A 57,474-nucleotide genomic window follows, 5' to 3' on the forward strand; every position below is an offset into this window, starting at 1 on the left:
CTGACCTCGGCGATCGACGTGGCGTCCACGTCCGCCCGCCCGCTCGCCCGCGCAGCGGCGCCGCGCAGGTCGGGCAGCACGTCCCAGTGCGGGACGACGCCGGTGCGCAGCAGGAGGAACAGCATGCCGGCCAGCCCGAGCAGCACCACCAGCAGGGCGATCCAGCCGGGCAGCGTGGTGGCGCCGTGCTCGCGCACTGCCTGGTCGGCGCGCGGCGGGCGCCGGGAGGCGGTGGCGGCGCCGACCGCGGTGGCGTCCGGCAGCTCGACGGTCTCCGGGGCTGCCGTCTCCAGCGGATCCCGCAGGTCCGCCGGGTCGGCGGACGACGGCGCGGGGACGACGGCCATCAGCGTGGTCGCCGGGCCGCCGTCGGCCGGGCCGACCGGTTCGGCGGCCTTGGCCATCGTGACCGCCGTGACTCTGGCCAGCGGACTGGCGCCGGAGGCGGAACGTTCCGGCAGCACCGGCGGGAGCTTTTGGGGCAGGTTGTCGGGTCGCTGCGAAGAATCGCGGGTGACGTCCATGCACGGGTCCTCTGGGGTCGGTGTGTCGCGCAACGGGCGGCCCGGATCTGACGGGCAGTGCCAGGGTCAGGCTAAGTTCATACGTCATCAAATGCGACATTTGAGTCGAGGTGTGTCGACATTTACTGACGAATCATCCAAAGCCGACCTGACGCGCAGGCACATGAACGGATGGTCGGGACAGTTCGGCGCAGGTCAGCGCCGTCGAGCACCAGGACCGCGGGCGAACACCCGACGGGTGATCAGCCCGATCCCGGTGAGCACCAGCAGGATCCCGGCGAGCCCACCGCGCCAGCCGGAATCCCCGGACCGGCCCACCACGCTCTGCGGACCCTCCGGCAGGGGCAGCGGCAGGGCCGCGGCCTCGGCGGAGTCCGCGGTTTCAGCGGCGGCTTCGGCCGGTCCGGTCGGCGACGGCCGGCTCATCACGGCGACGACGGCCGCCCGGGACGAACTGACGGCAGAGGTCGGACCCGGGGTCGGAGAGGCAGTCGCGGCGCTCGCAGCGGTCGGGACGGGGGACACCGACGGAACCACCGGCGCAACGGGTGCCCCCGGCGCAACGGACGGGCTCGGAGGCGGAGCCGGCCTCGGCGAAGACACCGTCGAACCCACCGCACTCGGACTCGGCTTCGCGGTGCCCGACGAAACCGCCGACGGGCCGGACACCACCGGGCTCGCCGCAGCCGACGGGGCGACCACCGGCGGCGCCGGGATCGGCAGCACCCCCGGCGGGCCCGGCACCGGCACCTCGGGCGCCACCGCAACGGACGGGCTCGGACTCGCCGCGGCCGAAACCGCAGCCGAAGCCGAAGCCACGGTCGTGCTCGACGCGACCGGCGCCGACGCCGTCGGGCCGGGGGTCATCGGACCCGGCACCGACGGGCTGGGCGAGCCCGACACCGCCGCAGCAGTGACCCGCACGCGCACCGGGTCCGCCGAGGTCCCGTTCCCCGCCAGGTCCGTGGCCGTGACGGTCAGCCATTGCTCGCCGTCCGTCAGGTCCCGGTTGGCGGTGCAGGTCCAGCTGCCGTCGATGGCCGCCGTCGCCCCGCAGAGCACGGTCCGCTGGTCCGAGCTCGCGCTCGACCCGGCCGTGACCAGCACGTTCGAGCCCGGTTCGGCCCGTCCGGCGAGCGTGGGGCGGCTGACCCGCAGGGTCGCTCCCGGGGCCGGCGCGTTGAGCACCGGCCGGTCCGGCGGAACGGTGTCGACCACCAGCGTGGCCGGCTGCCCGGCCGTCCGGTTCCCCGCCGCGTCGACCGCGACCGGGGTGAGCTGGTGCTTTCCCTCCGTCAGGTCCTCGACCGGCAGGCAGGACCACTGGCCGTCCCTCCGCACCGCCGTGCTGCACAGCTCGCCACCCGTAGGGCGGTCGGTCACCGAGACGGTGCTGCCCGCGTCGCCGGTGCCGGTGACCGGCAGCCCGGGGTCGTTGGTGTAGGCCGGGAGCGTGAGTGCGGGGGCGGTCGGCGGCGCGGTCTTCACGGTGACCTTGACCGGCTCGCCGCGCAGCACCACGCCGCCGCTGGTGGTCTCGACCGGGGTGAGGCTGTGCGGGCCGGCGGGCAGCGCCGCGGCGGGGCGACAGGACCAGTCGCCGCCACGCCCGACCTTGGCCTTGCAGAGCGCGGCGTCGCCCTCCCGGATCTCGACCGTGGCGCCGGCCACCGCGCCCTCGCCGCTGACCTCCGGGCGGGCGTCGGCGAGGACGGTGCCGTCGACGGGTTCGGCGATCTCCGGCCGGGCGGCTCCGACGGTCAGCTTGATCCGCTGGTCGGAGACCTGCCCGGAGTCGGCGAACCCGCCGGAGGGGACGAGTTGGCTGGTGTCGCGGCCGATCCGCAGCCGGGCCCAGGTCTCGCCGGAGGCGGCGCCGGGTGGGACGGTCCATTCCAGGGTCGCGGTGTCGGCGCCGGGCAGGACCTCGGTCTGCACCCGCCCGGCGGGCTCGAACCGTCCGGTGTGCCCGAAGTCGATCCAGCCGGCCAGGGTGGCGGGCTGGTCGCCGACCGCGACCGGGACGGTCAGCCGGTAGTAGCGGCCGATCGCTGCCTCGTCGGGGAAGCTGATCGACGGGTCGGCGCCCCGGTACTCGCCGCGGCCGGGCTGGAGCTTGGGCGGCGGCGGGCCGGCGAAGGGGCTTCGCAGGGAGGCGCCGTGGTCGAGCCGGACCAACGGCTCGTCGTCCGCGGCCTCGGCGGAGCGGTTCCGGGCGCGCAGCGACGGGTTGGCGGCGTCGGCGCCGAGGAAGAGGTCGGAGACCACGTGCGAGGCGTTGCCGTAGGCCTGCGGCGCGGTGCCGAGGTCCTCGTCGACGGTGACGGTGTAGGCCTGGCGCAGGACGGGCGGGGCGGTGGTGCTGCCGGCCCGGGCGGTGGAGCGCTGCTCGACCCGGAACAGTGCGGTGCGGAAGGTCCCGGCGAGCTCCAGCGAGCCCTCGGCGGCGGAGCCGGGCGTGCCGTCGGAGGCGCCGTCGCGGCCCGCGGGAGCGAGGGTGGTGCCGTCGACCGTCCAGCCGGGCCAGTCGGTGCGGCTGACCAGGGTGGGGGCGGTGGGCGAGCCGCCGGTGAGGGTCAGCCGGGTCGCGGCGCTGGTGGTGGTGCCGGATTTCCCGGTGGCGACGGCGGCGAGCCCGCTGAGGTGCAGCCGGGGATTGCGGACGGGCCGGGAGAAAGTCAGCCGGAGCGTTCCCGCCGTGCTCCAGGAACCGTCCGTCTGCGGACCGCTGGGGGTGAGTTCGAAGGTCTGCGTGGGGCTTCCGGGGTGCATTCCGTCCGCATAACGGGCGACGGAATGCCCCCCGGCGGATCGGTCCGCCAATTCTCCCGATCCGGCCGTGACCGCCACCCCGGGAGAGGCATCGAAATCGATCCGGACGGAAAGTCCGGAGGGCAGCACCGCCCGGTGTTCCCCCGACCAGGAGTCAGGGGACTGCTGGGCCACCGAGAGCGGAGCGTTCCAGCCGGTCAGCAGTCCGGCCGTGAGGACGGCCAGGGCGGCAGCGGTGCGGGGGAACTGTCGGCTCATCCGGCTCTCCTTCGCGGTCGGCTGCCGAGGACGGGCAGTCTGGGCACAAGATCCGACAAAAAGGAATCACGGACCCCGGACCGGTCATCCTGCGACACCTGCGCTTTCGACCGTGTCCCACCCGTTTGGCGGCCGTCCGGGCGGCCGGACGGGACCTGCCCGAAACCGCCGCATTCCATCCGGTAAGCGGTAATCGGCACACCCGGACGGACGTAGGCACGGGAAATCCCGGCTAATTCAGCGGACCCCAGCGGCCGGGACCTGACCATTCATCGGAGAAGTCCGTCCGACCGGCCCGCCCGCCGGGCGGAGTCTGGCCGGGCACGCCCCCGTCGGCGCGGCGAGCGGGCCGGGGGCCGGGAAACGAGAGAAGCCCCCGGCCGGTGGCCGGGGGCTTCTCGCTGGTGCGCTCAGCAGGATTCGAACCTGCAACCTCTTGATCCGTAGTCAAGTGCTCTATCCGTTGAGCTATGAGCGCAAGGACCGGGCGAACCCGATCTTGCGGAGTTTGGTGCGCTCAGCAGGATTCGAACCTGCAACCTCTTGATCCGTAGTCAAGTGCTCTATCCGTTGAGCTATGAGCGCTCGCCCTGGTGAACGTTGCCTCCGGGGCGTTGCGGGGACAACATTACATGACCTGCGACGTGGGGCGAAATCGATTGGCCCGGGGCCCGCTCCCGGCCTGCTCTGGGCCCGCACCGGGGCGGGCCGGGGACCGGCACGGACCCGGCCCGACCTGCCCCGGGAACGCGAAGAGCCCCCGCCGACGAGATCGTCGACGGGGGCTCCCGACTGGCGGAGGCTGAGGGATTTGAACCCTCGATCAGGAATAACCCCGAAACCGCATTAGCAGTGCGGCGCCATAGACCGGACTAGGCGAAGCCTCCCCACATGGAGCACACCCGCGCGAAGCGGACCCGTTCCGTGTGTCGATGATGATGCCACAACCCTGGGGTTCGGCACCAACCACCGCCAACGTTACTAGGCGGGTCGTCCCCGCCGCAAAGAAGAATGAGATACTGCCGTATCCGGAGGAGCTGCCCCGAGCCGAGGAGACCTGTCGACGTGAGCAGCAGGCCGATCCGAGGCGCTGCTCGCCTCGCCGCCATACTCGACGCCCTGCCCGACGCGTTGCTGCTGGTGAACAGCAACGGCACCGTCGTGGACGCCAACAACGCGGCGGTCCACGCCTTGCAGGCGCCGGGCACCTCCCTGGTCGGCATGGGCGTGCTGGGCCTGCTCCCCGAGTTCGACCCCAGCCGGATCCCCGGCTCGATGCGCCCGGCCACCCGCGACGGCGACGCCCTCGAGCGCCCGGTCCGGATGACCGCGCACCGCACCGACGGCACCACCTTCCCGGTCGAGGTCTCCGGCAACGACTTCGCCGACGACAACGACACCAGCCGCGGCTACGCGCTCTCCCCGCTCGTCCCCTACGACCCGTACCGCGAGAGCTCCCGCTCGCCGTCCTCCTCCGACCTGCTCCTGCTGCTGGTCCGCGACCTCTCCGGCCGGCTCGGCGTCGAGGCGGAGCTGCGCCGCCAGCACAAGCAGACCGAGATGATCCTGCGCGCCGCCGCCGAGGGCGTGCTCGGGGTGGACCTCGAAGGCCGCTGCGTGCTGGTCAACCCGGCCGCCGCGCACATCCTGGAGTACCGGGCGAGCGAGCTGGGCGGGCGCGAGCTGCACCCGCTGATCCAGCACTCCCGGGCCGACGGCAGCCCGCTGACGCTGGAGGAGTCCGCGCTGCTGGACACCCTGACCTCCGGGCGCAAGCACCGGGTGCGCGGCACCGTGCTGTGGCGCAAGGACGGCCGTCCGGTCACCGTCGACCTCACCACCGCCCCGGTCCGGGACGGCGACCAGCTGGTCGGCGCGGTGATGACCTTCACCGACCGCAGCCGCGAACTCGCCCTGATCGCCCGCAACGAGCACCTCACCGCCGTCCTGGAGAACGAACTGGGCGGCGCGCTGAACGCGCTGAACCAGCGGCTGGACGCACTCGCCGCCGACCCGGCCGGGCAGCTCTGGCCGGAGGCCAACTGGACGCTGCGCCGGCTCGCCGACGAGTGCCGCCGCTTCGGGAAGCTGATCGACGGGGTCCTCGACCACCAGCGCAGCGAGGCCGGCGAGAGCGGCACGGCGGAGGCCAAGGACGGCAAGGACACCAAGGACGGCGGGGACGGCCAGGACGGCAAGGGCCGGCGGAAGGCCGCCGCACGGGTGCCGGTCGCCCTGGACACGGTGGTCCGCCTGGCCGTCGAGGAGGCCGGCGAGCTGGTCGGCCCGGGCCGGGTGCGGTTCTCGGTGCACGCCGCCGCGGTCGAGGTGATCGCCGACGAACGGCGGCTCGCCCAGGCGCTGGCCCACCTGGTCGCCGACGTCAGCGGCGTCCGCCTCGCGCTGGACGCCCCCACCACCCCCTCCCCCGGGCTGGCCGTGCCCGGTCTGGTCGGCGGCGCGGCGCCCGCGCTGCCACCCGCCCCCGAGCCGCCGACCGTCGTCCTGGCCGCCGCCCAGCGCGGCGAGGTCGCCCGGGTCGAGATCCGCGGCCCCGGCGTCGGCGGCAGCCCCGTCCACCTGCCGATAGCCCGCGCGGTGGTCGAGCGGCACGGCGGCGTGCTCCAGCCACACGAGCTGCCTGGCAAGGCCGGCACCACGTACGTCGTCGAACTGCCGCTGGACCCGGTCGCCGCGAAGGCCGCCGCCGAACGCGCCGCCGCCGAGGGCCGCTCCGACCGGCCCAAGGAGGGCGACAGCGCCGTCCTGCCCGAGCTGCCGGGCATCCCGCAGCTGCCCAGCAGCAGCGCGGCCGCCGAGCCCGCCGTGGCCGCCGAGCAGCCGGGCCGCACGGCCCCGGAGGCCGAGCAGGCACCCGCCGAGGAGCCCCCGGCCACCGAACGGCGCGGCCGGCGCGGCCGACCGGCCGCCGAGACCCCGGCGCACCCCACGAACCTCGCGCCCGACGCCGCCGCCGACCAGTGGCCGAACGCCCCCGCCCGGGTCGAGCGGGCCGTCCCCGAGCAGTGGAACGGCACCGGCAACGACCCGGCGTACGGCCGTCAGGGCCTGGCAGGCCCCGACGGCGTGCAGAGCGACCCGTGGGGCAAGGACGACGGCCGCTCCGGCCCCGCCTACGCGGTGCCCGTCGAGGGCGAGCGGGCGCCGCAGAACCGGTCCGGCGGGCGCGAGCCGCTCGCGCTCGGCCCGGCCCCCGCCGACACCCCGGCCGCCGACGGCACCCCGCCGGGCGGCACCCCGACCGACGGGGCCACCCCGGAGGAGACCGCGGGCGGGCCCAAGCCCCGCCGGCGCCGCGCCCTGCCCTCCGCCGAGGACTCCTCCGGCGGCTTCGCCCTGCCCGGGGCGACCGACACTCCGGTGTACCCCGGCCTGGAGCACGCCCTGCCGGCCGGCCCCGCGCCCGCGCCGCCCGAGCCGGCCTCCGCGCCGACCGGCCGCCGCCGTCGGCTGGCCGTCCCGCCGGGGCCCGGCCCGGACGCGCCGGTGGGCGCCCCCGGTTCGGCCGTGTCCCCCGTGCCTTCCGATCCGTCCGGTCTGCCCGCTCCGACGGGTCCGTCCGGTCCGTCCGGCCAGGACGCGGGTGCCCCCGGCACCGCGCTGGAGCCCGCCCGGCCCGCGCTGCCCGCCGCCGAGGACCCGTCGGGCCCGCGCCCGGTCGGCACCGGCCTGGGCGAGCTCGCCCCGCCGCGGCCGCTCGGCAACGCGCCGATGCCCGCCGTCCCGCAGCCGTCCGTCCCGCACCAGTCCGTCCCGGCCGAGGCCCGGACCGCCCCTCGCCCGATGGCCCAACTCCCGGCCGGCGACGCCCGGCCCGCCGACGAGCAGCCGCCGGCCGCCGGTGGCGAACTGGCCAACACCCGTCGGCTGCTGGTCTGGCCGGAGCCGGACCCGGCGACCAAGCAGGCACTCCAGGCGCGCGGCTACCTCCCGGTGATCGTCAGCTCCCGCGAGGAGGTCGACGCCCAGGTCTCCGGCTTCCCCGCCGCCCTCTTCGTCGACCCGCTGACCGGCCCGATCACCCGCACCGCACTGCAGTCGCTGCGCACCGCGGCGCTCAACCGCCGCGTCCCGGTGCTGGTCACCGCCGGTCTCGGCCAGGCCACCCGGGACGCCGCGTACGGCGCCGACCCGGCCGTACTGCTGCGCGCCCTCGCGCCGCGCGACGGCGAGCACCACGCCCCGCGGGTGCTGCTGGTCGAGGGCGACCCGGACATCGCCGCCTCCATGATCAGCAGCCTGGAGCGGCGCGGCATGCACGTCGAGCACGCGGTGGACGAGAACGACGCCGTGGCCCGGGCCAGCAGCGTGCAGCCCAACCTGGTGGTGATGGACCTGCTGCAGATCCGCCGCCGCCGGGTCGGCCTGCTGGACTGGCTGCGCGCCAACGACCGGCTGCACCGCACCCCACTGGTGGTCTACACCTCGATGGGCCTCGACCCGCGCGAACTGCCCCGGCTGCGCACCGGCGAGACGGTGCTGTTCCTCGCCGAGCGCTCGACCAGCGAGGACGTCCAGGGCCGGATCGTGGACCTGCTCGGCCGGATCGGCGCGATGGGCGAGGCGGGCGTCGCCGCCGCAGGCTGAGGAACGCCGAGACACCGGGGCACGCCCCGAACGCGTGGAAGGGCCGGCCGCCCCCGTTCCGTACGGGGGCGGCCGGCCCTCTTCCATCCCGGCGGCTACTCCTTGCCGAGCACCGTGACGTCCAGCTCCTCCGCCGCGTAGGCGGCCCGGATCACCTTCTTGTCGAACTTGCCGACCGAGGTCTTCGGCACCGACTCCACGATCGACCAGCGCTCCGGCAGCTGCCAGGAGGCGATCCGCTCGGCCAGGAAGGCCCGCAGCTCCCTCAGCCCGACGGTCGCGCCCGGGCGCAGCACCACGGTGGCCAGCGGGCGCTCGCCCCACTTCTCGTCCGGGACTGCGACCACGGCGGCCTCGGCCACCTGGGGGTGCGCCATCAGCTGGTTCTCCAGGTCGACCGAGGAGATCCACTCGCCGCCGGACTTGATGACGTCCTTGGCCCGGTCGGTGAGGGTCAGGTAGCCGTCGGCGGTGATGGTGCCGACGTCGCCGGTGCGCAGCCAGCCGTCCTCGGAGAACTTGTCGTCCGGGCGGACCGGGTCCTGCCCGGCGCCGCCGTAGTACGCCCCGGCGATCCACGGGCCGCGCACCTCCAGCTCGCCCGCCGAGACGCCGTCGTGCGGCATCCGCTCGCCGCCCGGGCCGATCAGCCGGGCCTCGACGGAGGCCGGGAAGATGCCCTGGGTGATCCGGTACGGCCACTCCTCCTCGGGGGTGAGGCCGCCCGGCGGCTGGGCGAAGGAGCCGAGCGGGGAGGTCTCGGTCATGCCCCAGGCGTGGATGACGGGGATGCCGTGGCGCTCCTGGAAGCCCTGCATCAGCGACGGCGGGCAGGCGCTGCCGCCGATGACCACCATGCGCAGGCTGGAGGTGTCGTAGTCGCCCGCGTCGAGCTCGTCCAGCAGGCCGCTCCAGATGGTGGGGACGGCGGCGCTGACGGTGGGGCGGATGGCGGCGATCATCTCGGCCATCGGCTTGGGCTGGAGGAAACGATCCGGCATCAGCAGATTGGCGCCGGACATGAAGGCGGCGTGCGGGATGCCCCAGGCGTTCACGTGGAACATCGGGACCACCGGCAGCGCGGTGTCGCGCGGGGTGAAGGCGAAGTTGTCGCCGGTGTTGACCTGCAGGCAGTGCAGGTAGACCGAGCGGTGGCTGTAGAGCACGCCCTTCGGGTCGCCGGTGGTGCCGGAGGTGTAGCAGAGCACCGCGGCCTGCCGCTCGTCGATGTCGCTCCGCCACGGGAACGCGGTGGGGCGGCCGGCGATCAGCTCCTCGTACTCGTGCACGCCGCCCGCGAAGCCGGCCAGCAGCGAACGGTCACCGGGACCGCTCACCACGATGTGCCTGAGCGTGGGCGCGAGGTCCGGCAGGACGGCGGCGAGCAGCGGGAGGACCGTGCCGTTGACGATGATCACGCGGTCGGCGGCGTGGTTGATGATGAACGACAACTGCTGGGCGGGCAGCCGCAGGTTGAGCGTGTGCAGCACGGACCCCATCGCGGGGACGGCGAGGTACGCCTCCAGGTGGTCGGCGTTGTTCCACATCAGGGTGGCTACGCGGTCGTCCCCGGCCACGCCGAGCTCGTCGCGCAGGGCGCACGCGAGCTGCGCGGCACGGGCGCCCACCTCGGCGTACGTGCGGACGACCGGTCCGGAGCCGTCCCAGGTGGTGACGGTCGAGCGGCCGTGGATCGTGGACCCGTGCTCCAGGATTCGGGCGACGGTGAGCGGTACGTCCTGCATCGTGCTGAACACGGGTCCTCCTTGACCTGGCGGCACTGACGGCAGCGCCTGCGGCACCTACCGGGCGGTAATGCGCGCGGACATGCCCGATTTTGCCGCCCGCAGCACCCGATGTCAGCATTCCGGCCCCGTTGCGAGGATCACGAAGTCGCGGCCACCCACCCCCGTCGGACGGAGGGTCAGTGCTGTTCGCGGCGACAGAGGCGCAGGGAGTTCGCGGGGTCGGGGGTGTAGGCGGGGTCCAGGGTCCAGCCGTCCTCGGCGGCGATGCGCAGGGCCTGGTGGGCACCGGCCCCGCGGTAGGTGGCGCGGTGGAGCTGGACGCGGCGGAAGAATGTGCCGTCGGGGGCGGTGACCCGGCGGTAGCTTTCGGCGGTGCGGCCGAGTTCCCGCTTGGTGTCGCGTTCGAGGATGCGGCGGATGTGGCGGTCCCAGGCGGCGGGGCTGTCGGTGAACTCGGCCCGGAAGGCGCGCGGGCCGACCGTCCAGCGGGCGCCCCAGCGCTCCCAGTAGTCGGGCTCGGGGCGGTTCACCCAGAAGGTGGCCACGCCGTACACCGGGACGTAGACGATCTGGAGCAGGAAGACGAACGGCAGCAGCAGCGCGGAGCGGGTCGGCTGCGGGCCCCACGGGGCGCCGGGGGCGGCGGGCGGGTCCTGCGGGGACGGGGCGTTCAGGCCGGTCGGGGCGGGGAAGCCGCGGACCAGCCGGACCTGCTCGACGTCGGTACCGGACGGCACCCCGCGCCAGCCGTACCGCTCGGCCAGCCGGACCACGCCGTCCGCGCCGAGGCCGCGGTAGAGGCGCACGGCCAGCCGGACCGACACCTCCCGGCCGAGGTCGGCCTGCACCTCGCCGCCGCCGGCCGCGTGGTTGGCCTCGGCGGCGGCGATCCGGCGCGCCAGGAGCGGGGTGACGTAGCGCTCCCAGTGCTCCGGACGGCCGGTGAGCTCGGCCCGCAGGCGACGCGGCGGGAGGAAGCTGCGATTGACCCTCAGCCAGCCGTCGGAGCTGGGGCCGCCCCCGTTGTAGTCCGCGAGGATCAGGACGGCGAAGAGCAGCACCAGACCGACGATCCAGAGCGGGGCGTAGATCCACTGCAGCACGAACTGGATCAGCACGCCGAGACGGTTGCGGCGCGGCACCGGGCCGGGGAAGCCGCCGGGCTGCGGGGCGGCGTCGAACTGTGGCGCCGATCCGAACTGTGGTGCGGGGTAAGGCGGTTGGGCAACAGCCGGGGGCTGCGGGGCGTACGGCTGAGGCGGGTACGGCTGTGCCGGGTGCGACTGAGGCGGGTACGACTGAGGCGGGACGGGCTGGGCGTACGGGTTCTGTCCGTACGGCGCCGGCTGCCCGTACGGGTTCTGCGGCGGCACCGCGCCGTAGCCGCCGGCGGTGCCGTGACCCGCCGCGCCGTCGTGCCGGTTCGCGCCGCCGTGTCCGTGGTCGTTCGCCATTGCGCCCCCCTGTGCCGGATCGGGGGCCACCCTACCGGCGGGGGTCTCAGCCGGCGGTCGGACCGTCCACCTCGTTGCGGTCGATGGTGAGGGTGACGCCGCCGTAGGTCTCGGCGACGTTGCCGCGGTACTGGTGAACGCGCTGGTGGAGGCTCCACAGCCCGGGGTCGACGGCGCCGGAGCCTGCCGTGTCGGCGTGGTCGTCCCAACGGGCGTACCAGAGGGCGTCGGGCAGCGGGGAACTGCCGGCCCGGGCGGCGGCGACCAGGTCGGCGACCCCGGAGTCCAGGCTGGAGTAGAAGCCGGAGCGGTAGCCGGCGGAGTGCAGGGCCTGGGTCCAGCCGAGGGTGAAGTCGACCACGGCCTGTCCGCAGGCCGGGTCGCGCATCGGGTAGGCCTCGATGTCCAGGTAGACCGGGCTGCCCGCGCCGAACCCTAGCGAGCGCAGCGCGCGGACGGCCTCGCCCGCCTCGTCCCGGCCCTGCTGCGTGGCCTTCGCCGGGTCGATCCGCTTGGGCTTGCGACTCGGGTCGGCGCACGGCGCCTGCAGCCCGACGTGCACCGGCAGGAAGCGCCAGCCCATCGCGCGCGCCTGGCGCACCCAATCGGCGGTGAGCCGAGGCTGGCCGCAGCCGCGCTGGGAGCCGCTGCTGTAGATGCCGACCACCCCGTACGGGGAGGCGGTGCGCCAGGTCCGCAGGGTGTCGACCGGGGGTGCGGTGCAGACGTCGAAGGCGGGGCCGCTCCAGCTCTCGCGGAACCGTGGCGGGACGCCCTTGTCGGGGAGGGTCGCGGCCCGGATGCGGGGGACGGCGACGGCGGCCGGGGCGGCGGCCTCGGCACTCACGCCCGTCCCGTCGGTGGCCAGCAGGAGCACGAGGGAGGCGGCGAGTAGGGCCGCGGGCCGGAGATAGCGCACCCTGCCTTGGTACTGACGGACCATCGGATGAATGCGGCAGCCACGCCGCCACCCGCTCGCGGGTCCACCCTTTCGGGCGCACCCATCCGCATCCGTCCCGATTTTTGTAACGAGCTTGCCCGTTCATCACTCCTTACGGCAAACTCGCCGATATGCCCACCTCCCATACCAGCGAAACCCCCACCGCCTCGACATCGGCCGTCGCCGTCGCCGAGGCCCTTGCCATGCCGCCCGCCCCCAAGGGCGAGCCTGCCGGCGAGCGGGGCAGCTGGCGACGAGGTGGGGCGTCCGGCTCCGCGGCGCCACCCGAGGTCCACCCCGGCCGATCCAGTGGCCGGTTCGGCAAGGTCCTGCGGCGCCCGGAGAGGATCCCGGCGCCGCTTCTCTGTCTGACCGCGATGTTCCTGGTGCAGACCGGCATCGCGCTGTCCAAGCCGCTCTTCGGCCCGCTCGGGGTCAGCGGCACGACCTTCCTGCGGCTCGGCTTCGCCGCCGTCATCCTGCTCGCCGTCACCCGCCCGAAGCTGCGCGACAAGCGCCCGCGCGACCTCGGCGCGGCCGCCCTGCTCGGCATGGCCTCGGCCGGGATGACCTGCCTGTTCGCCGGGGCGATCGACCGGCTGCCGATGGGCACCGCCGCGACCATCGAGTTCCTCGGCCCGCTCGCGGTCGCCCTGGTCTTCGCCCGGCGCGCCAGCCACCTGCTCTGGGCCCTGCTCGCGGCCGCCGGCGTGGTGCTGCTGACCCTGCTCGGCGAGGGCGACGGCGGCGGCTCGCTCGACCCGGTCGGCCTGCTGTACGCCTTCGGGGCAGCCGCCTGCTACGCCGCGTACATCCTGTTCACCGACAAGGTCGGCGCGGCCTTCCAGGGGTTCCAGGGGCTGGCGGTGTCGATGACGGTCGGCGCGCTGACGCTGGCGCCGCTCGGGCTCGGCGAGGCCTGGCACGGGCTGACCGCGCCCGGCGCCTCCCCGCTGCTGCTGCTCGCCTCGGTGGCCGGGGTGTCGCTGCTGCTGCCGGTGATCCCGTACGCGCTGGAGATGACCGCGCTGCGCCGGATGCCGCAACGGGTGTTCAGCGTGCTGGTCAGCCTCGAGCCGGCGGTCAGCGCGCTGGTCGGCCTGGTGGTGCTGGGCCAACTGCTGGGCGCGCCGCAGCTGGCCGGAATCGGCTGCGTGGTGGCGGCCAGCGTGGGCGCCACGCTGACCGGCCGTCGCTGACCCGGGCGTCGCTGACCCGGGCGTCGATCGCCCCGCCGTTCGGGCGCCCGGCCCTCGCCGACCCGGGCGTTCGGGCGCCCGGCGGCCGGAGCGGGGTCCGAACGTCCTACGGCCAGAGCAGGGTGCGCGACCAGTCCGGGGAGCTGACCGGGCCGGTGCGGGTGTAGCGCAGCCGGACGTGCCGGCGCTGGGAGTCGCCCTGCCAGAACTCCACCTCGTGCGCCCACAGGGTGTAGACGGCGTGCCCGGGCGGAACGACGTCCGGGTGCGCCTCCAGCCGGCGCCGGGCGACGCCCACCGCCTCGTCGTACTCGACCAGCGAAGCCAGCGGCTCGCTCTGCCGGCCGACCAGCGAGGAGGCCCGGGCGGCGGGCGAGCGGGTCGCGAACTCGGCGGCGGCGACCAGGTCGGCGGCCCGCTCGACGGTGCCGCGTACCCGCACCTGGCGGCCCAGCTGCGGCCAGTAGACGGTCAGCGCGGCGGCCGGGTGGTCGGCGAGCTGACGGCCCTTGGGGCTGTCGGCGGCGGCGGAGAAGTTCCAGCCGGTGCCGGCCGCGTCGACGTCGCGCAGCACCAGCACCCGGGCGTCCGGCATGCCGTCCGCGTCGACGGTGGAGAGGGTGAACGCCTGCGGGTCCAGCACCCCGGCGTCCAGGGCGGTGGCGAGCCATTCCACGAACAGCGGGCCGGGCACGGCGGAGGCGGCCTCGTGGTCGAAGGACGGCAGCGGGCGGGCCATCGGCGGGCGACCGAGCAGCAACTCGGGGACGGACCTGGGCTCGGGCCGGCGCGCGCCGGCCGACTCGGCGGCCGGCTCCGGGCGTGCCCCCGCCCCCGGCTCCGGCTCCGATGCGTGCCTCGCCTCGTCCGGGCCGCTCAGGCCCTCCTCCTCCGCCGCCATCGCGAGCCCTTCCTTCCGATTGCCGCGGTCGCCACCCCGGCCTGGGCCGTCCCTTTCAAGCCCTGGCGCGCGGTGTGCTGTCGGAGCGCAACCGTACCGCCGTGGGCCGACGGACCCGGGCGCGGGCCCTCGGTGGAGGGATCGCGGCCGGTCGGCAGGGACGGCGGTGGCAGCAGGGGCAGCGGGGCAGCGGGGAACGGCGCCGGACGCACTCGTGGGCGGTGCCGATGGCGGCACCGCCCACAAGGCCGGTTTCGCGGTGACCCTTTCCGCTGGCCGGACATGCGCTGTTCCCTTGGTGATGCGCGGTTTCCTCTGTTTGCTTGTTCCGGTGGTTCCGGTGTTCCGTTCCGCTTTCCCGAACCGGTCCGGTCCGAGCCCGTCCGCGAGCGATCAGCTCACCCGCGGCCACCCACCTCCGGCGCCCCCGCCCTCGGTGGTACTCGATGGGACTCGGTGCGGCCGTACGGTCAGGGGACGATCGGGGCGAAGATGACGTTGACGTTCTTGTTGCCCTGTCCGGCCAGGATGGCGCCCGCGTTGTCCTTCGCCGCGAGGGTGTTGTTCTGGTTCGAGGCGCCGGAGCCGGTGGCCGTCTGCTGCGTGGAGACGTAGTTGCCGTCGACCCCGCCGAACACGTTGCCGGTGCCGACGTTGGACACCACTCCGGCGTTGGAGCCGGCCGCGGCGCCCGCGCCGTTGTCGGCGGCGGCAACACCGGCACCCGCCAGCAGCAGACCGGCCGCGAGCGGGCCGGCGAGCAGGACTCCGGCCCCCCGTCGGGTGTGAATGCGAGCCATGTAAGCCTCCAGAAATCTGTTCATAGTGCAATGTCGAGCATGGTGTGCGGGGTTCGCCGGCCAGACGAACACCTGCGGGCTGCGACGCCGGAAGACAGACTTCCGCAACAAATCGACAAAGCACTAGCTCGACGGGAGGATTTCGCCCGTTCGCGTGATATCCATCCAGGCCGCGCATGACGACCTGAGAACCGGACGGCGCGCCGACACACTGCCAATGAGCTGGCCCTTCGTCCGGACGGCCGCTGGTTCGAGAGCGATCTGGAGCGGCGCTTCGACGCCCTGCGAACCATCGAGCGCACCACCCCGGCGCAGACGGGTCGCGAACGCGCCCCCGAAAAAGTTCGATCACCCTTCCATGTCGACTTTTCAGCCATTCGCAGACCATCGGAAAGTCACACTGAAACGGCGTAGGGACCGGCGCCGTCGCGGGCGCCGTCGCGGGCGTGGGCCCGGGCCCGGGAAAGCTGCCGACGGGCGCCGTCGAAAATCAGACCATCTTGCCCGGGTTCAGGATTCCCAGCGGGTCGAAGACCGCCTTCAGCTGCCGGTGCAGGTCCAGCGCCACCGGGCCCAGCTCGCGGGCCAGCCAGTCCCGCTTGAGCAGCCCCACCCCGTGCTCCCCGGTGATCGTGCCGCCCAGCTCCAGCCCGAGCGCCATGATCTCGTCGAAGGAACGCCGGGCCCGTGCGACCTGCCCCTCGTCCGCGGCGTCGAAGATCACGATCGGGTGGGTGTTGCCGTCCCCGGCATGACTGACCACCCCGATGGTCAGCCCGTGCCGCTCGGCGATCGCCGCGACCCCGTTCAGCATCTCGGCCAGCCGGGAACGCGGCACCGCCACATCGTCGATCATCGTCGTGCCCAAGCGGTCCATCGCGGGCAGCGCCAGCCGCCGGGCCGCCAGCAACAGAGCGGACTCCGCCTCGTCCTCGGCCGGCACCACCTCGGTCGCCCCGGCCTCCCGGCACAACCGCGCGACCCGTGCCAGCTCGCCCACCCGGCCCGGTCCGTCGAACGCCACCAGCAGCAGCGCCTGGGTCGACTCCGGCAGCCCCATCCGCCCCAACTCGTTCACGGCCCGCACGGAGACCGCGTCCATCAGCTCCATCAGCGACGGAGTCAGGCCCCGCGCCATCACCTCGCAGACCGCCGCACAGGCCGCGTCCGCGCTCGGGAACTCCGCCGCCAGCGCCAGCTGTGGGGCCGGCGCGGGCCGCAACGCCAGTACGGCCCGGACCACCACGCCGAGCGTCCCCTCCGAACCGACGAACAGCCGGGTCAGGTCGTACCCGGCCACGCCCTTGGCCGTCCGGCGACCGGTGGACAGCAGCCGCCCGTCCGCCAGCACCACGTCCAGGCCGAGCACGTACTCACTGGTGACGCCGTACTTCACGCAGCAGAGACCGCCCGCACCGGTTCCGATGTTGCCGCCGATCGTGCAGGACTCCCAGCTGGACGGGTCCGGAGGGTACGACAGACCCAACTCCTCTGCGGCCCGCGAGAGTTCGGCGTTCACCACGCCGGGCTCGGCCACCGCGATCCGGTTCACCGGGTCGATCTCCAGGATCCGGTTCAGCTTCACCAGCGACAGCACGACACAGCCGTCCACCGCGTTCGCCGCACCCGACAGCCCGGTCCGGGCGCCCTGCGGTACCACGGGCACCCGCAACTCGGTCGCGGTGCGCATCACGTGCCGCACCTGCTCGACCGTCTCCGGGAACACCACCACGGCAGGGACGCCGGCCGCACAGAACCCCGCCATGTCGCGGCTGTACGCGGCGGTCACATCGGGGTCCACCACCACGGCCCCGGCCGGGAGGCCCTGCGCCAGTCGGTCCGTCAGATCACCCATCGCCGCTGCCTCCGCTCGCCGCCCGACCAGCCTCCACCTCCGCACTCTGCCCGCGTGCCGGTGGTGGGGCAAGTGGGCCCCTGGGCGGGCGGGGAGGCCGCCCGGCGGCGGCGAGCGGAAGGGGCGGAGTTCAGGGGCCGTGTGGGGCGAGTGGCCCTGGACAGGGTGCGGAGGGCGTCCGGCGGGGCGGGGAATCGGCGAGGGCCCGGCCGTGTGGGCGTCGCGGGGCGGGTGGGCAGGGCGCCCGCTGCGGGTCAGGCCCGGCGGAGGGTGGGAGTGGCCAGGGCGGTGAGGCCGGCGGTGGCGGTGACGAGGGCGCAGAGGAGGGTGGGCAGGGCGGCGCCCGCCGCATCCGCGAGCAGGCCCAGCAGGGCGTTCGACAGCACCAGGGACACGCTCTGCACGAGCGTCAACAGGGCCTGTACACGGGAGAGATGGGAGGGCGGTGCGCCGGTCAGCACCAGCGGTCCGAGATGGCAGGCGAAGAGCCCCGAGCCGACGCCCGCCACCACGCTGCCCGCCAACGCCGCCACCGGCCCCGCGGCGAGCGCCAGCAGCGCGATCCCCGCCGACGCCGTGCAGAGCCCGGCCGCCGCCCCGACACCCGCCCCGGCGAGCGCGCCCCGCCAGGCGACCAGGCCGGCCACGGTGAGCACCCCGGCCGCCTGTCCGCCGCTCACCAGTCCAGCCGTTCCCGCCGTCCAGCCGTGCGCCCTGGCGAGCAGCGGGCCGAGGAGCGACACCACCGGCAGCAGTGCCCCGGCGGCCGCGCCGGTGAGCAGCAGCGCGGCCCGCAGCAGCGGGTCGCGCAGGGCGAGCCGGACGCCGGACGCCGCCTCGCGCAGCAGGCCGGCCGGCGCGGCGGACGGCGTCTCCTCCCGGGGCCGGACCCACAGCAGGACCAGCAGGACGACCCCGAAGCTCACCGCGTCCGCCACCGCCGCACCGGGCAACCCGCCGACAGCGACCAGCAGGCCGCCCAGCGGCGCCCCGAGCAGGACGGCGCTCTGCCCTCCGGCCTGGCGCAGCGCGAGTGCCCGGGGCAGCCGCTCGTCCGGCACCAGCCGGCCGGGCATCGACCCGCTCGCCGGGAGGTAGAAGGCATCGACGGTTCCGATCACGGCCGCCGCCGCGACCAGCAGCCACAGCGGCGTGCCCCGGCTGCCCGCGACGAGCGCGATGGCTGCGGTCGCGACCAGCATCACCGTGTCCCCGGCGAGCATCACGCGGCGGGCGCCGAACCGGTCCGCGACCGCACCGCCCAGCAGGACCAGTGCCGTCCGCGGCACGGTGATCGCGGTCAGGACGAGGCCGGCCGCCCCGCCGCCGTGCGCGGTGGCGGCCCAGCCGAGGGCGAAGTAGAGCGCGGCGTCGCCCAGCAGTCCGGCCTGGGTCCCGGCCAGCCAGAGCAGGTACGGCACGGGCAGCGGCGCCCGCGCGGCAGTGGCGGTGGCGGTGGCAGCGGCGGTACCGGCAGCGGGGGCGGTACCGGTAGCGGTGGCGGTACCGGTAGCGGTGGCGGTGGTCATGCCGGGCGACGCTAGGACCCTCGACCCGGTCGAGGGCAAGCGCGGTCTACCGGCGGACCACCGGCTCCTGGAGCTCGGTGACCCACCCGGCCTGGTCGTCCGGGCACTCCAGGTACAGCTCCCGGGCGTACCCGGCCGAGCGGTAGCCGTTCTCCTCGATGAAGCGGGCCAGTTCCTGGACGGTGCCGAGCACTGCGTCCATCGAGCCGCGGTGCACGATGGTCGCCGCCTCCCCGATCGGCGGCAGGTCGAGCACCTCGAAGTCGTGCGCGCCCGGCCGCACCGACAGCCCGACCGGGACGGCGACCAGGATCAGCACCGAGCCGTCACCCTCCGGCGCGTCCTCGTACCGGGCGACGGACGGGCCGGTCGCTTCGATCCCGGCCGCGGCCAGCCGCCGGCACAGCTCGTCGAACAGCGGGCCGATCACCGGCGTGATGTCCTCGGGCTCGTAACTCGCGGCCACACCGGCCAGTTGGGCCACCCGGACGGACGGCACCGGCTTCACCACGACATCGTGCGTGGACATGGTCCCCTCACTCTCGATCGTCCGGAGCCTCGCCTCCACCCGGGCCAGCCGCAGCTCGTCCGCCGCGATCGCCTCGGCGAGTTGGGCCCGCCGCAGCCGCAGCATCCCGCGCAGTTCGGCGGCGTCCACCTCGTCGTCCAGGACGGCCCGCACCTGCTGCAGCGTGAAGCCGAGCTCCTTGAGCGCGATCACCCGGTTGAGCCGGGCGAGTTGGGCCGCCTCGTACGAGCGGTAGCCGCTGACCGGGTCCACCCGGGCGGGCCGTAGCAGGCCGATCGCGTCGTAGTGGCGCAGCATCCGCACCGACACCCGGCCGTGGCTGGCGAAGTCTCCGATGTTCAACATGATGCGTCCACCCCATCGCCTCCCACGGTGTCAGGGTCAACCCCGACCGCCGGACCGCTCCCCGGAAACACCGAGGGCGGGTGCCGACTTGATGTCGGCACCCGCCCTGAGCAGGTGGTTCTCCTACCAGCGGAGAGCGTGGGATTCGAACCCACGGTGACGGGTCACGCCACGACAGTTTTCAAGACTGTTCCCTTAGGCCGCTCGGGCAGCTCTCCAGGCGGAGGTCAGCCTAACGGGTCCCGCGGGGTTCGGCGCACACGGTTTCGCGGCGTCGCGGGTCAGCGGGCGGCGGTCACTGGTCGCCGTCGCGCTGGCCGAGGGTGACCTTGGTGGTGAGGGTCTGGCCGTTGCGGGTGTACTCGACGTCGACGGTCTCGCCGGGCTTGTGCGTCCAGATCCGGCTGACCAGGGCGGGGCCGTTCTCGATCGGCACGCCGCCGAGCTTGGTGATGACGTCGCCCGGCTTGAGGCCGGCCTTGTCGGCGGCGCCGCCGGGGGTGACGGCGGGCTGGCCCTGGATGTCCTTGGTCTGGATCTGCGCGCCGTCGCCCTTGTAGTCGTCGTTGCGCAGCACGTCGAGCTTGGCGTAGACCGGCTTGCCGGTCTTGATCAGGGTGTCCGCGACCCACTTGGCCTGGTTGATCGGGATGGCGAAGCCCAGGCCGATGCTGCCGGCCCGGCCGTTGGCGGAGGCGTTGGACTGGATCGCCGAGTTGATGCCGACCACGGCGCCGCCGGAGTCGAGCAGCGGGCCGCCGGAGTTGCCGGGGTTGATCGAGGCGTCGGTCTGCAGGGCGTTCATGTACGAGGCCTGCGAGCCGGTGTCGTCGCCGGAGGCGACCGGGCGGTCCTTGGCGCTGATGATGCCGCTGGTGACGGTGGACTCCAGGCCGTACGGCGCGCCGATCGCGACGGTGGCGTCGCCGACGTTGACCTTGTCGGAGTCGGCCAGCGGCAGCGGGGCCAACTTGCTCTTCGGCGGGTTGTCGATCTTGACCACGGCGACGTCGTAGCCCTCGGCGTGGCCCAGCACCGAGGCGTTGTACGAGGTGCCGTCGGCGAACTTGACGGTCAGCTTGCCGCCGTTGAGGGTCGGCGCGACCACGTGGTTGTTGGTGAGGATGTGGCCCTCGGTGTCGAAGACGAAGCCGGTGCCGGTGCCGGACTCGCCGTTGCCCTGCGCCTTGATGGTGACGACGCTGGGCAGCGCCTTCTGCGCGATGGCGGCGATCGAGCCGGGGGAGGGCTCGTTCTTCTGGGTGTCGCTGGCCTGGACGGTGGTGCTGCGGTGGTCGTCCGCGGAGCTGCTGCTGTCGTTGCGGTCGGCCACGGTCACGCCGAGCGCGCCGCCGGCCACACCGGCGACCAGTGCGACGGCAGCGATCAGGGCGACCAGTCCGCCGCGCTTCTTGCGCGGGCCGCCGCCGTCCGGGCCGCCGGGGTAGTCGGCCGGGTAGCCGAGCGGGCCCGCCGGGCCGCCGGGGTAGCCCGCGCCGCCGGAGGTGGCGTCGTGGGTCGGGCCCCAGCCGCCGAGCGGCTGGCCCGCACCGAACGGGTGGTGGCCGTGCGCGGCGGGCGCGCCGGGGGCCGCCGGGGTACCGGGGGCGGCTGCGGCGGCGCCGTACGCGTCGTGCGCACCGGCGGCGGGGACGCCGTGGGTCGGGGTGGCGTACGGGTTGGCGGCCGGCGGCAGCGCCGGGGCCACGGGCGCTGCCGCCGGGGCCACGGGCGCGGCGGGCGGCAGGACCGGCGGCGGCGCGTCGATGTACCCGGTGGCCGGGTCGACGGCGTGCTCCTCGGCGACCGGCGCGGCGGGCGCCACCGGCGGGGCGGCTGCCTCGGGCGCGGCCGCCGGGGCCTCCGGCGCGGGGACCTTGGTGAAGGCGACGGTGGGCTTGTGCCCGCCCTCGGCCGGGACGGTCTCGGCCGTGCCGGCCTCGCCGGTGGCCGCCTCGGGTTCGGGCACCCGACGGAACGCCATGGTCTGCTTGTGCCCGCCGTCCGTCGGCGCCGCGTCCGCCGGGGCGGCCTCGGCGGGGACGGTCTCGCCGGTGGCCGCCTCCGGCTCGGGGACCCGGCGGAAGGCCATGGTCGACTGGTGCCCGCCCTGAGCGGGGCCTTCGGGAGCGGACTCAGCCGCCCCCTGGCCGGCGGGCTGCTCCCCCTGCGGCCCGGTGGGCCCAACCTCGCGCTCGGTGCTCACGGACGACCTCCATAGCTGGCAGAACCAAGGACCATAGTTTTTCGCACTGTCGATTCGATTGCCGTAAGGACCCCTCTGAAGAACTCATAAGAATCCTTAGCCGGTGCCGACGGCCGAGGGCTCCCCCCTCCCCGCCGGGCGTCCCGCGATGCGGACCGCGCACGCCCTGGCCTTGGGTGTTCACCCCTGTGCCGGTTAGCCTGTCGCTCCAAACTGACACGCGGGAGCTTGGACCGACCAGGCTGAGAGTGCGCATGTCGACCGTACGCCACGCGAGCGAGGCGGACGGTCGAGGGGGCGCTGACCGCCGGAACCTGTCCGGGTAATGCCGGCGTAGGGAGTATCGGCCATGCCGTCTGCTTCGTCATCCTCTTCTTCGGACGCTGCCGCGTCCAAGGACTTCCCCGAGTCCACCGCTGCGGCGACCACTGCCGCGGCCACCACGGCGACCGCCGTGCGGGACCGTTCCGAGCGCGTCGAGGCGCCGCTGGTCCTGGACACCGAGCCGCCGCGCACGCTGCGCTTCCGGGACCACTTCGCGCTCTGGATGAACCTGGGCGTCAGCCTGATCGGCTTCTCGACCGCCGCCACCGTGCTCGGCGCCCCCGGCAGCGAGCTGTCGCTGGCCGCCGCGGTGACCGCGATCGTGGTCGGTACGGCGGTCGGCACCGCGATGCTCGGCGTGGCCGCGCTGATCGGCGCCCGGACCGGCGCCCCCGCGATGGCGAACCTGCGCGGGCTGTTCGGCACCCGGCTGTCGTACCTGCCGACGGTGCTGAACATCGTGCAGTGCGTCGGCTGGGGCGTGTTCGAGCTGCTGACGATCTCGGCGGGCGCCCAGACCGTCGCCCACACCACCGGCTACCGCTGGCTGTTCGTGCTGCTCGCGGGCGCGCTGACGACCGCGCTGACCATCTGGCCGCTGGGCTCGATCGCGGTACTGCGCCGCTTCGTGGCCGGGGCGGTCGCCGTCGCGATGGTGTACTTCACGGTCCAGCTGGGCCGCCAGGGCGTGCCGGACCCGGGCGCCGGCAACTGGCACGGCTTCCTGGGCGCGACCGACGCGATGATCGCGGTGTCGATCTCCTTCGTCCCGCTGGCCGCCGACTACACCCGGCACTCGCGCACCCCGCGCTCGGCGTTCTGGGGCAGCTTCTCCGGCTACACGATCGCCCAGGTCTGGTGCTACGTGCTCGGCCTGATGGCGCTGCTGCAGTCCGGTGGCGACCCGAACAAGCTCTTCGACTCCTTCCTCGGCGTCTGGGCCGGCTGGCTGTTCCTGCTGGTGCTGGTGCTGCGCGAGACGGACCAGTCGTTCGCCAACGTGTACTCGACCGCGATGTCGGTGCAGAACCTGCTGCCGCGGGTGGACCGCCGGGTGCTGAGCGGCGTGATCGGCGTGCTGACCACCGTGCTGGCGCTGCAGATCGACCAGTTCACCGACACCTACTACAGCTTCCTCGGCCTGATCGGCTCGGTGTTCGTGCCGCTGCTGGCGGTGCTGGCGGTGGACTTCTTCCTCGGCGCCGGGCGCCGCGGCTGGAACCTCTCCGAGGACGCGCCCGCCCGCTGGACGATGCTGCTGCCGTGGGTGCTGGGCTTCGCCGTCTACCAGTTCATCTCGCCGACCAAGGTCGCCGACTGGTGGACGAACTTCTGGACCTCCGCCCAGGAGGCCCTGCACTTCACCCCGCAGGAGTGGACCTCGGCCTCGCTGTTCGCCTTCCTGGTGCCGGCCCTGGCCACCTGGGCGCTCACCCCGCTCTCCCGCCGCGCCGCGCGCTGACGCCGGGTGCCGGGTGCCGGGTACCCGAACCCGGCACCCGGAGACGGCCCCACAGGTTGGGGCCGTCTTCGCCTCCGCGTTACCTCCGCCGCCTATCGTTGGCCCTGTGACCAGCCCAGACCTGTCCTCGCCGGAGGCGCGCACCGCGCCGTCCGTCCAGGTGATCGCCCACCGCGGTTCCTCCCACGCCCTGCCCGAACACACCCTCGCGGCCTACCGGCGCGCGCTCGACGAGGGCGCGGACGCGGTGGAGTGCGACGTCCGGGTGACGGCCGACGGCCACCTGGTCTGCGTGCACGACCGGCGGATCGGCCGGGTGTCCAACGGCCGCGGCACCGTCTCGGCGATGACGCTCGCCGAGCTGCAGTCGTACGACTTCGGGGCCTGGAAGACCGGCCGCCCCAGTACCGACCCGGAGCTGCGCGGCGTGCTGCCGCTGGAGCGTCTGCTGGAGCTGGTGGTGGACTGCGGCCGCCCGGTGGACCTGGCGATCGAGACCAAGCACCCGGTGCGCTTCCGCGGCCTGGTGGAGGCCGAGCTGCTGCGGATGCTGGAGCGGTTCAAGATCGGCGCGGCCCGGGAGGGCGACCGCCCGTCCGCCCGGATCATGAGCTTCTCGTCGATCGCGCTGAACCGGGTGGCCGCCGCCGCGCCGGAGTACCGGCGGGTGTTCCTGTTCGAGCGGACGCTGCCGCTGCTCGGCAAACTGCGCGAGGGTGCGCCGCTGCCGGGCGGTGCGCGGATCGCCGGGCCGGGCATCGAGCTGGTGCGGGCCCGTCCGCAGCTGGTGACCCGGCTGCGGGAGCTGGGGCACGAGGTGCACGTGTGGACGGTGGACGAACCGGCCGACGTCGAACTCTGCCTGGAACTCGGCGTTTCCGCGATCATCACCAACCGGCCCGCCGAGGTGCTGGCGCAGCTCGGGCGGTGACCGGACGGTGATCCGCCGACGTACCGACGGCCGCACCGACGGCCGTACCGGTGCGCACTGATCACTCTGGTCGGCAGTCAAACCTTCCTCGCACGATATTGCCGGAAATTCTTGCCCTCGGACGACAGAGGGTGAGCATGGAATGACCTCATGTCGACCCTCGGTCGCCACGCTCGAAATGGGCTCGCGGGATCGCCCGGTGCTCGTTTCCGACGCATTACCAAGGGGCATCTCTCCCTCGGCATACGCTGAAGGAGGTCCGGGGGTGGCGTTGATGGTGGCGCGTGAAGTGCCGACTTCATCGACCATGGCAGTGCCGCACGGCCCAGCGGGTGTCGGGGTCGCACGGCGCCGACTGCGTCGAGATCTGGGTGACCGGAAGATACCGGAACCGGTCATCGATGATGCTGTTCTGATCCTTTCCGAACTGTTGAGCAATGCGTGCCGGTACGCCCGTCCGCTCGGCCCGCTGCCGGCGCTCGGTCGCGGCACGCGAGCCGAGGTGCTCGGGCAGGTGCTGGTCGGCGTCCCGTCCGGGACGCATCCCGCGCCCGGCGGCCCGGAGCACCGCGAAGGCACGGACGAGCCGGACGGCGGTGTGCTGGTCCGCTGGCAGCTGCACGCGGACGGCATGCTGACGCTGGAGGTCACCGACGGCGGCGCGGCCACCCGGCCGCTGCCCGCCCGTCCCTCGCTGACCTCGCGCGGTGGCCGCGGCCTGAGCATCGTCGACCAGCTGGCCGGCGACTGGGGCGTGCGCGACGCGCCCGGCGAGGTGACGGTCTGGGCGGCGCTGCCCGCCCGCGCCCGGCACGCCCGGCGCACCGGAGGCGACGCCCGTAGCGCGTAGAGCCCCGTACGCCCGCCCCGTCTGCCCGCCCCGCCCCGCCCCGGCGCGTTCGCGCGCGCCGGGGGAAGCGCGGGTGCCGCAGGAACGTCAGTAGGCTTCCCGGGACACAGGACCACCGTTCCCGGGAGAGCCGCACCATGGGCAAGAAGGCCGCCAAGAAGGCGCCGCAGCGCCAGTCCACCACCGCCGTCACGGGCGAGATCCCCGTGGTCGGGGCCCGCGAGGACTGCCCCTGCGGCTCGGGCCGCCGCTACAAGGCCTGCCACGGCCGGGAGGCCTCGCACGCGGTGCAGGAGCTGGTGCACCGCCCGTTCGAGGGCCTGTCGGGCGAGGCCGACTGGGTGGCGCTGCGCGAGCTGGTGCCCGCCGCCACGGTGCCGCTGACGCTGGCCCCCGGCGTGGCCGAGGGCGCCGAGGGCGACGTCCCGTCGGTGACTCTGGCCACCGTGCTGCCGCTGGCCTGGCCGGCCCTGCGCCGCCAGGACGGCTCGATCCTGCTCGGTCTGCAGACCCAGTCCGCCTCCGGCGACCTCAGCCGCGACCTCGCGGACGCCCTGGAGCTGGCCCTGGCCACCGAGCCGGGCACCCCGGTGCCGGCCCGCCGGACCGTCCCGGGCGGGCGCCGCCTGCAGGACCTGTTGGACACCACGGCCGTGTTCGCGCCCGTCGTGCACACCGGCTTCGAGTTCTGGCTGGAGGACGCCGAGACCGCCACCGGCGAGGTCGCCGCCTCCCTGGAGCGCGCCAACGCCTCGGCCATCCCGACCGAGAAGCTGGGCAGCGTCGACGCCGCCTACTGGTGCGGCACCCCGGACAAGAACCACCTGCGCTGGGTGATGACCGTGCCCGAGGAGCAGCTGCTGGACGCGCTGGCCCGGCTGAACGCCGCCGGTGAGGCCTCGCTCGGCCCGGACACCCGCCTGGTCGGCTCGTTCCGCGCGCACGGCCTGACCGTCCCGGTGTGGGATCTGCCGCTCGCGATGACGGCCGCCGACTGCGAGAAGCCGGCCGCCGAGTTCGGCGAGCGGCTCACCGCCGTCCTCGCCGACGGAACCCCGCTGACCGCCGAGGAGCGGCGCGCCCGCGCGAACCTGGTGAACCGTCAGGTCACCTTGAACTAAAGCACGCAGGATCCGCGTGATACGCGTCACATTGTCGCCGTGAACGCGCAATTTCCAGGCGTGGAGGGCGTCTTGGAAATTGGCGCGGGCGCGGATCCTTGTTACTGTCTAAAGAGTCCGGTCGCTGGTGCATCCCCCGTCGCCAGCGGCCGGATCTTTTGTTTTCCGGACGGCCCCTTCCGACGGCCCTTCCGACGACCGCGTGGATCACCGCGGATCAGTACGCCGAGCGGCCGCTGTCCAGCCGGACCGTCGCCTCCACCAACTCGCCCAGCAGCGGCCCGACCTGCGGCAGCCAGACCCCGCCGCCCGCACCCGGTCGCGGCGCCAGCACCCAGCGCACCGGGCCGGCCGACCCGCCGGGCGGCAGCGACAGGAAGCCGCCCGACCCGTGGTAGCGCACCGAGCCCGGCACCCAAGGGAGTTGGGCGAGCATCTCGCCGAGCACGTCCAGCGAGTACGGGGCCACCAGCAGCGCGTAGCGGCCCGGCATCGCCAGCACCGGGCCGAGCGGCATCCGCAGCGCGCCCAGGTAGGCCAGCGCCCGCGCGCCGGCCGCCGCGGGCAGGCTGACGGCCGAGACCGTGGAACCGGTGGCGGCCAGCACCGCCGCGTCCGGGCTCTGCCGCTCCCACCACCAGCGCACCATCCGGGCGTCCGTGGTGGCGGCCAGCAGCGAGGGGTCGTGCGGGTGCGCGCCGGGGACGGCGCAGTCCTGGTCGCCGCAGGAGCAGCGTCCGTCGCGCAGCACGGCGCCCGGCACCACGGGCCAGCGGTGGTCGACGGCGGCCGCCAGGGCCGCGGCCAGTCGGGCGGCACGCTCCTCCGACCGGTCCTTCGGGTTCTCACGCATGGCGCTCGTTCCTTTCCCTGACCGCTCGGTTCGCTCCGCTCCGTCGGCATCCGTCGCCAGCCTCCGCACGGGCCCGCCGCGGCACGGCCCCGAAAGGTGCGGAGCGGGGCGGGCGGCAAGGCGGACGGCGCGGCTACGACGTGGAGCACGACATGAGAAGGGCCGCGCACTGAAACAGCCCTTGGAACGAGAATCCCGTATGCGACCGGATGGACGCCGCCCGGGCGCGCTTGGTTCCACCGTACGAGTGAGAGACTTCCGGCCGGCCCGGCTCCCGGGCGGCACGGGCATACGATCCGGACGGCCGCCCGGTCCGTCCCTCGGTTCTGCCCGCTCGCGGCTCGCTCCATGCCTCCCGGCCCGACCGGCGCGCGCACGAGCCATGCACGCCCTCCGACCGGGTCGCGATGGCTGTGGAACCGGCGACCGCGTCGTCCTGGATCTGGACATGCCCCGAATGGCCTGTGTAGAAGTGGTGGCATTGCTGTCGATCAATGACGAGTAGTAGCGAATCGAGGCGAAACACGCCCTTTGGCCGTGCTCGCTCCACATCGGCCGTATCTGGGGGTTCCGCATGGCCCGTACCACCGCGTCAGGAGTGGCGGCATGACCGAGTCCCACCCGTCGATGGCCCTCCCCTCGACGACGACCGCCGAGCCGCGCGAACCCGGCTGCGCAGGCGGGCTCACCGTCCTCGACCCGCCGGGGCTCCCCGGCCCCACCGACGCACCGGACGGCCCGGCGGACGACCGCACGGCACCGTCCACCGCGATGCAGGACCGTTTGGCCGGACGCCTGTCCGATATCACCAGCCTGCACGTACACACCGAGCGGCTCGCCCGGGCCCGCGGCCTCGCCGCCACCCTGGACACCCTCCTCGCCTCCGGTGCCGCCCTGCTCGGCGCCCGCCGCGGCGTCCTGGTCACCCGGACGGCCGGCGGCGGCCCCGGCCAGCCGGTCGGACTCGGCCTCGACCGCGCCAGCCTCGGCGCCCTGGAGACCGTCCCGACCGAGCAGAGCCTGCTCTCCCGGCTGCTGTGCGAACAGGACCGGCCCGAGCAGCTGCACTCCCCCGACCTCGCCGAGGACCCGTCCATCGGCGCCCGGCTGCGCGAGCTCGCCGTCCACCTCGGCCTCGGCGGCGCCTACGGCCTGCCGCTCGCCACCGTCGAGGACGGCCCGCTCGCTGCCGCCCTCTGGTTCTACGACGAGCCCGCCGAACCCACCGAGTGCCGGCGCCAGCTGGCCCGCCACTACTGCGAGATCGCCGCCCCGCTGCTCGCCAAGCAGCTGGAGGCGGAGCGGATCCTGCGCACCACCGAAGCGCTGCGCCGCGGCCTGCTGCCCGACCGCCTCCCCCGCGCCGCCGGACTGCGACTGGCCGCCCGGCTCGTCCCGGCCGGACTGGACCGCTCCTGCGGCAGCGACTGGTACGACGCGATCCCGCTCCCCGACGGCACCGTCGGCCTCACCGTCGGCTCCGTCTCCGGCGACGGCCCCGGCGCGGGCCCCGGCTCCGCCCCCGGCGCGGCCGCCGCGATGGGCCGGGTCCGGGCCGCGCTGCGGGCCTACGCGGTGCTGGAGGGCGAGGACCCGGTCTCCGTCCTCGGCGACCTGGAGCTGCTGCTCAAGACCACCGAGCCGACCCGCACCGCCACCGCCGTGTACGCCTGGATCGAGCCCGAGGAGCGCCGGATCACCCTGGCCGGCGCCGGGCACTGCCCGCCGGTCCTGGTCGGCCGGCACGGCGCCGAGTTCGTGGAGACCTCGCTCTCCGCCCCGCTCGGCATGCTGGCCTGCTGGGAGGCGCCCGGGGTGGAGTTCACCGCCGAACGCGGCGAGACCCTGCTGCTCTACACCGAGGGGCTGGCCCGGCGCTGCGGGCCGACCCTGCACGCCGGGCAGAACAACCTGCGCCGGGCCGCCGCCGACGCCCCCCGCGACGTCCGGCTCGACCCCGACCGGCTCTGCGCCCACCTGCTGGCCGTCTGCCCCGCCCCGGAGGCCGCGGCCACCGACGACCTGATGCTGCTCGCGGCCCGCTTCGAGTAGCCGTCCGGACCTGGAACAGGCGAGTGGCCGGGCGTCCGTACCATGGACGCACGGCCGCCCGCGCGTGTCGCGATCCGACACTCCCCCGAGGGGCGGCGGTACCACCCCCCAAGGAGGCGTTGCACGTGACCGAGGACCGTACCCCCGCGGTGGCCGAGAACCCCGAGGCCGAGGGCGGCGAGGAGCCGCAGGAGTTCAAGGGCCGCAAGAACGGCCTCTACGGCGAGATCTCCGACGAACTGGCCGCCTCGATGAAGTCCGGGTGGGCCGACACCGAGCTGCACGGCCTCACGCCCGTCGCCCAGGCCCCGTACGCGGCCGCGCGCCGCGCCGAGCTGTCCGCCGCCTACCCGGGCGTGCGCCTGGTCGTCCCGGCCGGCAACCTGCGGGTGCGCTCCAACGACACCGACTACGCCTTCCGCGCCTCCAGCGAGTACGTGCACCTCACCGGCGACCAGACCGAGGACGCCGTACTGGTCGCCGAGCCCACCGGCGAGACCGGCCACGAGTTCACCCTCTACCTGCTGCCCCGCTCGGACCGCGAGAACGGCGAGTTCTGGCTCGACGGCCACGGCGAGCTGTGGGTCGGCCGCCGGAACAGCCTGAGCGAGCAGGAGCAGCTGCTCGGCCTGCCCGCGCGCGACGTCCGCAAGGCCGCCGAGGAGCTGGCCGAGCGGGCCGAGGGCTCCGCCGTCCCCACCCGGATAGTCCGCGGCTACGACGCCGGCCTGGAGACCGCGCTCGCCGGCGTCCTGGACGCCGACCGGGACGCCGAGTTCAAGGAGTTCCTGAGCGGCCTGCGGCTGGTCAAGGACGAGTGGGAGATCGGCGAGCTGCGCGCCGCCTGCGACGCCACCGTCAAGGGCTTCACCGACGTGGTCCGCGAGCTCGGCCAGGCCGTCGCCACCTCCGAGCGCTGGATCGAGGGCACCTTCTGGCGTCGCGCCCGGGTCGAGGGCAACGACGTCGGCTACGGCACCATCGCCGCCGCCGGCTCGCACGCCACCACCCTGCACTGGGTCCGCAACGACGGCGACGTGCGCCCCGGCGACCTGCTGCTGCTGGACGCCGGCGTGGAGACCCACACCCTCTACACCGCCGACGTCACCCGCAGCCTGCCGATCAACGGCCGCTTCACCGAGCTGCAGCGCAAGATCTACGACGCCGTGTACGACGCCCAGGAAGCCGGCATCGCCGCGGTGAAGCCCGGCGGCCGCTTCCGCGACTTCCACGACGCCTCGCAGCGGGTGCTCGCCGAGCGCCTGCTCGCCTGGGGCCTGCTGGACGCCTCCGTGTACGGCGTCGAGAAGGTCCTGGAGCTGGGCCTGCAGCGCCGCTGGACCCTCCACGGCACCGGCCACATGCTCGGCCTGGACGTCCACGACTGCGCCCACTCCCGCCGCGAGGAGCACGTCGACGCCCTGCTGGTGCCCGGCATGGTGCTCACCGTCGAGCCCGGCCTGTACTTCCAGCAGGACGACCTGACCGTGCCCGAGGAGTACCGCGGCATCGGCGTCCGGATCGAGGACGACATCCTGGTCACCGCCGACGGCAACGAGAACCTCTCGGCCGGCCTCCCCCGCCGCGCCGAGGACGTCGAGGCCTGGATGGCCTCGCTCGCCTGAGCCACCCCGCACGCCGAAGGGCCCGGCCTCCGCTACTGCTCGGGAGGCCGGGCCCTCGTGCGTCCGGGGCCTCGTGCGCTGCGGCCCTCATGCATCCGGGGCCCTCGTGCGCTGCGGCCCTGGTGCGTCGGGGTCAGCGCTGGACGGCGGGCCGGACCGCGACGGTCTCGCCGGAGTGGCCGTCCGAGTCGCCGCCGACCCGGATCTCCACCGACCCGGCGCTGCCGGTCCGCTTCAGACCGACCCGGAACGTGTACTCGACCGGGTTGCCCGTCATCACGCCGACCAGCTCGGCCGGTGCCACCCCGAGCCGGCCGTTGCAGTCCGCGGTCACCTCGAAGGACTTCCACTCGTTGCCGACCTTCGCCTCCATCGTGACGTCCGACCCGGTCAGCCCCTCGCCGGTGGGGAGGGACAGCCGTACCACGGGGCGCATCAGGGCCGACCCGTCCGGCGAGGAGACCTTGAAGGAGAACTCGGTCGGGGTCTTGCCGACGACGAGCGCGGTGGGGGCCGACACCGAGTTCACCACCGGGCGGTGGCGGTCGACGACGGACGTGGTCACCACGGACTTCGCCATGGGCTTGAGGGAGGACGGCAGCACGGCGTCCGCCTCGACGGCCAGCCGGCCCGGCTGGTTGCCCGCGTCCAGGACCATCCGGTACTCGACGGTCCGGCTCTCGCCCGCGGCCAGGGTGAAGGCCGCGTCGTCGCCCGTGCCCGCGTAGTCCATCCCACCGCCCTGGCTCAGCGCCGGCATGGCCTTCCAGCCCGACGCGTCCTTGCGCTCCAGCGTGCCCTGCGCCATCGCGAGCTGCTGCTGGCACTTCGCACCCTCGAAGTCCTGCGTCGCCACCACCGGCGCCACCGCGCGGCTGCCCGAGGAGTCGTTGTTCTTCCAGGTCACCGCGAAGGACACCTGGTCGCCCACCTGGACCTGCTGACCCTCCTTCAGGCCGGTGAAGGTGATCCCGATGCCGCCGTCCTTGGCGACGGGCTTGGTGTCCGCCGTGGGGGAGGGCTTGGTCGCGGGCTTGGTGGTTGCCTTGGTGGCGGGCCGGGTGGTCACCGCGGCGGCCGGCGCGGGACCGGAGGAGTCGGACGGAGCCGCGGTCGGTGCGGCCTGGGCGGGCACGGCGGGGGTCGCGGCGGCGGTCTCGTCGGGGACCGAGGTCGGGGCGGCCGTCCCGGCGGCCGACACCGTCCCGGCGGAGCGAACGGCGGTGGGGGCGGCCTGAAGCGCGGCCTCCGTCGGGGCGCAGGCGGCGACCCCGACGGCAGCGATGACGGCAAGCGGAACAATCTTCGCAATACGGGCGATAACGGACGCGTTCATGTGACAGTCCCCCCAGAGGACACAGAAGAGGTGAATGGTGGTGGTGCTCGCGTGCGGACGCCTCGTTCGCGTCCCGGAGGAGCCGGCCCGAGCCCCGGCCCCGCCGGCTCGCTCTCCCCGCCTCTCACCCTGATAGACGTGCATCCCCCCGGGAGGTTGCAGGTGGGTTCAAAAGTTTTCCGAGAACTCGCCCCGGAACGCCGAAAGGCGCCGCGACCAGGGAATTTCCTGGTCACGGCGCCTCGGAGGCGGCCTGCGATCGGCTACTTCACGACATTCTCCCGGATGATCGCCTCACCGATCACGGTCAGCGGGCCGCTGCCGTCGTACGGCAGCGTCGCCTGCATCCGTACCGGTATGATTCCCGGCCCGTCGGCGGGGTCGATGGTCAGCCGGTACGTCACCGTGTGGCTCGCGCCCGGCGCCAGGGGGAAGGTGGCTGCCTTGCCGCCCATCGCGTAGTCCATACCGCCTCCGGGCGACATGCTCAACTGGGTCCAGGTGCCGCCGTCCTGACGCTCCAGCTTGCCGGCGTTCATCGGGATCATGCCGTCCGGCGTCCCCGGGTAGGAGTCGGTGAAGACCAGCGGCTGGACCGCCGGCAAGTTGGAGGTGCTGGTGTTCCGGTACGTCACCGAGAAGGTCACCGGCCTGTCCTTGGCGGACACCATCCCCCCCGGAAGGAAGCCGGACTGCGTGACGGCGACGGTGCTGCTGTTCACCGGATCCGCCGACGGCGCCGACGACGCTGCCCCCGGCGCCTTGTGGCCGCTGACGTCCAGGCTGTTGACGATCGACTGCAGACCGGCCTGGTAGTCGCTCGTGAGACCGATCGCCGAAACGAACACCTGGTCCTTGGGCAGGGCCCACATCTGCGCCGTGAAGGAGGACTTGCCGCAGGTCACCTGCCACTGCGACTTGCGGGCCGGGCGGCCGGAGACGGTGGGCGTGCTCTTCGTCGGACCGTTGACGCTGAGCGCTTCGCTCGGCGTGGGCACGTGCGGATTGCCCCAGATCGGACAGTACGGCTGGTGGCCGAAGCCCCCGGTGGCATCGAGGTCTTCGGTCACCGGCCAGTCCTGGTCGTCCGAGTCGAAGACCGACAGCTCCACCCCGTACGGCTGGCAGTCGTGGTAGCCACTGCCCTGCGGCGCCCCCGGGCTCAACAGGCAGAGGCGGAGCGCACCGTCGGAGACGGGCCGCCAGCCGGCCGGGACCTTCAGCTTCACGCCCCGGAACGTGTACGGCGTCGACGGGCCCACCGGGGGTGTGGTGTTGGTGGCCGACGCGGAGGAGGACGGGGTGCCGTCGGCGAGGGGGACCCCGGTCTCCGGATCGCCCGTCGGGGTGCCGGTGTCGGTGGGGGTGGCCGACGGGCTGGGGGTGGTCGGCTCGGGGGTCGGGCTCGGGGAGGTCACGGTGGCGGCCGGGGGCGGCGGGACCTGGTCGTGGGCGACCGGCTCGCCGTGGAAGGTGAGCACGCCGAGCGCCATCGCGGCGGCCAGGCCGAGCGGGACGGTGACGGCGTACACCGGGCGCAGTCGGCGGATCCGGCGCTTCGGGGGCGCGGCCGGGCGCAGGCTGTGCGCCGTGATCAGGGAGGCGCGCGCGCCCATCGCCTCGCGGAGCAGCCGTTCCGTCGGGGTTTCGGCCGGCTCGTCGCCGTCGCCACCGCTACGGCGGGGGAACTTGTCGGTCATCGAACCTTCTCCAGGTGCTTTTCCAAGGCGTCCAGGGCGCGACTGGCCGTGGACTTCACGGCACCCCGGGACAGCCCCAGGGTCTCGGCTATCTGCGCCTCCGACATGTCGGACCAGTAGCGCAGCACCAGCACCTCGCGCTGGCGGGGAGTCAACTCCTGCATCGCCACCAGAACCCGCCGGTGCTCGTCGTTGAGCACCGCGTGGTCCTCCGCCGACGCGGCGTCGGGCTCGTGCGGCGGGACGTACTCGCGGGCGGTCTTGCGGCGGCGCAGCATCGAGCGGGCGCCGTTGACCACGGCCGTCCGCAGGTAGCCGAGGGCGTTGTCGAGGTCGTCCAGCTGCTCGCCGTGCCGCTGGTAGAGCTGGGTGAAGGCCTCCTGGACGACGTCCTCGGCCAGGTCCTGGTAGTCGACCAGCAGCACGGCCATCCGGACCAGGCCGAGCCGGTGGGCGTGGTACAGGTCGGTCAGGGTGGGCCGGTCCTCGGCCGGCTTGCGTCCGCCGCGCAGCAGCCGGAAACCGGAGCGGCGCTGCTTCGCCTCCTGCTCGGTGACGGTGCCGGCGAGCGGCTCGCCCGCCTCCTGCGCGCCGAACAGCGCGGCGATCACCCCACGGATGGTGAAGCCGCGCGCCCCTGCCGGCGCGACGGTCGGCCCGATGGCCATGGACATGTGCGTTTCCGCTTTCCCCCGGGACGGTGACGGCGGTTGCCGGACCGTCAGGTCCACCTGATCAAGATCGTGATCGGGGGGGGATCCTCTCAGCCGCCCTCGGCCCGGTTCCCTCCGCCCCCGTACCTATGGACGTGCGAGGGAGGTGGAGGTTGCAGGTGGGTTCGAAGAAAATTCCGAGGTGACCGGGACGGCTACACTCACCGGCATTCCGCCACCCGTGAGCAGGGGGTTCGCATGACCGAGCAGAACGACGAGGGCCCGGTCGGCGCGGGTACGAGAGCCACGGGTACGACGACCGCGGGTACGACAGCCGCGGGTACGGCGACCGCGCCTCGGCCGCGACCGGTGGCCGTCGCCATCGGCCGGCGGCCGGAGCCCGTGCACGATGTCGCGGTGTACGCCTTCGAGGGCATGGCGCCGTTCGAACTGGGCGTCGTGGTCGAGGTGTTCGGGCTGGCCCGGCCCGAGCTGAGCGGGCTGCTGGCGACGCCCTGGTACGGGCTGAAGGTGTGCGCCGACCGGCCCGGGACGGCGCTGGACGCGGTGGGCGGCTTCACCATGACCGCCCCGCACGGGCTGGACGAGCTGGCGGCGGCCGACACCGTGGTGGTCCCCGGGGTGCCGAACGCCTTCAGCGGCGAAGTCTCCCCCGGACTGGTCGAGGCGCTGCGCACGGCGCACGAGCGCGGCGCCCGGATCGTGTCGATCTGCTCGGGCGCCTTCGCGCTGGCCGCCGCCGGGCTGCTGGACGGCCGGGAGGCGACCACCCACTGGCGGTACGCCGAGCTGCTACAGCAGCGCCACCCGGCGGTGCGGGTCAACCCGGACGTGCTGTACGTGGACAACGGGGACGTGCTCACCAGCGCGGGCAGCGCGGCCGGCATCGACCTCTGCCTGCACCTGGTCCGCCGGGACCACGGCGCCAAGGTGGCCAACACCGTGGCCCGCCGCTTCGTGGTGGCGCCGCACCGGGACGGCGGGCAGGCCCAGTTCATCGAGGCGGCGGTCCGCCCGGTCGAGGAGGAGGACGACGGGATCGTCCGCAGCATGCAGTGGGCGCTGGACCACCTGTCGTCCCCGCTGACCGTCCCGGTGCTGGCCCGTGCCGCCCGGATGTCGGACCGCTCGTACCTGCGGCACTTCACCGCCCGCAACGGGACCAGCCCGATGCGCTGGGTCGTCACCCAGCGCATCGCGGCCAGTCTGGCACTGCTGGAGTCACCGGACGGGACGGTGGAGGAGATCGCCGCGGCGGTCGGCTTCGAGAGCTCCGCGACCTTCCGCCACCACTTCGGCCGGGTGATGCGCACCTCGCCGACCGCCTACCGGCGCTCCTTCGGGCGCGGGGTGGCGTAGCCCGCCGCGCCCCGCCGCGCCCCGGCCCGCTCGGGCCCGTTCGGGCCTGCTCGGGCTCGGATCCGCTCAGGCGTTCTCGCGCCGGTCGGCGTTGGCGAGGATGGCGTCGTGCAGCCACTGCGCCAGGCCCGGGGCGAGGTTCTCGTAGGTGTCCGTCCAGCGCGGGTCGGAGACGTACAGGCCGGCCAGTCCGCGGTGGATGGTGAACGTGCAGTCGTAGAAGTTCTGGCAGATGTGCTGCCGGTGCGCCTCGGCGAGGTCCATGGCCGGTGCGCCGTCGGCGGGCTCGCCGCCGGTGAGCGCCTCGACCAGGCGGGTGTTGAGCTCGGCCATCTCGGCCTGGATCCGCTCCCAGTCGGCCTTGGAGTAGGCGCCGGTGCGGCGCTGGGACTCGGCCCAGGCCTCGGTGTCGCCCCAGCGCTGCTCGGCCTCCTGCTCCCACTCCTCCTGGTAGCCCTCGCCGAAGATCTCGAACTTCTCCTCCGGGGTCAGCTGAATGCCCATTCTCCGTGCCTCCATGGCGTGTTCGACGGCGCTGGCGAGGTCCTGGAGGTGCCTGATCCGGTCGCTCAGCAGTCGGTGCTGCCGCCGGAGGTGTTCGCTCGGACTGACCGAGTGGTCGTCCAGGATCGCCGCGATTTCCTCCAGGGGGAAGCCGAGTTCGCGGTAGAAGAGGATCTGCTGCAGCCGGTCGAGGTCGGCGTCCACGTACCGGCGGTACCCGGAGCGGGTACGGCCGGCGGGGGACAGCAGGCCGATCTCGTCGTAGTGGTGCAGCGTCCGGACGGTCACCTTGGCGATCTTCGCCACGGCGCCGACCGAGTAGCCCTCACTGGTCATCGGGGTTCCTCCCTGGTGCTGACCACTACCCTCGGCTCTCACGTCACGTGAGGGTCAAGCCGCTTTCCCGAGCGGCTTTGCCGAGCGGCCTTCTCAAGCCGCTTTCCCGAGCCGCCTTCTCAAGCCGCCTTCTCAGGCGTCGGCGCCGACCAGCTCCCGCTCGCGCCGCCGGGCCGCCCGGCGTCCGCCGTCGCCCTGGCCGGTGGCCCGCGGCCGGCGGGGCTGCTGGGTGGGCCAGAGCAGCACGTACGCGGCGGAGACCACCACGAAGGCGAGCCGGACGAAGCCGCGGGCCGAGTCGGACGGGAGGAGCAGCGTGCCGCCGTACAGCGCGCCCAGCGCGATCCAGCTCCACCACGGAACGAGCCGCTTCTGTCCGACCGCGTCCCAGAGCAGGGTGCCGAGCAGGATCGAGGCCGTGTAGTAGGTGTAGACGCTCGGGTCGAGCAGGATCCGGGCGTCCGCGCCGAGCAGCACCACGGCCGGCCAGCGGCCGCGCCACACCGCGATGCTGCCGAGGCCGAGACCGAGCGCGAACTGGGTCGGGCGGTCCCACCAGGGGGTGGCCGGGTCGGTCACCCCGAACCAGCGCAGCGCCGAGGCGGGCTGGTTGGGGATGGTGAACTTGGCCGCCGCCATGGTGTCCAGGTTGCCCAGGTAGAACGGCAACCAGGCGATCGCCACCAGGGCGGCGAACCAGAGCGCGGTGCGCAGCCAGGTGGGCCGGGGCAGCGCCAGGATCAGCGGGGCGAAGGCGATCGCCCAGGGCTTGGAGTCCACCGCCAACGCGAGGAAGATCGCGACCTGGGTGGGTTTGCCGCGGGCCAGGGCGTGCGCGGCGAGGGTGGTGAAGAACAGCGCGAGGACGTCGTCCAGGTGCGCGAAGCGGACCGACACCTCGACCCACATCGGGATGAAGGCCAGTCCGGCGATCAGCAGGCGCTGCTGGAGCCGGCGGTGGTTGGTGCCGGTGCCCAGGTAGTAGAAGGCGGCCGTGCGGCCGACCACGACAAGCATCACCAGGCCGAGCGCGGCGCTCGCCGCCTCGGCGACCAGTTGGCCGGTGTGCGGCGAGAACGGGGCGGTGAGCCGGGCCGCGGCCAGGCTCACCGGGCCGATCTGCAGCTCCGGATGGCGGGCGTAGAGCGACAGACCGCCGTCTGCCTGGCCGCTGAAGAGCAGCTGCTCACCCTGGCGCAGATAGTGCCAGGAGAAGCCGCCGCTCGGCTCGACCAGGAAGAACCAGAGCGCCGTCCAAGCGACCAGCAGGACGTGGTGCCTGCGGAGCGGCGATCCGGCTATGCGCCCGGTCGCCGCCTCGTAATCCGTGCTGGTCCGTGCCGTGCGTGCTTCCCGCACCTGTCCTCTCCCCGCCGGTTCCGCCCCCCTCCGGCCGGACATCCTATGTGACGGAGGTGTACCGCCCGTGCCGCCCGCAGGGCCGTCCTATGGACGGCGCGGGCGGCACGGGAGTACCCGGGAAACGGTTCCCCCTGGTCAGCTGTGCTGGCCCGACTTGCGGCGGCGCAGCACCACGAGGGTGCCGACACCGGCCACCAGGACGGCACCGCCGACGGCCGCGATCGCGGTGGTGTCGTCGCCGCCACCGGTCTGGGCCAGGGACTTGTCCGCGTTGGCGGCGGAGGTCTTGGCCTTGCTGACGCCGCCCGGGGTGATCTTCGGCGGGGTGACGTTCGGGGGCTGCACCGGGAAGTCGATCGGCTGCGGTGCGTCACTGCTGCTGCCGCCGGACGGGGCCGGAGGGGTGGTCGCGCCGGAGTCGGACGGCGAGGCGCTGGTGGGCGCCGTCGTCGGCGTCGCCGGCGTCGTCGGCTCCGTGGTGGGCGTCGACGTGGCCGTGGCGGTCGGTGACGCGGTGGAGGTGTGGGTGGCCGTCGGCGAGCCGCTCGCGGTCGGGCTCGGCTTGCCGGTCTTGGTCGGGGTGGGGGTCGGGCTGGGCTTGCCGCCGCCGGCCTTGATGGTGAAGCCGGCGCCCTTGATCCCGTCGCAGCTGAAGCTTCCGTGGTCGTTCTCGTCGTTGGCGTCGGCGGAGTAGACCACCGGCACGACACCGGCCTTGCCCAGCGGGGCGTCCTTGGTGAAGGAGGCGCGGACCTTGATGTCGATGCTCTTGCCCTGGGCGAGGTAGAGCAGCGCGCCGTCGGCGGCGTCGCCGCTGTCCGTGACGCCGCCGAGGAACATCAGCACGGCGCTGTCGTCGCCGTCGCCGCCACCGGGGGCGATGACGGCGGTCTTCCAGGTGCCGCCGCCGGGCAGCGAGGCCGGCAGCTGGTACTCGAGCTTGAGGTCCTTCGCCTTGAGCGAGCCCGCCTTGTTCTTGAACTTCAGCAGCGGGTAGGCGACGAAGTCGGTCTTCGTCGAGTTGTCGATCCGGTAGGTGAACTCGCGGGCCTCGTCACCGGCAATGAAGGTGCCGGGCACACCGCGCACCGAGAGGTCGAGGCTCTGGTGCCCCGCCTTCTCGGCCGACGCGGCGGCGGACGGGGAGCCGGTGGTGCCGACGGCCATGGCGCCCTGGGCGCCGGCCAGCACGAGCGAGGACGCGAGCGCGGCGGCACCGGCGAGGGCAAGACTGCGACGTATGGACAAGGGAGACCTCACGGACGTTTCCGGGCGAGGCCCGGGCGCGAGGGGCGGCCGCAGACGCCGCGTCCCCCCGCGAAGCTGAAAGTGCGACGGAGAGTACCGAACGACCGGGCCGGTCCGGAAGGCGGGTGCCGCACTGTGACCGAGACTTGGAAACGAGGCGCCCGGTTCGCCCAACCCCGTCCATGTACAAGGCTTTTGTGCTTTGCCAAGTGATGACCGGAAGTGACGGGTACACGCCCGGAGGACCGTACCGCACCCCGGGCGAAACGGCACGGACCGCCGTCAGGCGGCGGCCGTCAGTCGGCAGGCGTCAGTCGGCAGGCGTCAGTCGGAGAAGAAGGACTTGGCCGCGATCAGCGCCCGCTCGTCGCGCAGCACGTCGCCCGGGCGGGTGCCGTTGCCGAGCAGCACGCCGCCCCAGCGCATCCGCATGTACTCGGCGGTCAGCCGGAGCGTGCCGATCAGCGGCTCGGCCGTGTCGTCGGAGCCGCTGAGGGCGGTGACGCCCCACAGGGTGGCGCCGCCCATCCGGGCGCGGAAGTCCAGCCCGGGCACCCGGAGCCAGCCCGCCCAGTGGTCGAGGTAGAGCTTGGCGCTGGTCGGCAGCGTGTACCAGTACAGCGGCGCGACGAAGACCAGGTCGGTGGCCGCCAGGGTGGCGTCCAGCAGGGTCCGCTCGTGGCCGACCGGCTCGGGGTAGCGGCCGTCGCCGGTGTGCCGCAGGTCCTGGAAGGGCGGCAGCGGATGCTCGCTCAACCGCAGCCACCGCTGCTCCGCCCCGACCGGCAGGCTCGACTCGACGGCCAGCCGGGCGAGTCGAGCGGAGTTGCCGTCGACGCGGGCGCCGGCGTCGAGGAACAGGAAACGGCGCGACGCCTCGGCGCCGGACGGCTGGTCGGACGGCTGGTCGGACGGCTGGTCGGACATCGGAACTCCCCCGGTCAGGTGCTGCGGACGGAGGTGCGAGCAGCCGCCGCGCGCCGGTTATTCCGCGCCCGCGCCCGCGCTCGCGCCTGCGTCCGCGCCCCGGTCGCCGGTCAGTCCGGCAGCCCGGCCCGGCGGCGGGCGACGGCGGCCACCGCGGCCCAGTCCTTGTCCCCGTCGCCATGGGCCAGGGCGTCCAGGAAGGCGTCCCGCAGGACGCTGCCGAACGGCAGCGGCACATGGCGCGCGGCCCCCGCGTCCAGCGCGAGGCCGACGTCCTTGAGCCCGAGCGGCAGCCGGAAACCGGCCGGTTCGTAGCGGCGCTCGGCCACCATCGCGCCGTAGCCGGAGTAGACCGGTCCGGGGAAGAGCGTGCCGGTGAGCATCTCGACCAGGTCGGTCGGCCGGACCCCGTTGGCATCGGCCAGGCTGCACGCCTCGGCCATCGACTCGATCGCGCAGGCCAGCAGGAAGTTGGTACTGATCTTGGCGGTGTTGGCCTGCCGGGGGCTCTCGCCGAAGTACCAGGTGCGCTGCCCCATCGCAGCGAACAGCGGCTCGGCCCTGGCCAGCAGATCGGCGGCGCCGGCGGCCAGGATGTTCAGCCGGCCCTCCGCCGCGACCGGCGGCCGACCGAGCACGGGCGCGGCGACGTAGCCGATGCCGTGCTCGGCGTGCAGTGCCTCGGCCCGCTCGGCGAGCGCCAGCGAGACGGTGGCCATGTTGACGTGCAGGGTCGCCGCGGCGCCGACCAGCAGGGCGGGGTCGAGCAGCAGGCGCTCGACCGCGTCGTCGTTGGCGAGCATGGAGACCACCGTGTCGGCGGCGAACACCTCCGCGAGCGAACCGGCCGCCTGCGCGCCCTCGGCCACCAGGGCGGCCACCGGCTCGGGCGAGCGGTTCCAGACCCGTACGGCGTGACCGGCCCGCAGCAGGCTGCCGGCCATGCCCCGGCCCATCGCACCCAGCCCCACGAAGCCGACTGTCGCCCTGGTCATCCGCGCACTCCCGTCGCCGTTGCCGCTCACCTGCCGCCGACTGTACGTCAGGGGACCGATAGGGCCGGACTGTTCACGGTGGCCAGGGTGCTCATGCGCAGGCGCGCGCGGGCATCCGGGTGCGGTGCGCGGCGGCCCCGCGCTCCAACTCGGCGATCACCCGGCCGCGCAGCAGCTCGTACTGGGCCTGCAGCCGGCCGGGACGGGCCGGGCGGGCGACCGGGCGGCCGGGGCCGACCAGTTCGTCCGGCCCGAACTGCTCGCGGGTGAGGTCGATCTCGAAGCCGGTGGCGAAGCGGTTCCACCAGTGGAGGTCCGTCCGGACCCCGTCGATGTACACCTCGCCCATCATCAGCTCGCCGCCGAGCAGGTCGTGCACCACCATCGCCGTCACCCCGCACTGGCCGCGGGCGGGATTGTCGGGACGCCAATGGGCCAGATCCTCGGGCGCACAGGTGTCGACACCCCAGGAGGAGCGGATCGCACGTTCGATGTCGTTGAGGGTCCACGCCGTCATACCGGGAAGCCTGCCACGCGGCACTGACAGCGGCAGCGGCTTTTCGAAGGGTCACCCCGTGTTCTGCGGTGACCCTCCCGGCGTTCACCCGAACGAGTCAAGGAATCCGGCCGGCCGTCCATCCCGCGTCACGGGACGGCCGACCGGCCAAGGCGTCACTTCGCCGCCGGGTGAGGGGTCGGCGTGGTGGCGTGGCGGGGAGGCGTCACTTCGCCAGCGCGGCGACGCCGGCCTGCGCGAACTGCTCGTCCAGGTCGCCGCTGGGCGCGCCCGCGACACCGATCGCCGCGACCGGAGCGCCCTTCGACTGCATCGGGGCGCCGCCGGCCAGGAACAGCGTGCCGGGGATGTCCTTGAGGTTCGGGGCCTGAGCCAGCCGCTTGACCAGCTCCGAGGTCGGCGCGTTCCAGGAGACCGCCGTGTAGGCCTTGCGCTCGGCCGACTCCGGGGCCTGCGGCCCGGCGCCGTCACCCTTCAGCAGCACCCGGGTGACACCGTCCCGGTCGACGACCGCGACCGACACGTGCTGGCCGGCCTTGGTCGCCGCGTCCAGGGCGGCCTGGGCGGCGCGGGTGGCGGCGTCGATGGTCAGGCCGGTGCTCTGGGCGAGGTTCCTGTTCTGCGTGTCGACCTTCACCGCGGCCGGGGCGGCCGGGGTCTCGGTGGTCTCGGCGCTGGCCGAGACGGCGCCCACGGTGGCGGCCGCGATCGCGGCGGCGGCGACGGCGCCGGTCAGCACCCGGGTGCGTGCGGAGGTCTTCTTCATGGTCCAGCTCCTCAACGGGTCTGCGGGGTGGTGCGAGGTGACGCGGGGGGATCAGGGGTGGTGCGGGGGATCGGGGACGGTGCGCAGGGATCGGGGAGCCGCCGGGTCGAGGGGGTTGCCCGGCGGCATGCTTCGATCCTGCGTCCGGGGACGGGTCCGCCACATCGACGGACCGGCGCGAGCGCCCGGGCATGATGGGGGACGGCGGCGTCAACCGATCGGCTGATGCGGGACCGGGCGGGACGGGTCACCATCGAGGAATCGGTGCAGGTCAGTGCGGACCCGCCGCCCGTGCGCCACCCGTGCGCCGCCCGTTCGACCAGGAGCCACCCGTGCCACAGCCCCGCCCCTTCGCCGATCGGCACGGCACCGGGCGCATCGGGCGCACCGGTCGCACCGGAGCCGCCGACCGTCCGGGCGCCGTCGGCTCGCACGGCCTGTACGGCCCGCACGGCGCGGTCGGCCGCGACGCCGGGGACCCGGACGCGGGCCGGCTGGCGCTGCTGTTGGACTCCGCCTTCGTCGTGCTGCTCGCCGCCTCGCTCAACCGCTACCTCACCCACCACTCCGGCAACGCCCAGGCCCCCTGGGTGATCGGGCTGAGCGCCGCCCTGGCCGTCGCCCAGCCGGCCGGCTCCTGGCTCGACCACCACCGTCCGACCGCGTCGGGCCGGCGCCGCCGGTGGTCGCTGGGGCTGGTGGTGACGCTCTGGGTGGTGCTGGTGCTGCTCGCGCCGAGCTTCGCCTGGTGCGCCGTCCCGCTGATCTACACCGCGCTGCGGGCGCTGCCCGCGAAGGCGGCGATCCCGCTGGTGGGCACCCTGACCCTGCTGGTGGTGATCGCCGAGATCCGGCTGCCCGGCGGGGCGGATGCCACGCTCGTCCTGCTGCCGCCCGCGGTGGCCGCGCTGGCCACCGGCGTCTTCCTCTTCATGGCCCGGCAGGCCGCCCGGCAGCGCGCGCTGATCGCCGACCTGGTCCGCACCCGGCGCGAACTCGCCGCCACCGAAAGGCGGGAGGGCACCCTGGCCGAGCGCGAGCGGCTGGCGATGGAGATCCACGACACCCTGGCGCAGGGCCTGTCCAGCCAGCAGATGCTGCTGCAGGCCGCCGACCGCACCTGGGAGGCCGATCCGGCGACCGCCCGCACCCACGTCCGGACCGCCACCGAGGTGGCCGCCCGGAACCTGGCCGAGGCCCGCCGCTTCGTCCACGACCTCGCGCCGGCCGAACTCGCCGACGGCCGTACGCTCGACGGGGCGCTGCGGGCGCTGGCCGCACGGGAGTCCGCCGAGAGCGGTCTGCCGGTCCGCTTCCACCTGGACGGCACGCCCGTGCCGCTGCCCGCCGCCACGCAGTCCGCGCTGCTGCGGATCGCCCAGGGCGCGCTGGCCAACGTCCGCGAGCACGCCGGGGCGTCGGCCGCGGCGATCACGCTGTCCTTCCTCGGCGACCAGGCCGTCCTGGACATCGCGGACGACGGGCTGGGCTTCGACCCCCAGGCCGCCGGCACCGGGGGCGGTCGCGGGTACGGACTGCCCGCGATGCGCGCCCGGCTCCGGCAGTTGGGTGGGACGCTGACCGTGGAGAGCACCCCCGGCGAGGGCACCGTCGTTTCCGCCGCGATCCCCCTGGAGCACCGATGAGCGAGCGAAGTGGGCGCATGAGTACGGCTCCGGCCCGGACCGCCCCCGTCCGGCTGCTGGTCTGCGACGACCACGCGGTGGTACGGGCCGGGCTGCTCGCACTGCTCGCCAGCGCGGGCGACATCGAGGTGGTCGGCGAGGCCGGCACCGGGGAGGAGGCCGTCGCGCTGGCCGCCCGGCTGGTGCCTCAGGTGGTGCTGATGGACCTCCAGCTCGGCGACGGCATCGACGGCGTGGAGGCCACCCGGCGAATCACCGCCGCCCCGGGCGGGCCGCACGTCCTGGTGCTCACCACGTACGACACCGACGCCGACATCACCCGGGCGATCGGCGCCGGCGCCACCGGCTACCTGTTGAAGGCCGAGCGGCCGGAGGAGCTGTTCGCCGCCGTGCACGCGGCCGCGCAGGGCCGGACGGTGCTGTCGCCGCCGGTCGCCTCCCGGGTGATGGCGCAGATGCGGGCGCCCGCGCCGCAGCTCACCGAGCGCGAGCTGGACATTCTCGAACAGCTGGCGCAGGGGCTGGGCAACCGGGAGATCGCGCGGGCGCTGTTCATCAGTGAGGCCACGGTGAAAACGCATCTCGGGCGGATCTACGACAAGTTGGGCGTGGACACCCGGGCGGGCGCGGTCGCGGTGGCCAAGGAGCGCCGGCTGCTGCGCTGAGCCGGCCGGGCCCTTCGTCCGGTCTCCGGTCTCCGACTCCGAACCATCCCGAGCACCCCGAGACCCCGACCGCCCCGACCGCCCCGACCGCCCGGCGGCTGCGCTGGGCGCTCGCGCGGTGTCACTGCGTGCTGCCATGATGCTCGGAATGTCGGATTCCAGCCATCGCGTCCACGGGGCGCGGCTCGTTCCGGTGTGCGCCGCCCTGCGGCCGGGCACGCCGACCGGCCTACAACTGCCTGGTCCGAAGCCTTTCGGGCCGGCCTGAGCCGGTCATCACAATGTGGATGTTTCGTGTATTCCACTATTGACAAACCAACCACGCGGTTTGTTAGCGTGAGATCAACGATGTCCCCGGGGGTGGGGACTCGCCGGGGCCTGTGCGGACCGCTCTCGCCGGAGGGTGTGGCCAGGGGGGACGGCGAGGCTGCCGGGGTGTCGGGGGGAGCGGCCGCGCCGAAGCCGCGCGACGAGGCGGCGTGGAGCGAGTCCGGGGGGACTCGCTCCACGCCTCCCCCGGTCCCTCTCGGCCTTCGACTACGCCAGCGCGCTCCAGTACGGGCAACACACATACGGCAGCGGCGCCGAGCTTGGGCCACCACCCCCGGACAGCACCGGGAGCCGCTCCGAGCGGGCCACCCCGGGCGAGCTCGCGGTCAGCCCGGCCTCGCCCGACTCCCCGAAGCGGAGCGCCAGTCGGTAGCCGTCCCGGGTGGTCGCGGCCACCCCGGGGCGGTCCCAGTCGGTGTTCAGCGAGGTGATCGTCCAGCCGCGCCGCCGCCAGTGCCGTTCCACTGCGTCCACCAGCGCCGCCCGCCGGGGCAGCGAGACGACGGTGAGGATGTCGCGCCCCCGGGTGACGTACCAGCGCACCGCCGACTCGCGCCCCGGCCGGGGCAGCCGCGCGCCCGACCGGGGCGCCGCCTCCTGCCAGGCGGGCATCGGGTCGATGGCGTCCAGGGTGTCCTGAAGCAGCGTCTCGCAGCGCTCGGCGGCATCGAGTTGATCGGCCGTCACACCTGGTTCCGGCCTCGACCACCGCCAGGCGGGCACGGCCGGCGCACCATCGGGGCAGCCGCCCGGGCATCCGACGTTGAGTTCGGCACCACCTGACTGCACAGGGCCCTCCGTACTCCTCCCGGCGATCAACCCGGGCTGGGATTCCGTCACTGCTTGGACGGTGGACGGGTACGGGCAGTTCCATCCCCACCATCCCCACACCTTTCGAATTGCACTACACGGTGCAGTTGAATCACTGCTCTGCACTGTGTAGTTTACTTCTCGCGCCGCCAACGGGAACAGCCCGGCGGCACCACCGTCCAAGAAAGGACTCCCGCCATGCCCACCATCACCGTCGGCACCGCCCGCATCCCCTACCGCGTCGTCGGCGACGGCCCCGACACCCTCGTCCTGGTCCACGGCACCGGCCCCGGATCCGGCATGTGGGACGGCCTGCTGGACTCCTTCACCGACCGCTACACCGTGCTGCTGCCCGACCTCTCCGGCAGCGAGGCCGCCGAGGACGACGGCTCCCCGCTCACCCTGGAGACCCTCGCCACCCAGGTCAACGCCGTGATCGACGACGCCGACCGCGGCCCCGCCGACGTCTTCGGCTTCTCGCTCGGCGCCGTCGTCGCCACCGCGGCCGCCGCCCGGCGCCCCGACCAGGTCCGCCGCCTGGTCGCCGCCGCCGGCTGGATCAGCGCCGAACAGGACGAGTACCTGCGCCTGTCCATGGCCACCTGGCTGTCACTCGCCGACCACCCCGACGCCTTCGGCGGCTACGCCACCCTCACCGCCTTCAGCGGCGGCTTCCTCGACCGGATCGGCCGCGCCGCCGTCGAGGCCAACACCGCCTACATGCAGCCAACTCCCGGCACCCTGCGGCACATCGCCCTCGACCTCAGCCTGGACCTCACCCCGCTGCTGCCCCACGTCCAGGCCCCGGCCCTGGTGATCGGCTGCACCCAGGACGCCACCGTCCCGGTGCGCAACGCGCGGCGTCTGCACGCCGCCCTCCCGGGCAGCGTCTACGCCGAGTTCGACACCGGCCACATCGTGCTCGCCGAGGAGACCGAGGCGTTCACCAGGACCGTCCGGGAGTTCCTCGACGCCGAATGAGCGGCGGGCGGCGGGCCATCGGCACCGGGGAACGGGGACCCGGCGACGGGCGGCGGAACGGGGAGTCGGAGCACACCGCCGCCCGGGTAACAAGTCCCTGTTCAAAAAGGCCGATTACCGCGCCTGGTGATCGGAATGAAATTGACTGAACGTCAACTTGCAAGGTGAGACTGCTTCGTCAGTTACACCGGCAAGGAGCAGACCATGCGCATACTCTTCACCGGCCCCGCCTCGGCAGGCCACCTCTTCCCGCTCGTGCCGACCGCCCAGGCGCTGCGCGCCGCCGGGCACGAGGTCCTGTTCGCCTGCGGGCAGCCGCTCGACCAGCTCCGCCGCGCGGGCTTCCCGATCGTCGAGATCGGCGACGGCCGGGGCCTGATGGAGCTGTTCGAGGAGCGCCTCGGGAACAAGATCCAGTACGTCACCCCGGACAGGTCGCAGGACGAGATCTTCGACACGGCGGCCGCGATCTTCGCACACGCCTCCCGCCCCACCGTCGACGGCCTGCTGGAGGCCGCCACCGAGTGGGGCGCCGACCTGCTCGTCCACGACTCCTTCCAGGCCGCCGCACCGCTGGTGGCGACCCTGCTCAAGATCCCGTCGGTGGTCCACAACTTCGGGGTCAACCCCGGCCTCCCCATGAGCCGCCTGCTCGCCTCCCACTTCACCGACGTCTACGAGCGGCATGGGCTGGCCGGCCCGGCCCCCGCCACCGCGCTCAACATCGGCCCGCTCGGCGGCGACCCGGACGGCCTGCCGATGCGCTACATCCCCTACAACGGCGGCGGCATGGTCCCGGCCGAGTTCCTCCGCACCGCCGACCGCCCGCGGATCGCCGTCACCCTGGGCACCGTCCTCGCCGAACTCGACGGCGTCCGGGCCGTCGCCCGCCTGGTCGAGGCCGCGGCCGAGGTCGACGCCGACTTCCTGCTCGCCGTCGGCGGCGCCGACCTCGCCCCGCTCGGCACCCTGCCCGACAACGTCCGCGGACTGCCCTGGGTCCCGCTCAACGAACTGCTCAGCCGCGCCGACGCGTTGATCCACCACGGCGGCTCCGGCACCATGCTGACCGCCCTCCAGGCCGGCCTGCCCCAGCTGCTCCTCCCCCAGGGCGCGGACCACTTCATCAACGCCGAGGCGCTCACCGCGAGCGGCGCCGCCCTGAGCTCCTCCTCCGACGCCGTGGACACCGCCCTCCTCGACCGCCTCCTCACCGACCCCGACCTCCGCGACGCCGCCCACCGGCTCCAGTCCGAGAACGCCGCCCTCCCCACCCCGACCGCCCTCGTCCCCACCCTCGAAGCCCTCACCACCCGCTGAGCCATGGCCCGGTCGGGGTCGGCCGGACGGCCGAACCCGGCCGGACGGTCACTCACCCGCGGGCGGCCGGGGCGAACTCCTCCCGGATCGCGTTCACCAGTCCGGTCACCAGGCGCGCCCGCGGCACCATCGCGTCGACCACGACGTACTCGTGGTCGGCGTGGGCGCCCCCGCCGACCGCGCCCAGACCGTCCAGCGTCGGTATGCCCAGGGCGGCGGTGAAGTTGCCGTCGCTGCCTCCGCCGACCGCCGTACCCGAGAGGCCCGGAACGAGTCGGCGTGCCAGCCGGAACAGCTGCTCCGACGCCGACTCCGGCATCGGGGGCCGGCCCACCGCGCCCCGGACCACGATCTCGGCCCCGTCCAGGTGCGGGCGCAGGTTCGCGAACGCGGACTCGATCCGCTCCTTCTCCCCGGCCGTCTCGACGCGGACGTCGACGGTCACCGTCGCCTCCGCCGGCACCACGTTGTCGGTGGTCCCCGCCGACGCGATGGTCGGCGTCACCGTCGTCCCGGCCTCCGGTCGGCTCAGCGCCGCCAGGTCCAGGACCTGGTGGGCCGCCTCGACCAGCGCGTTGACGCCGGCGGCGGGCTCCAGCCCGGCATGCGCCGCCCGGCCCCTGACGGACAGTTCGAACGTGCCGCACCCCTTGCGACCGGTCTTCAGAGCGCCGCCTTCGGCCGCCCCCTCGAACACCAGGACCGCCCCGCAGGCGCGGGCCCGCTCCTCGATCAGCGCCCGCGAGGCGCCGGAGCCGACCTCCTCGTCGGCGGTCACCAGGATCTCCACGCCGGTCGGATCGTCCAGCGCCGCCAGCCCGTGGACGGCCTGCACGAGACCGCCGAGCATGTCGAAGACACCGGGTCCGGTCGCGTGGCCGTTTTCCGCCCGGAAGGGACGCCGGGCGAGCGTGCCAAGCGGGAACACCGTGTCGTGGTGGCCGAGGACCAGCACCTGCGGATCGCCGCCGCCCGACCAGTGGACGTGCGGACCCGCCACGCTCTCCACCAGGACGGCCCGCCCGCCCAGCCGGCTCTCGATCACCGCCGCGACGGCCTCGGCGGAGACCCGCAGGCGTCCGGGTCGCGGGACGGGGACTCGACCTCGACGAGCCTTCGCAGGTCCTCGAGCATCGCGTCCACGCGTACGGCGGCACTCCTGTGCATCGTCATCCTTCAACGTCTGTGTGGTTCGGCCCGCCGCACACCCGCACCGGGTTGCCTTCCTGCGCGCCTGCTTATTCGTCCTACTCGCCCTACTCGTCCTACTCCTCTTACTCGTCTTGCTCCTCCACGCGGTGACCGGCCGACCGCAGGGCCGCCAAGGCGTCGGTGAGCCGCTCCGAAGGCACCAGCACCAGGTCCGCGTCGTACGTCGAGGCCACGAACACCGGCACTCCGACGGCTGCCAGCGGCGCGATGAGCAACGACAACATGCCCGGCAGGTCGAGCGCGTGGGCACTCTCACCGCTGTACAGCGCCGTCCAGCGCTCGACGGACGCGCCGTCCACCCGCTCGTCCACCTCGCGCACCACGGTCAGCCCCTCGGGGGCCCGGATCAGCGAGACCCAGCGCGACGCCAGGGCCGACGCCTCATCGGCCGGACGTTCGACGCAGAGGGATTCCGGAAGAATGCGCAGATGCTGCGCGGCCGCGGTAGTCACCCGCCGATGGTAGGAAATCCTGCGCATCCATGGACCCGCACCCCCAGCCCCGGACGCGCGAAAGCCGCAGGTCATGTGACCTGCGGCTTTCGGTAGGGAGCGGGCGACGAGAATCGAACTCGCGCTCCAAGCTCGGGAATCTTTGGACCTCCGGGCCCAAAGCGCTCCTGACCTGAAACGATGCCACCGCAATCGGCCCTTCGGACACCGGGCGCAGACCGCTGCTGACCGCCGCTCACCACCCGCTCTGGCACGGATCCGGCACGCACCGGAATCGTCCGGGCGGAAACCTGCTGGCCAATCCGGTCCAGGTCGGCCAGACCGTTGCGACCAGGCCGTAGGGCCGAAACTCCGCGACGCCGGTCGTCTCCCGCGCGACCGGCGCCGCGGCCGTGGGCTGCTGCGCGCGACGTACGGCATCGAGGTAGCCCGAAATGGCTTCGTGTCTGCGGATCAGGCACTCGATGCGCTCGCCCATCCGCTCCCGCTCCCGCTCCAGGGTCGTGATCGTCTCCGCGGTCGCGCCGGCAACGTGGATCACCCGGGAGCTCAGGCACGGAAGAAGCTGCTTGATGATCCGGGTCGGCAGTCCGGAGTCGAGCAGCCCCCGGATCTGCAGGACGCGGTCGACGCAGCGCTCGTCGTACTCCCGGTAGCCGTTCGCGGAGCGCTCCGGGGCGATCAGCCCCTGCTCCTCGTAGTAGCGCAGTAATCGGCGCGGGGTTCCGGTGCGCTCGGACAGCTCTCCGATCCGCATCTGGCCCACCTCCTGTCTCACCGTCTGCCAGTTCCGCCAGTTCCGCCAGGGTGCATCACTGATACAGCCTCACACCATAAGATAATTAATAGTTCTCTTTTTTTGAAGCCTGATTGTGCGGTCGAGGAGGACCACGCGGCGGCGGTCCGCTTCCAGGGCTACGCCGAGACCCAGGTCGCAGTGGGGCAGGTGACGCCCTGCCGGCAGCCGCCGGGTGCGGTCGGGAAGCGCCGTCCGAACAATGACTCAGGAACCGGCCGCCGCCACCGGGGCGGCATCATGGGCCGGCCTCCCCCGCTCCTCGCCCAGCTCGATCCGCCGGACGGTGCTCGGCACCGCGATCGCCGGCAGCATGCACCGCCAGATCTCCGCCACCCGCTGCGGCAGATCCGCGTGCCCGGCCTCGACGTAGGAGTGCATCTGGGCGCCGGTACAGGCGTTGACCAGCAGTCGGGCGAACGCCTCGATGTCCGTGCCGGTCTTCAACTCCCGCTTGGCCTGGGCCATGCGAAGGTCCTCCAGCACGAGCTTGGCCCACTGCCGGTGGGAGTTCTCCTCCGGAGGGAGAAACCGCTCCTGCTCCCACACCAGCCGGGCGCCGGCCTGCAGAATGGGGTTGTCGAGCAGCTGACAGGCCCAGGTGAGGGTGATGTCCACGGCGCGCTGGAGGCCCTGCGAGAGCTGCGGCGGGACCACCAGGTCCGGCTGACCGGAGACGATGAACCGGGCCAGCTCCTCCTTGTTCCGGAAGTGGAAGTACACGGCGCCGAGCGTGACCCCCGCCCGGTCGGCGATCTTCACCACGCTCGAGCCGGCAAAGCCGAGCTGCCCGAACACCTCCGCCGCCGCCTGCACCACAGCGGCCCGGGTCCGCTCGGCACGCTCCTGCTTCACGACCCGCCCGGTCATGAGATCACCTGCCAATCTTTACGAAAAAAAGTTTTCTTTATCTTATCTGCGGGCCGCCGAGACGAGTTGAGGAGGCGTTCCAGGGCTTCGAACCTCTCGCCGCGGGGTGCTTGTGACCATCACCGGCACCCGCACGGCTCTGCTCGTCCGCGCTACGCCGACATACGACAAGGCTCCCCGGCCGTCGAGTCGAGATGTCTCGCGTCTCAACTCTTCGGCCGGGGAGCCTAGTTGCAACCGCCCTCCGGGGGCGGGGACGGCTCGCCGTCAGGCGGTGTACCCGCCGTCCACGGCGAGACCGGTGCCGGTGATGTAGCGGCCACCGGGGCCCGCCAGGAAGGTCACCGCGGCAGCGATGTCCTCGGCCACGCCGAAGCGCCCCAGGGCGGTGAGGCCGTTCTGGAAGTCGGCGCTCTCGCCCTCGGCCGGGTTCATGTCGGTGTCGATCGGGCCCGGGTCCACGGTGGTGACGGTGATCCCGCGCGGCCCCAGCTCCCGGGCAAGTGCCTTGGTCAGACCGATGAGCGCGGTCTTGGCCGTCGCCTGCAGGACGAAGTTCGCACCGGGGACGCGCCCGTTGAAGCACGACCCGACGCTGATGATCCGGCCACCGTGGTCCATGTGCTTGGCGGCGGCCTGGGCGCCCAGGAAGACCGACTTGACGTCCACGGCGAGCACGCGGTCCAGCTCTTCAGCGGTCACCTCGGCCAGCGGGCCGTAGGCGAGGAAGCCGCCGTTGTTCACCAGAATGTCGATGCGGCCCAGCTCCCGCACCGTCTGCTCCACGGCGTCCGCCGCAGCGGTCGGCTGCGTCAGATCAGCCTGGATGACCAGGGCCCGGCCGCCATCCGCCTCAATCTGCTTGGCAACCTCGCGCGCCTTGTCCTCCGCCTGGACGTAGGTCAGCGCCACCGCCGCCCCCGCGTCGGCCAGCCGCTTCGCGATCGCCGCGCCGATCCCCCGGCTGCCGCCGGTCACCAGCGCTACCTTTCCGGTCAGGTCACTCATCGATGATTCCTTCGATAGACGGATCGTTGATTGTCCTGACGGGATCCTCGAACATTCCCACCGATGTGAGGGTCAAGCCCGGAGCCGGCCGCACCGCACAACAAGAAAGCCGCAGGTCAGATGACCTGCGGCTTTCGGTATGGAGCGGGCGACGAGAATCGAACTCGCGCTCTAAGCTTGGGAAGCTCATGTTCTACCATTAAACTACGCCCGCCTGATGAGCCGTCAGAGACCGCTCGATCCAGTGTCACTGTACCCCATTCGTGACTGCCGTTGCACGGGGGCTCCGGGGGTGCGGCGGAGCCGGGTGGGGGCGGGGGTGGAGGCGTACTGTGTGGGCCGCGTACGAGTGCTCCGGCGGGTGGGGTCGGGGCGGCGAGCCACGGTGAGGAATGTCCGGAACATCCCCTAATGTGACGCTGTCCCGGGGCTCGGCCCCCGGGCGTGTGAGTACGGGTGAGTACTGGGTTAGGGATGGGAAGGGGATCGATGGAGCAGCGCGCCGTCGTTCGTTGTGCCGAGGGGCACCTGTTCAGCACCACCACGTTCCCGATGCAGAACCTCGGTCCCGGCCGGATCGGGCCCGGGCGGTTGATCCGCTGTCCGCAGTGCGGACGGCTGCGGAGTTCGGTGCTGGCCGACGTGCGGAAGCTGTCGGAGCCGCAACTGGCGCAGGCGATGCGGCTGGAGGCCGCGGAGTTCCTGGCCTGACGGCAGGCGGACGGGCAGGTGGGCCCCGGGCGGATTCGTCCGGGGCCCTTTCTTGCACGTAACCTCGAAGCGTGCTGCTCTCTGACAAGGACATCCGGACCGAAATCGACCTGGGCCGGGTCTCGATCGACCCGTTCGACCCGGCGATGATCCAGCCGTCGAGTATCGACGTGCGCCTCGACCGCTTCTTCCGCGTGTTCGAGAACCACAAGTACCCGCACATCGACCCCTCCGAGGAGCAGCCGGACCTGACCCGGCTGGTCGAGCCGGACGGGGACGAGGCGTTCATCCTGCACCCGGGCGAGTTCGTGCTGGCCTCGACGTACGAGGTCATCTCGCTGCCCGACGACGTGGCCTCCCGGCTGGAGGGCAAGTCGAGCCTGGGTCGGCTGGGCCTGCTCACCCACTCCACGGCCGGCTTCATCGACCCCGGCTTCAGCGGCCATGTGACGCTGGAGCTGTCGAACGTCGCGACGCTGCCGATCAAGCTGTACCCGGGCATGAAGATCGGGCAGCTCTGCCTGTTCCGTCTCTCCTCGCCGTCGGAGCACCCGTACGGCTCGGCGCGCTACGGCTCGCGCTACCAGGGCCAGCGCGGCCCGACGCCGTCCCGCTCGTACCTGAACTTCCACCGCAGCAAGGTCTGAGCGCGCAGCGACGACCCAGCAGCGAGGACCCAGCGGAGCCGCACGCAACCGGGCGGCCACCCCTCAGCGAGGGGTGGCCGCCCGCGGCGTTTCTCAGGCCCGCTTGGGGCTGGTGACGGCGATCAGCTCGGTGCCGTCCTCGGACAGCCGCAGCTCGGTGCGCAGCTCGGCCAGCTCGCCGAGGTGGTGCAGGTGGGTGCCGCCGCAGAAGATCTGCGCGCCGCCCTCGGGCAGTTCGCAGTGCCACTGGCGGCGTGCGGTGAGCTCGGGGCCGGGCACCTCGATGCGGACCGGGGCGTCGGCGGCGACCCACGCGGCGAGCCGGGCGTTGACAGCCTCGGTGAGGGCGGGCAGGGCGTCGGCGAGGGCGGGGAACTCCTCGGTGGCGTCCGCCGTGAAACCCTTCTTCTTGAGCGACTTGCCGAGCCGGTAGGTGTCGGTGCTGGCCTGGGTGTCCATTACCGAGCTCGCCATGGCGAGGCTGTCGAAGTCGGGGTTGCCGAAGGCGTCCGAGCGGCCCGGGTCCTTGCGCCAGCGCGGGGCGAGCGCGGCATTGAGGGCGAGCGCGAGCAGGTGGCAGCCGCTGTGCGAGGCGCTGAGAGCGCCCCGGCGCTCGGCGTCGACGGCGAGCGCGGCGGTGCGGCCGACGATGTCGCCGGGGTCGGCGGCAAGGACGTGCAGGACCAGCCAGGACCACTCCTCGTCGCCGCGCCGGACCGGGATGTCGGCGCCGACCAGCAGCGCGTCGTCGGCCGGGCCGACGGCGCCGGTCAGGCAGTCGACCACGGCCAGCTCGGTGCCGTCCACGGTGAGGGTGCCGAGGTCGGCCGGCTGGTCGGGCCAGGTGTGGTCGAGCGGGTGGAACGGGGTCGCCCCGGTCACGACGGCGTACCGGCCGTCGGCCAGCGGGTGCACCGCGAGCACCGGGGACTCGCCGGTCACCGCCCCGGCCGGGAAGCTGACGTGGGTGGTGGGGAGGGTCATGCCTGGCTCCGGTGGACGTGGGACGACGAGGGTGGACGGGCCCCGGCGCTCGACCGCGGCCCGTCCACCATTCTGCCCTTCGCCCGTCAGCCCAGGGTCGGCAGCTTGATCAGCACCAGCAGGGCGAGCAGTTGCAGCGCCGACGCGGCGGCGGCCTTGCCCCAGGGCAGGTCGTGCAGCCGTCGGACCATGCCGGCCAGCAGGAACGCGCAGAGCGCCCAGGTCGCCCAGCCGACGACCTGGACGACGGCGCTGCCGGAGGGCAGCACCAGGTCGAGGAGCAGCCGGGGCGCGTCGGTCAGCCAGCCGATCAGCGCGGCCAGGCCGACGGTCGACTTCCACGGGCCGTCGCCGCCCAGCTGCCGGGCCAGCGCGTACGTGACCGTGCCGAAGACCGCGCCGGCCACGGTGAAGCCGAGGGCGGCGGCGACGATGCCGGTCAGCGCCACGGTGAAGGTGGAGTTGACGATGTCGTCGTGGGTCAGCCCGATGCCGAGCACCGCGAGCGAGCCGTACAGCAGCGAGACGGTGAGGGCGGGCAGCCAGACCTGGTGGTCGCGGGTGCGGTCGAACATCGCGGTCGGGCTGCGGAAGAGGCCGATGAACAGCTCGCGCCAGTGCGGCCGGGGGCCGGCGACGTGCGGGGCGGACTGGCCGCCGGCCCGGTAGACGGCGACGTTGTCCTGGCCGTAGGGGTCCTGGCCGTGCTGGTCCTGGCCGTAGGGGCCGTGGCCGTACGGCGCCTCCTGCTGGTACGGCGGCTGCCCGTACGGCGGCTGCTGTCCCTGGTCCGGGTACTGCCCCTGGTCGTAGTAGCCCTGGTGCGGCGGCTCCTGCCCGTACGGGCAGGAGCCCGGGTACGGGTCGCCCGTCGGGAAGGCGCGGGTGTTTCCCGGCCGGTCGGCCGCGTACGGGTCGTACCCGTCGCCTGCCGTCCCCCCGGGTCCGCCCGCGGCTCCCGGGTGCGGGGCCGTGAAGTACTCCGGCCCGTCCGTCTGCCCGTGCCCCCCGGGCGCCCCCGCCGGCGGCGGCGGAGGTGCCGACCACCCGCCGTGCGGACGGTCGGCACCCTGACCGCTGTCGTATCGATTACCAGCCACGCTCTGAAGGTACCCGTCCGGCCCAACGCGCGTCGGCCCCGAACGAAGCCGGGGCCGGTTTGCAGCGAGGCTGAGACGAACGGGGCCGAAAGCCGCCCCGGCGCTCCGGAAAACCGGAGCGCGGGGCTGCCGGGAAACCGGAGCCACCGGGAAACAGGGCTGCCGGGAACCCGGAGCTACCGCTGCACGGTGACCGACGGCCCGTGCACCGCCGCCGCGGCGGCGGTGCCGGCCGGGCAGCCGCCCGGGCCGGCCGTGGTGCGGACGGCGCCGACCGGCAGCAGGGTGCCGCAGGCGATCCGGATGCCGTTCGGCAGCTCGTTGTCCGACTCCACGATGGCGCCGTCGCCGATCACCGCGCCGTCGAGTGCCGAGCGGTCGCCGACGGTCGCGTAGGCGCCCACGATCGAGTCCTTGACCAGGGTGTCCGGGCCGATCACCGCGCCGGGCAGGATCACGCTGCCCTCGACGATCGCGCCGGCCTCGACCACCGCGTCCGCGGAGACCACGGTGCCGCCGCTGAGCACCGCGCCGGGGTGGACGGTGGCGCCGGGCAGCAGCAGGGCGTCGCCGGTCGGGCCGGGGACGGCCGGGGAGTCGACCTTGCCGAGCACCAGGTCGGCCGAGCCACGGACGAAGGCGGCCGGGGTGCCGAGGTCCAGCCAGTACGAGGTGTCGACCACGCCGCGCAGCAGGGCGCCGGTGGCCAGCAGCTCCGGGAAGGTCTCGCGCTCGACGGACACCTCGCGGCCGGCCGGGATGCGGTCGATCACGGAGCGGGTGAAGACGTAGCAGCCGGCGTTGATCTGGTCGGTGACGATCTGCTCCGGGGTCTCCGGCTTCTCCAGGAACTCCAGCACCCGCCCGGTCTCGTCGGTCGGGACGAGGCCGAAGGCGCGCGGGTCCTCGACCCGGGTCAGGTGCAGGGTGACGTCGGCCCCGGCGGCGACGTGGCCGTCACGCAGGGCGGCGATGTCGACGCCGGAGAGGATGTCGCCGTTGAAGACCAGGACCGGCTCGTCGGGGCCGCAGGTCAGGCCGGAGGCGGCGTTGCGGATGGCCCCGCCGGTGCCCAGTGGCTCGCGCTCGGTCAGGTAGACCAGCTCGATGCCGTACGGGGTGCCGTCCTGGAAGTGGTCCTCGAACACCTCGGCCAGGTACGAGGTGGCCAGCACGACGCGGGTGACGCCGGCGGCGGCCGCACGGGCCAGCTGGTGCGCGATGAACGGGACGCCTGCCACCGGCAGCATGGGCTTGGGGGTGTGGGTGGTCAGCGGACGCAGTCGCGTGCCCTTACCACCGACCAGCATGATCGCCTCGGTCATGGTCTGC

43 protein-coding genes, 5 tRNA genes, 3 pseudogenes and 1 riboswitch (1 of these 52 cut by a window edge) are annotated in these 57,474 nt (G+C 73.6%); of the genes and pseudogenes, 15 read left to right on the forward strand and 36 right to left on the reverse strand.

Features of this window, described 5'->3' with window-relative positions; translation table 11 throughout:
* From ACIBEC_RS13250 to ACIBEC_RS13270, 5 genes are all read right to left on the reverse strand, one after another.
* On the reverse strand, positions 1-524 hold the 5' end (the start) of the coding sequence (locus ACIBEC_RS13250; RefSeq protein WP_360496505.1) for an SPFH domain-containing protein. 754 nt of this gene lie to the left of the window's left edge; the window shows 524 of its 1,278 coding nt (coding positions 1-524); it begins with the start codon at positions 522-524; its stop codon lies off the left edge, out of view.
* 195 nt (positions 525-719) lie between these two features.
* A complete protein-coding gene (locus ACIBEC_RS13255; RefSeq protein ID WP_360496508.1) occupies positions 720-3,554 on the reverse strand; it encodes an Ig-like domain-containing protein in 2,835 nt (944 codons plus the stop codon).
* 402 nt (positions 3,555-3,956) lie between these two features.
* Positions 3,957-4,032 (reverse strand) — tRNA-Arg (locus ACIBEC_RS13260).
* A 31-nt stretch (positions 4,033-4,063) separates the two neighbouring features.
* Positions 4,064-4,139 (reverse strand) — tRNA-Arg (locus ACIBEC_RS13265).
* Between the two features lie 208 nt (positions 4,140-4,347).
* Positions 4,348-4,441, reverse strand: a tRNA-Ser gene (locus ACIBEC_RS13270).
* A 178-nt stretch (positions 4,442-4,619) separates the two neighbouring features.
* Here ACIBEC_RS13270 and ACIBEC_RS13275 point away from each other — a divergent pair.
* Positions 4,620-8,162, forward strand: coding sequence for a PAS domain-containing protein (locus ACIBEC_RS13275; protein WP_360496511.1), 3,543 nt, complete (start codon positions 4,620-4,622; stop codon positions 8,160-8,162).
* Between the two features lie 95 nt (positions 8,163-8,257).
* Here ACIBEC_RS13275 and ACIBEC_RS13280 read toward each other — a convergent pair whose 3' ends face one another.
* The 3 genes from ACIBEC_RS13280 to ACIBEC_RS13290 form a co-directional block, all read right to left on the reverse strand.
* On the reverse strand, positions 8,258-9,919 hold the full coding sequence (locus ACIBEC_RS13280) for a long-chain fatty acid--CoA ligase (RefSeq protein WP_360496514.1): 1,662 nt from the start codon (positions 9,917-9,919) through the stop codon (positions 8,258-8,260).
* 167 nt (positions 9,920-10,086) lie between these two features.
* Positions 10,087-11,364 carry a hypothetical protein gene (locus ACIBEC_RS13285; RefSeq protein WP_360496517.1) on the reverse strand — a complete coding sequence of 426 codons (1,278 nt, stop codon included), beginning with the start codon at positions 11,362-11,364 and terminating at the stop codon, positions 10,087-10,089.
* A gap of 46 nt (positions 11,365-11,410) precedes the next feature.
* Positions 11,411-12,283, reverse strand: a complete 873-nt coding sequence (locus ACIBEC_RS13290) for a DUF1906 domain-containing protein (protein ID WP_360496520.1) — start codon at positions 12,281-12,283, stop codon at positions 11,411-11,413.
* Between the two features lie 152 nt (positions 12,284-12,435).
* Here ACIBEC_RS13290 and ACIBEC_RS13295 point away from each other — a divergent pair, with 152 nt between their 5' ends.
* Positions 12,436-13,503 (forward strand): EamA family transporter, encoded by a 1,068-nt coding sequence (locus ACIBEC_RS13295; protein ID WP_360496523.1) that lies wholly within the window; start codon positions 12,436-12,438, stop codon positions 13,501-13,503.
* Between the two features lie 106 nt (positions 13,504-13,609).
* On the opposite strand, the gene ACIBEC_RS13300 is transcribed toward ACIBEC_RS13295, so the two are convergent.
* From ACIBEC_RS13300 to ACIBEC_RS13330, 7 genes are all read right to left on the reverse strand, one after another.
* Positions 13,610-14,404 carry a pyridoxal 5'-phosphate synthase gene (locus ACIBEC_RS13300; protein ID WP_360496526.1) on the reverse strand — a complete coding sequence of 265 codons (795 nt, stop codon included), beginning with the start codon at positions 14,402-14,404 and terminating at the stop codon, positions 13,610-13,612.
* 470 nt (positions 14,405-14,874) lie between these two features.
* Positions 14,875-15,204 (reverse strand): hypothetical protein, encoded by a 330-nt coding sequence (locus ACIBEC_RS13305; RefSeq protein ID WP_360496529.1) that lies wholly within the window; start codon positions 15,202-15,204, stop codon positions 14,875-14,877.
* 490 nt (positions 15,205-15,694) lie between these two features.
* Positions 15,695-17,059: an FAD-linked oxidase C-terminal domain-containing protein gene (locus ACIBEC_RS13310; RefSeq protein ID WP_360496532.1), complete on the reverse strand. Its 1,365-nt coding sequence runs from the start codon at positions 17,057-17,059 to the stop codon at positions 15,695-15,697.
* A 254-nt stretch (positions 17,060-17,313) separates the two neighbouring features.
* Positions 17,314-18,588, reverse strand: a complete 1,275-nt coding sequence (locus tag ACIBEC_RS13315; protein ID WP_360496535.1) for an MFS transporter — start codon at positions 18,586-18,588, stop codon at positions 17,314-17,316.
* 46 nt (positions 18,589-18,634) lie between these two features.
* The gene (locus ACIBEC_RS13320; protein ID WP_360496538.1) at positions 18,635-19,462 is read right to left on the reverse strand and encodes a MerR family transcriptional regulator; all 828 of its coding nucleotides are present in this window, start codon (positions 19,460-19,462) and stop codon (positions 18,635-18,637) included.
* Positions 19,463-19,592: 130 nt separating this feature from the next.
* A tRNA-Ser gene (locus ACIBEC_RS13325) sits at positions 19,593-19,680 on the reverse strand.
* A gap of 77 nt (positions 19,681-19,757) precedes the next feature.
* Entirely contained in the window at positions 19,758-21,668 is a 1,911-nt protein-coding gene (locus ACIBEC_RS13330) for a trypsin-like peptidase domain-containing protein (protein WP_360496541.1), read from the reverse strand.
* A 210-nt stretch (positions 21,669-21,878) separates the two neighbouring features.
* A riboswitch (TPP riboswitch) is annotated at positions 21,879-22,025 on the forward strand.
* Between ACIBEC_RS13330 and ACIBEC_RS13335 the strand changes: the two genes are divergently transcribed.
* The 4 genes from ACIBEC_RS13335 (at position 22,018) to ACIBEC_RS13350 (ending at position 26,356) form a co-directional block, all read left to right on the forward strand.
* Positions 22,018-23,454, forward strand: a complete 1,437-nt coding sequence (locus ACIBEC_RS13335; protein ID WP_360496544.1) for a cytosine permease — start codon at positions 22,018-22,020, stop codon at positions 23,452-23,454. Its footprint overlaps the riboswitch before it by 8 nt.
* A gap of 106 nt (positions 23,455-23,560) precedes the next feature.
* Positions 23,561-24,385, forward strand: coding sequence for a glycerophosphodiester phosphodiesterase family protein (locus tag ACIBEC_RS13340; RefSeq protein ID WP_360496547.1), 825 nt, complete (start codon positions 23,561-23,563; stop codon positions 24,383-24,385).
* 430 nt (positions 24,386-24,815) lie between these two features.
* Positions 24,816-25,235: an ATP-binding protein gene (locus ACIBEC_RS13345; RefSeq protein ID WP_396287918.1), complete on the forward strand. Its 420-nt coding sequence runs from the start codon at positions 24,816-24,818 to the stop codon at positions 25,233-25,235.
* Positions 25,236-25,372: 137 nt separating this feature from the next.
* A complete protein-coding gene (locus ACIBEC_RS13350; RefSeq protein WP_360496553.1) occupies positions 25,373-26,356 on the forward strand; it encodes a DUF5926 family protein in 984 nt (327 codons plus the stop codon).
* A 217-nt stretch (positions 26,357-26,573) separates the two neighbouring features.
* Here ACIBEC_RS13350 and ACIBEC_RS13355 read toward each other — a convergent pair whose 3' ends face one another.
* Positions 26,574-27,209 carry a bifunctional DNA primase/polymerase gene (locus ACIBEC_RS13355; protein WP_360496556.1) on the reverse strand — a complete coding sequence of 212 codons (636 nt, stop codon included), beginning with the start codon at positions 27,207-27,209 and terminating at the stop codon, positions 26,574-26,576.
* 606 nt (positions 27,210-27,815) lie between these two features.
* Here ACIBEC_RS13355 and ACIBEC_RS13360 point away from each other — a divergent pair.
* Both ACIBEC_RS13360 and ACIBEC_RS13365 read left to right on the forward strand, forming a co-directional pair.
* Positions 27,816-29,261, forward strand: coding sequence for a PP2C family protein-serine/threonine phosphatase (locus tag ACIBEC_RS13360; RefSeq protein WP_360496559.1), 1,446 nt, complete (start codon positions 27,816-27,818; stop codon positions 29,259-29,261).
* 125 nt (positions 29,262-29,386) lie between these two features.
* The gene (locus ACIBEC_RS13365; protein ID WP_360496562.1) at positions 29,387-30,886 is read left to right on the forward strand and encodes an aminopeptidase P family protein; all 1,500 of its coding nucleotides are present in this window, start codon (positions 29,387-29,389) and stop codon (positions 30,884-30,886) included.
* A gap of 133 nt (positions 30,887-31,019) precedes the next feature.
* On the opposite strand, the gene ACIBEC_RS13370 is transcribed toward ACIBEC_RS13365, so the two are convergent.
* The 3 genes from ACIBEC_RS13370 to ACIBEC_RS13380 form a co-directional block, all read right to left on the reverse strand.
* On the reverse strand, positions 31,020-32,222 hold the full coding sequence (locus ACIBEC_RS13370; RefSeq protein ID WP_360496565.1) for a hypothetical protein: 1,203 nt from the start codon (positions 32,220-32,222) through the stop codon (positions 31,020-31,022).
* A 263-nt stretch (positions 32,223-32,485) separates the two neighbouring features.
* On the reverse strand, positions 32,486-33,922 hold the full coding sequence (locus tag ACIBEC_RS13375) for a hypothetical protein (protein ID WP_360496568.1): 1,437 nt from the start codon (positions 33,920-33,922) through the stop codon (positions 32,486-32,488).
* Positions 33,919-34,596: a SigE family RNA polymerase sigma factor gene (locus ACIBEC_RS13380; protein WP_360496571.1), complete on the reverse strand. Its 678-nt coding sequence runs from the start codon at positions 34,594-34,596 to the stop codon at positions 33,919-33,921. Before ACIBEC_RS13380 ends, ACIBEC_RS13375 begins: the two co-directional genes overlap by 4 nt.
* Positions 34,597-34,833: 237 nt before the next feature.
* Between ACIBEC_RS13380 and ACIBEC_RS13385 the strand changes: the two genes are divergently transcribed.
* Positions 34,834-35,955, forward strand: a complete 1,122-nt coding sequence (locus tag ACIBEC_RS13385; RefSeq protein ID WP_360496574.1) for a helix-turn-helix domain-containing protein — start codon at positions 34,834-34,836, stop codon at positions 35,953-35,955.
* Between the two features lie 66 nt (positions 35,956-36,021).
* Here ACIBEC_RS13385 and ACIBEC_RS13390 read toward each other — a convergent pair whose 3' ends face one another.
* From ACIBEC_RS13390 to ACIBEC_RS13420, 7 genes are all read right to left on the reverse strand, one after another.
* On the reverse strand, positions 36,022-36,795 hold the full coding sequence (locus ACIBEC_RS13390) for a MerR family transcriptional regulator (protein ID WP_360496577.1): 774 nt from the start codon (positions 36,793-36,795) through the stop codon (positions 36,022-36,024).
* A 132-nt stretch (positions 36,796-36,927) separates the two neighbouring features.
* Positions 36,928-38,154, reverse strand: a complete 1,227-nt coding sequence (locus ACIBEC_RS13395; protein WP_396287920.1) for a hypothetical protein — start codon at positions 38,152-38,154, stop codon at positions 36,928-36,930.
* Positions 38,155-38,292: 138 nt separating this feature from the next.
* On the reverse strand, positions 38,293-39,405 hold the full coding sequence (locus ACIBEC_RS13400; protein WP_360496580.1) for an LPXTG cell wall anchor domain-containing protein: 1,113 nt from the start codon (positions 39,403-39,405) through the stop codon (positions 38,293-38,295).
* A 324-nt stretch (positions 39,406-39,729) separates the two neighbouring features.
* Positions 39,730-40,332 carry an NAD(P)H-dependent oxidoreductase gene (locus ACIBEC_RS13405; RefSeq protein WP_360496583.1) on the reverse strand — a complete coding sequence of 201 codons (603 nt, stop codon included), beginning with the start codon at positions 40,330-40,332 and terminating at the stop codon, positions 39,730-39,732.
* A gap of 110 nt (positions 40,333-40,442) precedes the next feature.
* Positions 40,443-41,327 (reverse strand): NAD(P)-dependent oxidoreductase, encoded by an 885-nt coding sequence (locus ACIBEC_RS13410; RefSeq protein ID WP_360496586.1) that lies wholly within the window; start codon positions 41,325-41,327, stop codon positions 40,443-40,445.
* Between the two features lie 91 nt (positions 41,328-41,418).
* On the reverse strand, positions 41,419-41,844 hold the full coding sequence (locus ACIBEC_RS13415; RefSeq protein WP_360496589.1) for a hypothetical protein: 426 nt from the start codon (positions 41,842-41,844) through the stop codon (positions 41,419-41,421).
* 205 nt (positions 41,845-42,049) lie between these two features.
* Positions 42,050-42,610 (reverse strand): heme-binding protein, encoded by a 561-nt coding sequence (locus ACIBEC_RS13420; RefSeq protein WP_360496592.1) that lies wholly within the window; start codon positions 42,608-42,610, stop codon positions 42,050-42,052.
* A gap of 332 nt (positions 42,611-42,942) precedes the next feature.
* Between ACIBEC_RS13420 and ACIBEC_RS13425 the strand changes: the two genes are divergently transcribed.
* Both ACIBEC_RS13425 and ACIBEC_RS13430 read left to right on the forward strand, forming a co-directional pair.
* Complete coding sequence (locus ACIBEC_RS13425; protein WP_396287921.1) at positions 42,943-44,256, forward strand: sensor histidine kinase; 1,314 nt, start codon at positions 42,943-42,945, stop codon at positions 44,254-44,256.
* 17 nt (positions 44,257-44,273) lie between these two features.
* Positions 44,274-44,921, forward strand: a complete 648-nt coding sequence (locus ACIBEC_RS13430; RefSeq protein WP_360496595.1) for a response regulator transcription factor — start codon at positions 44,274-44,276, stop codon at positions 44,919-44,921.
* Positions 44,922-45,458: 537 nt separating this feature from the next.
* On the opposite strand, the gene ACIBEC_RS13435 is transcribed toward ACIBEC_RS13430, so the two are convergent.
* Positions 45,459-45,938 (reverse strand): hypothetical protein, encoded by a 480-nt coding sequence (locus ACIBEC_RS13435; RefSeq protein WP_360496598.1) that lies wholly within the window; start codon positions 45,936-45,938, stop codon positions 45,459-45,461.
* A gap of 321 nt (positions 45,939-46,259) precedes the next feature.
* Between ACIBEC_RS13435 and ACIBEC_RS13440 the strand changes: the two genes are divergently transcribed.
* On the forward strand, positions 46,260-47,042 hold the full coding sequence (locus ACIBEC_RS13440; protein WP_360496601.1) for an alpha/beta hydrolase: 783 nt from the start codon (positions 46,260-46,262) through the stop codon (positions 47,040-47,042).
* Between the two features lie 204 nt (positions 47,043-47,246).
* Positions 47,247-48,362 carry a nucleotide disphospho-sugar-binding domain-containing protein gene (locus ACIBEC_RS13445; protein WP_360496604.1) on the forward strand — a complete coding sequence of 372 codons (1,116 nt, stop codon included), beginning with the start codon at positions 47,247-47,249 and terminating at the stop codon, positions 48,360-48,362.
* Between the two features lie 52 nt (positions 48,363-48,414).
* On the opposite strand, the pseudogene ACIBEC_RS13450 reads toward ACIBEC_RS13445, so the two are convergent.
* The 6 genes and pseudogenes from ACIBEC_RS13450 to ACIBEC_RS13475 form a co-directional block, all read right to left on the reverse strand.
* Positions 48,415-49,535: pseudogene (locus ACIBEC_RS13450) on the reverse strand (M20 family metallopeptidase).
* A 101-nt stretch (positions 49,536-49,636) separates the two neighbouring features.
* Complete coding sequence (locus tag ACIBEC_RS13455; protein ID WP_360496607.1) at positions 49,637-50,026, reverse strand: ACT domain-containing protein; 390 nt, start codon at positions 50,024-50,026, stop codon at positions 49,637-49,639.
* 382 nt (positions 50,027-50,408) lie between these two features.
* Positions 50,409-50,783 (reverse strand): annotated as a pseudogene (locus ACIBEC_RS13460) (MerR family transcriptional regulator); the annotation flags it as partial.
* Between the two features lie 246 nt (positions 50,784-51,029).
* Positions 51,030-51,692 carry a ScbR family autoregulator-binding transcription factor gene (locus ACIBEC_RS13465; protein WP_360496610.1) on the reverse strand — a complete coding sequence of 221 codons (663 nt, stop codon included), beginning with the start codon at positions 51,690-51,692 and terminating at the stop codon, positions 51,030-51,032.
* Positions 51,693-51,959: 267 nt separating this feature from the next.
* Positions 51,960-52,700 carry a 3-oxoacyl-ACP reductase family protein gene (locus ACIBEC_RS13470; RefSeq protein ID WP_360496613.1) on the reverse strand — a complete coding sequence of 247 codons (741 nt, stop codon included), beginning with the start codon at positions 52,698-52,700 and terminating at the stop codon, positions 51,960-51,962.
* A gap of 140 nt (positions 52,701-52,840) precedes the next feature.
* Positions 52,841-52,914: transfer RNA gene (locus tag ACIBEC_RS13475), tRNA-Gly, on the reverse strand.
* A 260-nt stretch (positions 52,915-53,174) separates the two neighbouring features.
* Between ACIBEC_RS13475 and ACIBEC_RS13480 the strand changes: the two genes are divergently transcribed.
* Positions 53,175-53,411: a hypothetical protein gene (locus ACIBEC_RS13480; protein ID WP_360496616.1), complete on the forward strand. Its 237-nt coding sequence runs from the start codon at positions 53,175-53,177 to the stop codon at positions 53,409-53,411.
* Positions 53,412-53,482: 71 nt separating this feature from the next.
* Positions 53,483-54,058: a dCTP deaminase gene (gene dcd, locus ACIBEC_RS13485; protein WP_360496619.1), complete on the forward strand. Its 576-nt coding sequence runs from the start codon at positions 53,483-53,485 to the stop codon at positions 54,056-54,058.
* A 93-nt stretch (positions 54,059-54,151) separates the two neighbouring features.
* Here dcd and ACIBEC_RS13490 read toward each other — a convergent pair whose 3' ends face one another.
* From ACIBEC_RS13490 to ACIBEC_RS13500, 3 genes and pseudogenes are all read right to left on the reverse strand, one after another.
* The gene (locus tag ACIBEC_RS13490; protein ID WP_360496622.1) at positions 54,152-55,042 is read right to left on the reverse strand and encodes a metal-dependent hydrolase; all 891 of its coding nucleotides are present in this window, start codon (positions 55,040-55,042) and stop codon (positions 54,152-54,154) included.
* An 86-nt stretch (positions 55,043-55,128) separates the two neighbouring features.
* Complete coding sequence (locus ACIBEC_RS13495) at positions 55,129-56,142, reverse strand: Yip1 family protein (protein WP_360496625.1); 1,014 nt, start codon at positions 56,140-56,142, stop codon at positions 55,129-55,131.
* Positions 56,143-56,402: 260 nt separating this feature from the next.
* Positions 56,403-57,467 (reverse strand): annotated as a pseudogene (locus tag ACIBEC_RS13500) (sugar phosphate nucleotidyltransferase); the annotation flags it as partial.
* Between the last annotated feature and the right edge of the window lie 7 nt (positions 57,468-57,474).

Origin of the sequence: Kitasatospora sp. NPDC051164 (genome assembly GCF_044455625.1) — a bacterium.
Lineage (GTDB): Bacteria > Actinomycetota > Actinomycetes > Streptomycetales > Streptomycetaceae > Kitasatospora.

Coding starts and splice junctions, on each gene's coding strand:
- ACIBEC_RS13315 (WP_360496535.1), bottom strand. CDS start 18,588: ATGACCACCGCCACCGCTACCGGTACCGCCACCGCTACCGGTACCGCC.
- ACIBEC_RS13355 (WP_360496556.1), bottom strand. CDS start 27,209: ATGCGTGAGAACCCGAAGGACCGGTCGGAGGAGCGTGCCGCCCGACTG.
- ACIBEC_RS13490 (WP_360496622.1), bottom strand. CDS start 55,042: ATGACCCTCCCCACCACCCACGTCAGCTTCCCGGCCGGGGCGGTGACC.
- ACIBEC_RS13445 (WP_360496604.1), top strand. CDS start 47,247: ATGCGCATACTCTTCACCGGCCCCGCCTCGGCAGGCCACCTCTTCCCG.
- ACIBEC_RS13385 (WP_360496574.1), top strand. CDS start 34,834: ATGACCGAGCAGAACGACGAGGGCCCGGTCGGCGCGGGTACGAGAGCC.
- ACIBEC_RS13350 (WP_360496553.1), top strand. CDS start 25,373: ATGGGCAAGAAGGCCGCCAAGAAGGCGCCGCAGCGCCAGTCCACCACC.
- ACIBEC_RS13390 (WP_360496577.1), bottom strand. CDS start 36,795: ATGACCAGTGAGGGCTACTCGGTCGGCGCCGTGGCGAAGATCGCCAAG.
- ACIBEC_RS13305 (WP_360496529.1), bottom strand. CDS start 15,204: ATGGCTCGCATTCACACCCGACGGGGGGCCGGAGTCCTGCTCGCCGGC.
- ACIBEC_RS13370 (WP_360496565.1), bottom strand. CDS start 32,222: ATGAACGCGTCCGTTATCGCCCGTATTGCGAAGATTGTTCCGCTTGCC.
- ACIBEC_RS13440 (WP_360496601.1), top strand. CDS start 46,260: ATGCCCACCATCACCGTCGGCACCGCCCGCATCCCCTACCGCGTCGTC.
- ACIBEC_RS13295 (WP_360496523.1), top strand. CDS start 12,436: ATGCCCACCTCCCATACCAGCGAAACCCCCACCGCCTCGACATCGGCC.
- ACIBEC_RS13415 (WP_360496589.1), bottom strand. CDS start 41,844: ATGACGGCGTGGACCCTCAACGACATCGAACGTGCGATCCGCTCCTCC.
- ACIBEC_RS13480 (WP_360496616.1), top strand. CDS start 53,175: ATGGGAAGGGGATCGATGGAGCAGCGCGCCGTCGTTCGTTGTGCCGAG.
- ACIBEC_RS13410 (WP_360496586.1), bottom strand. CDS start 41,327: ATGACCAGGGCGACAGTCGGCTTCGTGGGGCTGGGTGCGATGGGCCGG.
- ACIBEC_RS13470 (WP_360496613.1), bottom strand. CDS start 52,700: ATGAGTGACCTGACCGGAAAGGTAGCGCTGGTGACCGGCGGCAGCCGG.
- ACIBEC_RS13430 (WP_360496595.1), top strand. CDS start 44,274: ATGAGTACGGCTCCGGCCCGGACCGCCCCCGTCCGGCTGCTGGTCTGC.
- ACIBEC_RS13310 (WP_360496532.1), bottom strand. CDS start 17,059: ATGGGTGATCTGACGGACCGACTGGCGCAGGGCCTCCCGGCCGGGGCC.
- ACIBEC_RS13300 (WP_360496526.1), bottom strand. CDS start 14,404: ATGGCGGCGGAGGAGGAGGGCCTGAGCGGCCCGGACGAGGCGAGGCAC.
- ACIBEC_RS13405 (WP_360496583.1), bottom strand. CDS start 40,332: ATGTCCGACCAGCCGTCCGACCAGCCGTCCGACCAGCCGTCCGGCGCC.
- ACIBEC_RS13320 (WP_360496538.1), bottom strand. CDS start 19,462: ATGTTGAACATCGGAGACTTCGCCAGCCACGGCCGGGTGTCGGTGCGG.
- ACIBEC_RS13420 (WP_360496592.1), bottom strand. CDS start 42,610: ATGAAGAAGACCTCCGCACGCACCCGGGTGCTGACCGGCGCCGTCGCC.
- ACIBEC_RS13380 (WP_360496571.1), bottom strand. CDS start 34,596: ATGTCCATGGCCATCGGGCCGACCGTCGCGCCGGCAGGGGCGCGCGGC.
- ACIBEC_RS13255 (WP_360496508.1), bottom strand. CDS start 3,554: ATGAGCCGACAGTTCCCCCGCACCGCTGCCGCCCTGGCCGTCCTCACG.
- ACIBEC_RS13335 (WP_360496544.1), top strand. CDS start 22,018: ATGCCGTCTGCTTCGTCATCCTCTTCTTCGGACGCTGCCGCGTCCAAG.
- ACIBEC_RS13285 (WP_360496517.1), bottom strand. CDS start 11,364: ATGGCGAACGACCACGGACACGGCGGCGCGAACCGGCACGACGGCGCG.
- ACIBEC_RS13375 (WP_360496568.1), bottom strand. CDS start 33,922: ATGACCGACAAGTTCCCCCGCCGTAGCGGTGGCGACGGCGACGAGCCG.
- ACIBEC_RS13360 (WP_360496559.1), top strand. CDS start 27,816: ATGACCGAGTCCCACCCGTCGATGGCCCTCCCCTCGACGACGACCGCC.
- ACIBEC_RS13465 (WP_360496610.1), bottom strand. CDS start 51,692: ATGACCGGGCGGGTCGTGAAGCAGGAGCGTGCCGAGCGGACCCGGGCC.